Origin of the sequence: Actinomyces sp. HMSC065F11, from assembly GCF_001813085.1 — a bacterium.
Taxonomy (GTDB): Bacteria; Actinomycetota; Actinomycetes; order Actinomycetales; family Actinomycetaceae; genus Gleimia; species Gleimia europaea.
Genome location: NZ_KV811462.1, coordinates 83,665 through 141,335 on the forward strand (window position 1 = coordinate 83,665; position 57,671 = coordinate 141,335).

48 protein-coding genes and 1 tRNA gene (1 of these 49 running past the window's edge) are annotated in these 57,671 nt (G+C 55.0%); 32 read left to right on the forward strand and 17 right to left on the reverse strand.

Annotated features, from left to right (window positions below; translation table 11 throughout):
• Positions 1–101: 101 nt before the first annotated feature.
• Positions 102–743 (reverse strand): hypothetical protein, encoded by a 642-nt coding sequence (locus HMPREF2891_RS00595; RefSeq protein ID WP_070619375.1) that lies wholly within the window; start codon positions 741–743, stop codon positions 102–104.
• Between the two features lie 98 nt (positions 744–841).
• Between HMPREF2891_RS00595 and HMPREF2891_RS00600 the strand changes: the two genes are divergently transcribed.
• From HMPREF2891_RS00600 to HMPREF2891_RS09900, 3 genes are all read left to right on the forward strand, one after another.
• A complete protein-coding gene (locus HMPREF2891_RS00600; protein WP_070663494.1) occupies positions 842–2,080 on the forward strand; it encodes a MurT ligase domain-containing protein in 1,239 nt (412 codons plus the stop codon).
• A complete protein-coding gene (locus tag HMPREF2891_RS00605; RefSeq protein WP_016444669.1) occupies positions 2,077–2,814 on the forward strand; it encodes a type 1 glutamine amidotransferase in 738 nt (245 codons plus the stop codon). Before HMPREF2891_RS00600 ends, HMPREF2891_RS00605 begins: the two co-directional genes overlap by 4 nt.
• An 83-nt stretch (positions 2,815–2,897) precedes the next feature.
• On the forward strand, positions 2,898–3,911 hold the full coding sequence (locus HMPREF2891_RS09900) for a hypothetical protein (protein WP_070663495.1): 1,014 nt from the start codon (positions 2,898–2,900) through the stop codon (positions 3,909–3,911).
• Between the two features lie 136 nt (positions 3,912–4,047).
• Here HMPREF2891_RS09900 and HMPREF2891_RS00615 read toward each other — a convergent pair whose 3' ends face one another.
• Positions 4,048–6,111, reverse strand: coding sequence for a prolyl oligopeptidase family serine peptidase (locus HMPREF2891_RS00615; protein WP_070663496.1), 2,064 nt, complete (start codon positions 6,109–6,111; stop codon positions 4,048–4,050).
• A 169-nt stretch (positions 6,112–6,280) separates the two neighbouring features.
• On the opposite strand from HMPREF2891_RS00615, the gene clpB reads away from it, so the two are divergent.
• Complete coding sequence (gene clpB, locus HMPREF2891_RS00620; protein ID WP_070663497.1) at positions 6,281–8,875, forward strand: ATP-dependent chaperone ClpB; 2,595 nt, start codon at positions 6,281–6,283, stop codon at positions 8,873–8,875.
• Between the two features lie 65 nt (positions 8,876–8,940).
• On the opposite strand, the gene HMPREF2891_RS00625 is transcribed toward clpB, so the two are convergent.
• From HMPREF2891_RS00625 to HMPREF2891_RS00635, 3 genes are all read right to left on the reverse strand, one after another.
• Positions 8,941–9,234, reverse strand: a complete 294-nt coding sequence (locus HMPREF2891_RS00625; RefSeq protein ID WP_016444673.1) for a hypothetical protein — start codon at positions 9,232–9,234, stop codon at positions 8,941–8,943.
• A gap of 525 nt (positions 9,235–9,759) precedes the next feature.
• Positions 9,760–10,575, reverse strand: a complete 816-nt coding sequence (locus tag HMPREF2891_RS00630) for a serine hydrolase domain-containing protein (RefSeq protein ID WP_070663498.1) — start codon at positions 10,573–10,575, stop codon at positions 9,760–9,762.
• Positions 10,576–10,584: 9 nt separating this feature from the next.
• Entirely contained in the window at positions 10,585–11,346 is a 762-nt protein-coding gene (locus HMPREF2891_RS00635; RefSeq protein WP_070663499.1) for an exodeoxyribonuclease III, read from the reverse strand.
• A 65-nt stretch (positions 11,347–11,411) separates the two neighbouring features.
• On the opposite strand from HMPREF2891_RS00635, the gene HMPREF2891_RS00640 reads away from it, so the two are divergent.
• The 4 genes from HMPREF2891_RS00640 to HMPREF2891_RS00655 all read left to right on the forward strand — a co-directional run bounded on the left by HMPREF2891_RS00640 (position 11,412) and on the right by HMPREF2891_RS00655 (position 15,686).
• Entirely contained in the window at positions 11,412–12,173 is a 762-nt protein-coding gene (locus HMPREF2891_RS00640) for an SDR family NAD(P)-dependent oxidoreductase (protein WP_070663500.1), read from the forward strand.
• Complete coding sequence (locus HMPREF2891_RS00645; RefSeq protein WP_148131682.1) at positions 12,170–13,360, forward strand: sensor histidine kinase; 1,191 nt, start codon at positions 12,170–12,172, stop codon at positions 13,358–13,360. The genes HMPREF2891_RS00640 and HMPREF2891_RS00645 overlap by 4 nt, the downstream gene beginning before the upstream one ends.
• Positions 13,357–13,971 (forward strand): response regulator transcription factor, encoded by a 615-nt coding sequence (locus HMPREF2891_RS00650; protein WP_222566247.1) that lies wholly within the window; start codon positions 13,357–13,359, stop codon positions 13,969–13,971. Before HMPREF2891_RS00645 ends, HMPREF2891_RS00650 begins: the two co-directional genes overlap by 4 nt.
• Before the next feature lie 83 nt (positions 13,972–14,054).
• Positions 14,055–15,686, forward strand: coding sequence for an MFS transporter (locus HMPREF2891_RS00655; protein WP_070663502.1), 1,632 nt, complete (start codon positions 14,055–14,057; stop codon positions 15,684–15,686).
• Between the two features lie 41 nt (positions 15,687–15,727).
• On the opposite strand, the gene HMPREF2891_RS00660 is transcribed toward HMPREF2891_RS00655, so the two are convergent.
• A complete protein-coding gene (locus tag HMPREF2891_RS00660; protein ID WP_070619405.1) occupies positions 15,728–17,149 on the reverse strand; it encodes a YkvI family membrane protein in 1,422 nt (473 codons plus the stop codon).
• A gap of 167 nt (positions 17,150–17,316) precedes the next feature.
• Here HMPREF2891_RS00660 and pyrE point away from each other — a divergent pair, with 167 nt between their 5' ends.
• On the forward strand, positions 17,317–17,883 hold the full coding sequence (pyrE, locus tag HMPREF2891_RS00665) for an orotate phosphoribosyltransferase (RefSeq protein ID WP_070619646.1): 567 nt from the start codon (positions 17,317–17,319) through the stop codon (positions 17,881–17,883).
• A 142-nt stretch (positions 17,884–18,025) separates the two neighbouring features.
• Here pyrE and HMPREF2891_RS00670 read toward each other — a convergent pair whose 3' ends face one another.
• On the reverse strand, positions 18,026–18,883 hold the full coding sequence (locus HMPREF2891_RS00670) for an HAD-IIA family hydrolase (protein ID WP_070663503.1): 858 nt from the start codon (positions 18,881–18,883) through the stop codon (positions 18,026–18,028).
• A 126-nt stretch (positions 18,884–19,009) separates the two neighbouring features.
• Between HMPREF2891_RS00670 and HMPREF2891_RS00675 the strand changes: the two genes are divergently transcribed.
• From HMPREF2891_RS00675 to HMPREF2891_RS09600, 4 genes are all read left to right on the forward strand, one after another.
• Entirely contained in the window at positions 19,010–19,684 is a 675-nt protein-coding gene (locus tag HMPREF2891_RS00675) for a TrmH family RNA methyltransferase (RefSeq protein ID WP_070663504.1), read from the forward strand.
• Between the two features lie 105 nt (positions 19,685–19,789).
• Entirely contained in the window at positions 19,790–20,815 is a 1,026-nt protein-coding gene (gene fbaA / locus HMPREF2891_RS00680; protein WP_034508945.1) for a class II fructose-bisphosphate aldolase, read from the forward strand.
• 133 nt (positions 20,816–20,948) lie between these two features.
• Complete coding sequence (locus tag HMPREF2891_RS00685) at positions 20,949–21,731, forward strand: sulfite exporter TauE/SafE family protein (protein ID WP_102218055.1); 783 nt, start codon at positions 20,949–20,951, stop codon at positions 21,729–21,731.
• A 124-nt stretch (positions 21,732–21,855) separates the two neighbouring features.
• Complete coding sequence (locus HMPREF2891_RS09600; RefSeq protein WP_186822268.1) at positions 21,856–22,005, forward strand: hypothetical protein; 150 nt, start codon at positions 21,856–21,858, stop codon at positions 22,003–22,005.
• Between the two features lie 154 nt (positions 22,006–22,159).
• Here HMPREF2891_RS09600 and HMPREF2891_RS00690 read toward each other — a convergent pair whose 3' ends face one another.
• Positions 22,160–23,311, reverse strand: a complete 1,152-nt coding sequence (locus tag HMPREF2891_RS00690; protein ID WP_070619417.1) for an ROK family transcriptional regulator — start codon at positions 23,309–23,311, stop codon at positions 22,160–22,162.
• Positions 23,312–23,545: 234 nt separating this feature from the next.
• Between HMPREF2891_RS00690 and HMPREF2891_RS00695 the strand changes: the two genes are divergently transcribed.
• From HMPREF2891_RS00695 to HMPREF2891_RS00725, 7 genes are all read left to right on the forward strand, one after another.
• The gene (locus HMPREF2891_RS00695; protein ID WP_070663505.1) at positions 23,546–24,832 is read left to right on the forward strand and encodes an extracellular solute-binding protein; all 1,287 of its coding nucleotides are present in this window, start codon (positions 23,546–23,548) and stop codon (positions 24,830–24,832) included.
• Positions 24,833–24,977: 145 nt separating this feature from the next.
• Complete coding sequence (locus HMPREF2891_RS00700; RefSeq protein ID WP_261666817.1) at positions 24,978–25,823, forward strand: carbohydrate ABC transporter permease; 846 nt, start codon at positions 24,978–24,980, stop codon at positions 25,821–25,823.
• Positions 25,823–26,659 (forward strand): carbohydrate ABC transporter permease, encoded by an 837-nt coding sequence (locus tag HMPREF2891_RS00705; protein ID WP_070619421.1) that lies wholly within the window; start codon positions 25,823–25,825, stop codon positions 26,657–26,659. The genes HMPREF2891_RS00700 and HMPREF2891_RS00705 overlap by 1 nt, the downstream gene beginning before the upstream one ends.
• Positions 26,656–27,891 (forward strand): family 20 glycosylhydrolase, encoded by a 1,236-nt coding sequence (locus tag HMPREF2891_RS00710; protein ID WP_070663506.1) that lies wholly within the window; start codon positions 26,656–26,658, stop codon positions 27,889–27,891. Before HMPREF2891_RS00705 ends, HMPREF2891_RS00710 begins: the two co-directional genes overlap by 4 nt.
• 231 nt (positions 27,892–28,122) lie before the next feature.
• Positions 28,123–31,890 carry a right-handed parallel beta-helix repeat-containing protein gene (locus HMPREF2891_RS00715; protein ID WP_070663507.1) on the forward strand — a complete coding sequence of 1,256 codons (3,768 nt, stop codon included), beginning with the start codon at positions 28,123–28,125 and terminating at the stop codon, positions 31,888–31,890.
• A gap of 18 nt (positions 31,891–31,908) precedes the next feature.
• Positions 31,909–32,622 (forward strand): hypothetical protein, encoded by a 714-nt coding sequence (locus HMPREF2891_RS00720; protein ID WP_146002513.1) that lies wholly within the window; start codon positions 31,909–31,911, stop codon positions 32,620–32,622.
• Positions 32,609–34,120, forward strand: a complete 1,512-nt coding sequence (locus HMPREF2891_RS00725; RefSeq protein WP_102218052.1) for a sulfatase family protein — start codon at positions 32,609–32,611, stop codon at positions 34,118–34,120. Before HMPREF2891_RS00720 ends, HMPREF2891_RS00725 begins: the two co-directional genes overlap by 14 nt.
• Before the next feature lie 36 nt (positions 34,121–34,156).
• Here the strand turns inward: HMPREF2891_RS00725 and HMPREF2891_RS00730 are convergent, their stop codons facing one another.
• Positions 34,157–35,413 carry an anaerobic sulfatase maturase gene (locus tag HMPREF2891_RS00730; protein ID WP_070663509.1) on the reverse strand — a complete coding sequence of 419 codons (1,257 nt, stop codon included), beginning with the start codon at positions 35,411–35,413 and terminating at the stop codon, positions 34,157–34,159.
• A gap of 81 nt (positions 35,414–35,494) precedes the next feature.
• Between HMPREF2891_RS00730 and HMPREF2891_RS09815 the strand changes: the two genes are divergently transcribed.
• The 3 genes from HMPREF2891_RS09815 (at position 35,495) to HMPREF2891_RS00740 (ending at position 37,353) form a co-directional block, all read left to right on the forward strand.
• Positions 35,495–35,620 (forward strand): hypothetical protein, encoded by a 126-nt coding sequence (locus tag HMPREF2891_RS09815; RefSeq protein WP_261666818.1) that lies wholly within the window; start codon positions 35,495–35,497, stop codon positions 35,618–35,620.
• A gap of 64 nt (positions 35,621–35,684) precedes the next feature.
• Positions 35,685–35,885 carry a hypothetical protein gene (locus HMPREF2891_RS09605; protein WP_070663510.1) on the forward strand — a complete coding sequence of 67 codons (201 nt, stop codon included), beginning with the start codon at positions 35,685–35,687 and terminating at the stop codon, positions 35,883–35,885.
• A gap of 286 nt (positions 35,886–36,171) precedes the next feature.
• Positions 36,172–37,353, forward strand: coding sequence for a hypothetical protein (locus tag HMPREF2891_RS00740; protein WP_083311163.1), 1,182 nt, complete (start codon positions 36,172–36,174; stop codon positions 37,351–37,353).
• A 127-nt stretch (positions 37,354–37,480) separates the two neighbouring features.
• Here HMPREF2891_RS00740 and HMPREF2891_RS00745 read toward each other — a convergent pair whose 3' ends face one another.
• The 4 genes from HMPREF2891_RS00745 to HMPREF2891_RS00760 form a co-directional block, all read right to left on the reverse strand.
• Positions 37,481–38,416: an ROK family protein gene (locus tag HMPREF2891_RS00745; RefSeq protein ID WP_070619714.1), complete on the reverse strand. Its 936-nt coding sequence runs from the start codon at positions 38,414–38,416 to the stop codon at positions 37,481–37,483.
• Between the two features lie 30 nt (positions 38,417–38,446).
• Positions 38,447–39,226: a glycerophosphodiester phosphodiesterase family protein gene (locus tag HMPREF2891_RS00750; RefSeq protein WP_083309388.1), complete on the reverse strand. Its 780-nt coding sequence runs from the start codon at positions 39,224–39,226 to the stop codon at positions 38,447–38,449.
• A gap of 10 nt (positions 39,227–39,236) precedes the next feature.
• Positions 39,237–40,481, reverse strand: a complete 1,245-nt coding sequence (locus HMPREF2891_RS00755) for a DUF4032 domain-containing protein (RefSeq protein WP_070619708.1) — start codon at positions 40,479–40,481, stop codon at positions 39,237–39,239.
• 104 nt (positions 40,482–40,585) lie between these two features.
• Positions 40,586–41,725 carry an ABC transporter ATP-binding protein gene (locus tag HMPREF2891_RS00760; RefSeq protein ID WP_070619705.1) on the reverse strand — a complete coding sequence of 380 codons (1,140 nt, stop codon included), beginning with the start codon at positions 41,723–41,725 and terminating at the stop codon, positions 40,586–40,588.
• A gap of 130 nt (positions 41,726–41,855) precedes the next feature.
• Here HMPREF2891_RS00760 and HMPREF2891_RS00765 point away from each other — a divergent pair, with 130 nt between their 5' ends.
• The 3 genes from HMPREF2891_RS00765 to HMPREF2891_RS00775 all read left to right on the forward strand — a co-directional run bounded on the left by HMPREF2891_RS00765 (position 41,856) and on the right by HMPREF2891_RS00775 (position 44,780).
• Positions 41,856–43,769 carry a serine/threonine-protein kinase gene (locus HMPREF2891_RS00765; protein WP_083311165.1) on the forward strand — a complete coding sequence of 638 codons (1,914 nt, stop codon included), beginning with the start codon at positions 41,856–41,858 and terminating at the stop codon, positions 43,767–43,769.
• Between the two features lie 101 nt (positions 43,770–43,870).
• Complete coding sequence (locus tag HMPREF2891_RS00770) at positions 43,871–44,659, forward strand: DsbA family protein (RefSeq protein ID WP_070619699.1); 789 nt, start codon at positions 43,871–43,873, stop codon at positions 44,657–44,659.
• Between the two features lie 45 nt (positions 44,660–44,704).
• Positions 44,705–44,780, forward strand: a tRNA-Thr gene (locus tag HMPREF2891_RS00775).
• 162 nt (positions 44,781–44,942) lie between these two features.
• Here HMPREF2891_RS00775 and HMPREF2891_RS00780 read toward each other — a convergent pair.
• Both HMPREF2891_RS00780 and HMPREF2891_RS00785 read right to left on the reverse strand, forming a co-directional pair.
• Positions 44,943–46,766 carry a sulfatase-like hydrolase/transferase gene (locus tag HMPREF2891_RS00780; RefSeq protein WP_070619696.1) on the reverse strand — a complete coding sequence of 608 codons (1,824 nt, stop codon included), beginning with the start codon at positions 46,764–46,766 and terminating at the stop codon, positions 44,943–44,945.
• Between the two features lie 103 nt (positions 46,767–46,869).
• Positions 46,870–47,907 (reverse strand): LacI family DNA-binding transcriptional regulator, encoded by a 1,038-nt coding sequence (locus tag HMPREF2891_RS00785; RefSeq protein WP_070663512.1) that lies wholly within the window; start codon positions 47,905–47,907, stop codon positions 46,870–46,872.
• A 166-nt stretch (positions 47,908–48,073) separates the two neighbouring features.
• Between HMPREF2891_RS00785 and HMPREF2891_RS00790 the strand changes: the two genes are divergently transcribed.
• From HMPREF2891_RS00790 to HMPREF2891_RS00815, 6 genes are all read left to right on the forward strand, one after another.
• Positions 48,074–48,949: a carbohydrate ABC transporter permease gene (locus HMPREF2891_RS00790; protein WP_083311174.1), complete on the forward strand. Its 876-nt coding sequence runs from the start codon at positions 48,074–48,076 to the stop codon at positions 48,947–48,949.
• Positions 48,950–48,952: 3 nt separating this feature from the next.
• On the forward strand, positions 48,953–49,753 hold the full coding sequence (locus tag HMPREF2891_RS00795; protein WP_070619685.1) for a carbohydrate ABC transporter permease: 801 nt from the start codon (positions 48,953–48,955) through the stop codon (positions 49,751–49,753).
• Positions 49,753–51,453, forward strand: a complete 1,701-nt coding sequence (locus tag HMPREF2891_RS00800) for a glycoside hydrolase family 43 protein (RefSeq protein WP_070663514.1) — start codon at positions 49,753–49,755, stop codon at positions 51,451–51,453. The genes HMPREF2891_RS00795 and HMPREF2891_RS00800 overlap by 1 nt, the downstream gene beginning before the upstream one ends.
• Before the next feature lie 22 nt (positions 51,454–51,475).
• Complete coding sequence (locus HMPREF2891_RS00805; RefSeq protein WP_070663515.1) at positions 51,476–52,777, forward strand: ABC transporter substrate-binding protein; 1,302 nt, start codon at positions 51,476–51,478, stop codon at positions 52,775–52,777.
• A gap of 447 nt (positions 52,778–53,224) precedes the next feature.
• Complete coding sequence (locus HMPREF2891_RS00810) at positions 53,225–54,886, forward strand: glycoside hydrolase family 13 protein (protein ID WP_070663546.1); 1,662 nt, start codon at positions 53,225–53,227, stop codon at positions 54,884–54,886.
• 62 nt (positions 54,887–54,948) lie between these two features.
• Positions 54,949–55,974, forward strand: a complete 1,026-nt coding sequence (locus HMPREF2891_RS00815) for a LacI family DNA-binding transcriptional regulator (protein ID WP_070663516.1) — start codon at positions 54,949–54,951, stop codon at positions 55,972–55,974.
• 6 nt (positions 55,975–55,980) lie between these two features.
• On the opposite strand, the gene HMPREF2891_RS00820 is transcribed toward HMPREF2891_RS00815, so the two are convergent.
• Both HMPREF2891_RS00820 and HMPREF2891_RS00825 read right to left on the reverse strand, forming a co-directional pair.
• Entirely contained in the window at positions 55,981–56,928 is a 948-nt protein-coding gene (locus HMPREF2891_RS00820) for a glycoside hydrolase family 68 protein (protein ID WP_070663517.1), read from the reverse strand.
• A 2-nt stretch (positions 56,929–56,930) separates the two neighbouring features.
• Positions 56,931–57,671: the 3' portion of a carbohydrate ABC transporter permease gene (locus HMPREF2891_RS00825; protein ID WP_070663518.1), read on the reverse strand. The gene runs 171 nt beyond the window's last position; the window shows 741 of its 912 coding nt (coding positions 172–912); the start codon falls outside the window, past its right edge — the gene reads right to left on this strand; its stop codon occupies positions 56,931–56,933.

The window sequence follows — 57,671 nt, forward strand, 5'->3', positions numbered from 1 at the left end:
TGGTCTCCCCAGAAGCCGCGTGCTTGTGCGCGCGGCAGTCGGCCGCGAACGGTTCAGCGCTAGCAGTTTGCCCGAACAGTCCAGTCCAGGTATTGCGTTGCCTACCCCAGTGCTCCGCCGGGCCTAAAACTCATGGTTTGACCATTTTCGTGCGTGCACGTAGTCACGCCCTCCTTTATTGTGCACGTGAACTTGCTGGCGGTGATGACTTCACCATCCTTCAGGATGGGCGCTGACAATAGATTGTTTTCGCAAAACTCGGCAGAAAAATCGTCCAACGAGGTCGGATCGCTCAGACACATTTGCTGCAGTGGAACATCTGACTGGCACCTGCCGTACTCGGCGCCATCTTCGAAGAGCGTGGCCTGAGTCCCCATGAAAATGCCTTGGTCACATGGAGTATCTTCCACCGGGAAGGCAGGGAATGCTTCACACCGAACGTAAGGGGCGGAGGCTGCCCCCTCGACGATAATGGTGCAAAGAACCGAGTGGTCACTGTTTGTAAACCAGTAGCCCGCATTACCGGCCTGCGCTAGTTCCGTGTTGACGCCAAGCTCGTACGCCGCCGAATCAACCTGCGTGGAGGCATCCTCGGACGAGGTGGGGGTCTCAACGCTAGTTTCGGAAGGGGCGGTCAGGGGAATTGGCGTGGGAGGAGGGCCGGGAAGCTCCTCATCAGACGAACACGCTCCTAAAATCATTACAGAACATGCGAGCGCGGCCAATGCTATGTGGCGCTTCATTGCTAACTCCTAACGGCCCAAACTGAGAGCTAAATTATTTCGGTGACCCCAAACATTTGTAAACTGAGTTTTGTTCATCTTAACGAGAGGTGCGGACAATGCAGGTTGGTTTGCGGGGGTCCTTTGCAAAAAATGCGGGCCGTTTCGCGGCCTGGGCGTCGCAAAAAAGTGGCCGCGGGTCGGGCGGAGTGATTGGTGGCCGGGTTGCGTTAGCTCTTGATCCCAAGGTTTTAGAAAAGGTTAGCCGCGGCAAGAAGATCGTTATTGTGACGGGTACCAACGGCAAATCGACTACCACCTCGATGGTGCGCGAAGCCTTGAAAACTAAGGGACGAGTGGCATCCAACGTGCTTGGTGACAACATGACGGGTGGTGTTGCCGCTGCGTTGATTGAAGAAGGAGAGGCGGAGTTTGCTGCCCTGGAAGTTGATGAGCTCTACGTGCCGGTAGTTTCCCGGGCGGTGAAGCCAGCGGGTTTTGTGCTACTTAACCTCTCGCGAGATCAGCTGGATCGAGTGGGTGAAGCCGGGGCTGTGGAGGCGCGAATTCGCCAGGCTGTTGATGAGAATCCGCAGGCGTTTGTGGTGGCAAACTGCGATGATCCGCTGATTGTGTCGGCCGCGTGGGATGCGAAGAACCCCATTTGGGTGTCTGCGGGAGTTACGAGGACGGCCGACTCGGTGACATTCCCTCGCACTAACACTCCGGTGGTCCGCTCCGGCGATTCCTGGCACGTGCCCGGATCTTCATTCGCGCGGCCAGAACCCGCGTGGACAGTGGAAGATGGTGCGGTTGTGTTTGCGGGCGCCGCGCATCCCCTCGCTCTTGCTCTGCCTGGGAGGGCAAACCAGGGCAACGCCGCGCAGGCGGTTGCAGCTGCCCACGCCCTCGGGGTCAATATCGATCAGGCCATCGCGCAGATCAATAAGGTCACGCAGGTGTCTGGGCGCTACGCCCGGCGCAACTTGGATGGCCGTCTAACCCGCATTGTCCTCGCAAAGAATCCGGCTGGATGGCAAGAATCGCTTTCCTTGGTTGAGGAGGATGCTTGCATCATCCTTGCGGTGAATGGCCGGGTTGGGGACGGTGAGGATCTTTCTTGGCTGTGGGACGTGGATTTCGCACCCCTGCAAGGCCGGAAGATCATCGTGTGCGGGGAGCGCCGCGCGGATCTTGCCGTGCGGCTCGAGTATGCAGATTTCGAGTTTGAGTTGGTTGAAACTCCGCAGGATGGCCTCGAACGCGCGCCCGAAGGCAACGTGGACGTGGTGGCGAACTACACGGCTGCGCACGGGCTTAACAATTGGATTTCCCGCGAGTATGAGGAGGCCAAATGAGTGCCCTACAAATCGGTTTGATCATGCCCGAAACGATGGGCGCGTACGGTGATAGCGGCAACGCCATCGTGCTTGAAAAGCGCCTGCAAAAACGCGGTTTTGACGCTGAAATCGTGACCGTGCACGTGGGGGATGAGGTGCCGGATAGCCTCGATTTTTATCTTCTTGGAGGAAGTGAGGACGCCGCGCAGCAGGTTGCGGTGCAGCGCCTTGAAGAGTCGGGAGCGCTACGCCGAGCCGCGGATCGAGGAGCGATAGTTTTTGCGGTTTGTGCAGGTTTGCAGGTGCTTGGCGCTTCTTATGAGGACGAGGATGGGCGCCAGGTGGATGGCTTGGGGCTACTCGATGTGCAAACCCGGCGGGGAACAGAGCGTAGTGTGGGTGAACTTGTAACCACGGCTTTGCTCCAGAGCGTTGGCGAGCCGTTGACCGGGTTTGAGAACCACCTCGGAGTTACTGAGCTAGGGGCTGATGCGCAACCACTTGGAGCCGTCTTGCATGGACACGGAAATGCCCTAGATTTAAGCGGAGAGGGACAGCGGGTAGACGGAGCGGTGCAGGGAAGCGTGTTTGCAACCTACATGCACGGACCCGTGCTTGCGCGAAACCCACAGCTGGCGGATTATCTTATCCGTCTTGCAACCGGCCAAAAAGATCTGAACCCAATCGATACTGCCGCAACCGCTCTGCTGCGTAAACAGCGGCTAGAAGCCTCCGGAATTACCCTCAAATAACCCTGATTTTGCGCACTATCCATTTAGGAAAATAACAGGCCCAAGTAGTATGAACATGTAGGCCGCGAGCGTAAGGATTTACCATGAGCGACAATCAAGACTTTGACCGCAACGAACCGCAAGACAGTGGGCAGGTGCCCGAGCAGCCGCAGTTTGGCCGCAGGATTGAGGACGAGCCTGGCTATGGTCAGCCGGGTTATGGCCAGTCCGGCCAAGGTGATGGCCAGGGCTACGGTGGTTTGAACGGGGAGCAGCCCGGTCATAATCAGACCGGTCAGCCCGACTACGGCCAACCCGACTACAGCCAGTCCACTTACGGCAACTACGGGTATGGAGCAACAGGTAACCGCAGTCAGCAGGGCGCGGACGGTTATGGCCAAACTGGTTACAATCAGCCGGGTTATGGCCCGGCCTATGGGCAGCCGTCTAATGGTCAGCCGGGATATGGCCAACCTGGTTATGGTCAGCCCGGTTACGGCCCCGCATACGGCCAGAATGCCTACCAGGGTGGTGATCGAGCGCCGATACAGCTTCCAGGTAGGGGTGGCTCGATCGCGATGATCGTGATTGGTGTGGTCATGATGCTCGTGATTGCTCCCGCAGCGTTTTTGATGAGTTTCGCGGTAGGTGCGCTTCAATCCTTGGACACGTCTTCTTTTGAGCCGGTTCAAAATGGCGGGAGCATAGAGGTTGGAAGCACGGGCGTGGTTACGGTTGTTTATTCCAACGACATGTCCGGATCTGATGGAGCGTCTAGTGGGCTAGATGTGCAGGTTGGTGCGGTAACCCCATCTTGTACTTTGGTTGGACAAAATGACACCTATCCACTGGTGCCGGTAGGCGATGGGGAAGGCGCGATGGCAACCGATGTGCCTGCCGGAACTTACACGCTTAAGTGCGAGAATGCGGATGGCCAGAACATCCTCGTTTTCGGTGGCGAGTTCTTTGACGACGTGATCTCTTCGTTCGGGCCAAGCATGATTATTTCGGCGATCGTCGGATTTGCTGGTTTGGCTCTGCTGATTTGGGGCATCGTCAAACTTGCGGGTGTGAACCGCGAGCGTAGAGCTATTGAGCTGCGAATGCAGGGCTGGTAAGCCGCGTAGCTAAGTAAAAATGATCGGAGCGACAAATGCTCCGATCATTTTTTATGCCCTAACCGTGCTTGGCTTGCGTCCCTCCCGCGAAGTTGCGTGAGCGCTTGACGCTGGTGCGGTTACCTGCCCGATGTGGCTATTCGCCGCAGAGGTGCTGCCAGAGGAATTCCCAGGCCAGTGCACTCATTTTTGCCCGCTGTTTGTTGTCGGCCGCGCCGGCGTGGCCTCCTTCAATGTTTTCGTAGAAGAGTACATCGGCGTCCGCCTCATCCATTTTCGCAACCATGGTGCGCGCGTGTGCGGGGTGCACGCGGTCGTCGCGCGTGGAGGTGGTGAATAGGACCGGCGGGTATTGCTGGCCCGGCTGGAACAGGTGGTAGGGGCTGAATGTCTTTATGAATTCCCACTGCTTGGGGTCGGATGGGTCGCCGTATTCTGCCATCCAGGAGGCTCCGGCCAAAAGTGTGTGGAAGCGGCTCATGTCTAGTAGCGGAACTTCGCAGACGATGGCGCCGAAGTGTTCGGGGTATTTGGTGAGCATCATGCCCATTAGGAGGCCGCCATTGGATCCGCCTCGCGCGCCGAGCTGCTGTTTTGTGGTTACGCCGCGGGCTACGAGGTCGTCGGCAACTGCTACGAAATCCTCATAGGCGCGGTGACGGTTGGCTTGTAGTGCGGCTTGGTGCCACTTGGGGCCGTACTCACCGCCTCCGCGAATGTTGGCAACCACGTAGGTGCCGCCGCGCTCAACCCAGGCCGGGCCGGCCATGCCGAGGTAGGAGGGGGTTAGGGAAACTTCGAAGCCGCCGTATCCGTACAGCAGGGTTGGTGCGGGTTCGGTTCCTGGCGTGCTGATCTGGAAGTAGGGAACTTTGGTGCCATCTGCGGAGGTGGCGAAGTGTTGGCTCACTTCCACGTTTTGGGCGTTGAAAGTTGAGGGGGCTTTGCAAACCGTGGTGGCGCTCAGGGTTTCTCCGGATTTGGATAGCTCGAGTAGCGAGAGCGTCATGGGCGTGGTGAATCCCGTGGTGTGCAGCCACAGCTGGTCGCTGGTGCGGCCATCAACCGCGCTTACTTGGATGGTTGCGTGCGCGGGAACTTGCTCGTTGCCGGTTGCTAGTTTGAGGTCGCGCCTGTCCCACCCCGTGTGTTCGGTAGTGGGAGGGGTGAGGATGCCGAGGCGGTTGGAAACGTGGTGGAGCACGTTCACCACAACGTGATGCCTGGTGGTTGCGACGTATTCGAGGGCGGAGGCGTCCGTCGGTGTAAACAGGCTGTGTGCTTCGAAGTCCGCGTCGAAGGCGTTGTCGAACTGGGTTGCAACCAGGGATCCTGCTTTGAAGGTTTTTTCGCCTACGGTCCAGTCTTGCTTTGGGCGCATGAGCATCCAGTCGCGCCAGGGTCCGGCCTCTACGTGTGTTGGGACCTCAACTTTCTTGAGAACGTACTGTGCCGTGGGGTCTGCAATGAACGTTTCTGATTCGTAGAACGTGATGAGTCTGCTAATCATTACGCGTTGCCAGCCGGGCATCGAATCGAAGTGGGGGAATACGCCAACGTCGCTTTTCTCACCCTCAAAAATGATCTGCGCGTCCTCGAGGTCTTGTCCGCGCTTCCATAGTCGAACCTGACGCGGATAGCCCGAATCGGTCATGGTGCCTGCGCCAAAGTCGCGGCTTACCAGGATTTGGTCCGCTGTTATCCAGCTGCATTCGCCTTTTGACTCGGGCAGGTTGAAGCCGTCTTCAACGAACGTGCACGTGTCAACGTCGAATTCGCGAATTACGTCCGCATCGCAGCCGCCATCGGAGAGCGCGATGAGCGCCCGCGAATATTCGGGGAAGAGGAGGGAGGCTCCGTGGAACACCCACGCTTTACCTTCGCGCTTGGCCAGCTCGTCGATGTCGAGCAGAACCGACCAGTCGTCCGCTCCTTGCAGGTATGCCGAGGCCGGTTGGCGGCGCCACAGGCCGCGCGGGTTCTTCTCATCAACCCAGAAGTTGTACGCAAAGTCGCCTCTAATGCTGGCGTAGGGGATGCGGTCTGGATCGTCTAAAACGTTCTTAATCTGTTCTTCGATGTTTAAAAAACGCTTCGTCCCCAGCGCGCTAAGTGTGCGGCTGTTGTGGGAGTTTACCCAGGCAAGGGCTTCTTCGCCCTGAATCTCGTCAAGTAGTTCGATGTTGATCTTTTCATTCATGTTTTAAGTATCGGGCACTGGGCGGCTTGCGACTACCTCGAAACACGAAAATCCCTGCTAGCTGTGAGCTGGTTCTCAAAAATTATGAAGTTGAGTGGAATAGACTCAAGTTTAGAAGCGTTGTACTTCATAGATGACATTTGCCCAGTGGGCGAAAGGATGATTTGAAGTGGACAATAAATTTACAACCAAGGCCCAAGAGGCGATCAGCGCAGCCGTGCAAACCGCTGGCGCTGCGGGCAATCCTTCAGTTGAGCCCATGCACTTGCTACATGCGTTGCTCGATCAGCCTGAAGGCATCGCGATTTCAGTTTTGGAGGCCGCAGGGGCTTCTCGCAAGGGTGTGGGACAGAAGGTCCGCGCCGCGCTAACCCAAATGCCGTCAACCCAGGGTGCCTCGGTTTCGCAACCGGCTGCCTCGCGTGCGTTCGGCAATATTTTGGTGGAGGCGGAGTCGGATGCGCGCGCCATGGGGGACGAGTACACCTCCACGGAGCACCTGCTCATCGCGCTCGCAAAATCCGACACGGATGCGGGCCGTATTTTGAACGAAGAGGACGCTAGTGCAAGCGCTTTGCAGTCAACACTATCTGCACTTAGGAAGGAGCCGATCACGACTGCTGACCCGGAGGGCTCATTTGAAGCTCTCAAGAAGTATGGGCGCGACCTAACGGAGGTTGCGCGCGAAGGCAAACTCGACCCTGTGATTGGGCGCGATGAGGAGATTCGCCGCGTCGTGCAGGTGCTTTCTCGCCGTACAAAAAACAATCCGGTTCTGATTGGTGAGCCGGGCGTTGGTAAGACCGCAGTTGTAGAAGGTCTGGCGCAGCGGATTGTGGCCGGTGACGTGCCCGAATCGCTTCGCAACAAGAGGCTGATCGCCCTTGACCTGTCCGCTATGGTTGCGGGCGCGAAGTATCGCGGTGAGTTCGAGGAACGCTTGAAGGCCGTTTTGAACGAGATCAAGTCGGCGAACGGTGAGATCATCACGTTCATTGACGAGCTCCACACCATGGTTGGTGCGGGCGGTGGCTCCGAAGGCGCGATGGATGCGGGCAATATGCTCAAGCCAATGCTTGCGCGTGGAGAGCTTCGCATGGTTGGCGCAACCACCCTCGACGAATACCGGGAGAACATCGAGAAGGATCCGGCGCTTGAGCGGCGTTTCCAGCAGGTGTTTGTAGGTGAACCTTCCGTGGATGACACGGTTGCGATTTTGCGCGGTATTGCGCCGAAGTACGAGGCCCACCACAAGGTGACCATCTCTGATGGCGCGCTCTTGGCAGCCGCGGAGCTGTCCAACCGCTATATCACGGGCCGGCAGTTGCCGGATAAGGCAATCGACCTTGTGGACGAGGCGGCGTCTCGCCTGCGCATGGAACTTGACTCATCTCCCACGGAGATCGACCAGCTTCGCCGCCAGGTGGATCGGCTTCGCATGGAGGAGTCCTACCTAACCGAATCCGATCCTGAGGGCGAGGATGAGCAGACCGCTACGCAGCTAGAGAAGGTGCGCGAGGAGCTTGCCGATCTTGGGGAGGAGCTTGCGGCACTCACCGCCAGGTGGGAGGCCGAGAAGGCTGGCCGTAACAAGGTTGGTGATCTGCGCGTGAAGCTCGATGAGCTTCGTACCGAACTGGAACTCGCAATGCGTGAGGGCCGTTGGGAGGAAGCAGGGCGCCTACAAAACGGTGATATTCCCCAGGTTGAGGCTCAGATTGCGAAAGCGGAGGAAGCTGAGGATCGCGCCGATGAGGGCGAGCCGATGATTCCCGAGCGGGTTGGTCCGGCTGAGATCGCAGCCGTGGTTGAGGCGTGGACGGGAATCCCTACGGGCAGGTTGCTGCAGGGCGAAATGGAGAAGCTGCTTTCCATGGAGTCCTACATCGGTAAGCGCCTGATTGGGCAGGTGGACGCGGTTCGCGCCGTGTCTGACGCGGTGCGCCGCTCTCGCGCTGGCGTGTCTGACCCCAATCGCCCGACCGGCTCGTTCATGTTCCTGGGCCCAACAGGTGTGGGTAAGACGGAGCTTGCGCGGGCGCTCGCGGACTTCCTCTTTGATGACGAGCACGCGATGGTTCGCATCGACATGTCGGAGTATTCGGAGAAGCATTCGGTGTCGCGCCTGGTTGGTGCGCCTCCGGGATATGTGGGTTACGACGAGGGCGGCCAGTTGACTGAGGCCGTGCGTCGCCGCCCCTACTCGGTGGTGTTGTTGGACGAGGTGGAGAAGGCTCATCCGGAGATTTTCAACATCTTGCTGCAGGTGCTTGACGATGGCAGGTTGACGGATGGTCAGGGTCGTACGGTTGATTTCCGCAACACGATCCTGGTGCTAACTTCCAATCTTGGCTCGCAGTTCCTGGTGGATTCATCGATGGGTGAGGACGAGCAGCGCGAGGCCGTGTTGAACACGGTTCGTGCGGCGTTCAAACCGGAGTTCTTGAACCGTCTGGATGAGATCTTGGTGTTCAAGGCGCTAACTAAAGAAGAGTTGTCGAAGATCGTTGACATTCAGGTCGATCAGATGACTGGGCGTTTGCATAGCCGCCGGATTGCCCTGCACGTTGATGATGATGCGAGGACGTGGCTGGCCGAGCACGGGTATGATCCCGCGTTTGGTGCACGCCCGCTGCGTAGGTTGATTCAGCGTGAGATCGGAGACCGCTTGGCTCGCATGATTATTGGAGGCGAGGTCGAGGACGGCGGCTCGGTAACCGTGAAGGTAAGCGGTGATGAGCTGAAGTTGGAGGCCAGCGCCTAACCTGGACAAGTGAAGGGCTAGGAGGAAAATCTCCTAGCCCTTCACTGTGTCTTCTGGCTTGCCGGTTAGCCTTGTTGCTGGTTTGGCTCCTTCTGTGGAGTTTCGCTGAATTTGGGTAGTGAACGCATGACAATGCCCGCAATGATGCAGATGGATACAACCGGCAGTAGCGTGAGTCCTTGAAGCTCGTTGGTAATGAACTGGAGTGTCGCCGCTAGTGGTCTGCTGAAAGTCTTTAGGCTGGGAGCAAATGCCAGGTGGGTGAGGGCAGACCTTGTGAATAGTGAAATCGCGTAAATAACCGCTGCGATTTGAAACAAGAAATTTGATAGGCGCGTAGGGTCAATTTTCTGTCGCATTATCGAAGATCTCCCCACCATTCTGACAAAATCTGCAAACGAGTGCTTCTGTGTGTTGTGCGCAAATGAGTGGCCGTGATTGGTCGCAAGTCCATTAGATTTGCGCAGTTTGGAAAACCGGACACCCCCTCCTCGACTATACATCGGAATATGCGATATACGGGGAAAAGAACGACGTCTATTATCATTACGAAAATCGCAAGTAAAGCGTTGGCGGAGGGCTGCCCGGTCAGATTGCATGGCAAGTTAGGAAACGTGGCATTAAGGAAGTCTGCTAGAAGGATAAGACCAAGCGGAAAAACAAGTTAATGCCCAGGTCAATCGGAACACTGATTACTGTGCTGATCATATTCGTTATCCCGTTACCATGTGCACTCTACTTAGCTTGAACCGAGTGGGTATTTTCGGGAACTGGAGATGTTCCAAAGGAGTTCATTGTCTCCTATCTGTTAGGACTCTTCTTGCTCTCTGGGGAGCGTTACGGTTCTATTGTCGAGAGCTGGAGAGAAGAAGTAGGCCTTAGAGTCAGACCATTTCGAGGAAGTGGTCTCCCAGGGCCTGCCAGTTTTTGCGATGCCAGGCCCCGAACGGTTCGGCCCCGAGGAATGACATGGCGCGCCCAGATTCTGGGTCTACCCAAAGGAACGAGCCGGACTGGCCAAAGTGGCCAAACGTGGAAGCCGAGGCCGCGCGCGGGAACCAGGTGCGCACTTTCGCTCCTTTGATTTCAAAACCTAAACCCCACGTGTTGTCCGAATATCCGCCGTAACCGGGCGTGACGCCTTTCAAACCCGGGAAAGCAACCGAGGTTGCCTCCCGCGCCAACTCAGGCGATATGAGTGTGGGGTTTTGAAACTCGCGGGCAAGGGCCACGAGGTCGCGGATGGATCCGGCCCCTGCGTATGCTGCGGATCCGGCGATGTGTGTCTCTATCAGGCCGAGCGGCTCCAAAACGGTTGCCTCAACCCAGTCCTCGAAAGTGAATCCTGTGGCTGCCTCGACCGCCCACGACGCTTCTTCAATACCGCGGTTCGAATAGATCCGCTTTTCCTCAATATCGGCCTCTAGCACAGGCTCGTTGAATGCGAGGCCGGAGGTGTGGGCAAGCAGGTGGCGTAGCGTCACAACCCGCTGGCCGTCGGCAATGGTTACCTCATCATCGAGGCTTATCATGGCCCGCTGCACGGCAACAAGAACCCCCATTGCGGAAAGTAGTTTGGTGACCGACATGAGGGGGTAAACCAGCATGGAATCGCCGTATTCGAGGACGCGGCCAGGCTCCATGAAAGCCATGGAATATTCGAATGGTGGCCGCAGATCTTCCGGTAGGCCGTCAGGCATTTCGACCTCCTAAAAGTCGATGATGACGGGCACGTGGTCAGAAGCGCCCTTGCCTTTACGCTCGTCGCGGTCAATCTGCGCGCCGGTCACCGCAGAGGCGAGAGCGGGGGAGGCGTAAATGAAATCGATCCGCATGCCCTCATTCTTGGGGAAGCGAAGTTTTTGGTAGTCCCAGTACGTGTAGTTGGTGACTCGCTCGCGCGTGACTTCTTCCATTCCGAGCTTCGCAAAGTAGTTGAAAGCGTCTCGTTCGGGCTCTGACACGTGGGTTGCGCCCTCAAAAACGGAAATGTCCCACACGTCCTCATCGAATGGAGCAACGTTGAAGTCACCCACAACCGCTAGCTGGCGCCCTTCCATTTGCGTGGCGGCGTGATCGGCCAGGCCGCGCATGAACTCAAGCTTGTACTGGTAGTGCGGGTCAGTAAGTGAGCGTCCGTGAGGAATATACGTGCTCCACACGCGCAGAGGGCCGCACGTGGCACCGATTGCGCGCGCCTCAATCTTGTCGCGGAATGTGGGCTGGCCAGGGAAGCTGGTTTCAACCTCGTCAATTCCGATGCGCGAGGCGATGGCTACACCGTTCCACTGGTTGTAGCCCACCATTTCCACCTCGTAGTCGGCCTCTTTGAACGCTTCCAGAGGGAACTGGTCGGGCTTGCATTTGAGTTCTTGCATGGCAAGCACGTCAATGTCACCGCGGTTCAGAAAATCGATGACGCGCTCGTGACGCGCGCGGATGGAGTTCACATTCCAGGTGGCTAGTCGCATGGTTTAACCCTACCTTCCGGCGCGAAATGTGGCATAAGGGAGGGGACGCCGCCTAACCTATTTGTATGGGTACTGCTTTGGTTACCGGGGCTTCTTCGGGCCTTGGGGAAGAGTTTTGTTGGCAGCTCGCGGCCGCGCGGCACAATCTGGTGCTGGTTGCGCGCCGGGAGGATAAATTGCGTGAGATCGCGGCGAAGATAGAGGCGGCCTCAGGCGTGCACACCGAGGTGCTCGTGGCGGACCTCAGCACCGCGAGGGGGCGCAAGGCGGTTGTGGAGCGGCTCCGCCAAGATGAGCGTCCCGTTGGCCTGCTCGTGAACAATGCTGGTTTTGGTTTGGGCGTGCCGTTTCGTGAGAACAGCATGACTGCTGAAACGAAGGCATTGGACGTGATGGTGCGGGCCGTTATGGAGCTTACGCACGCGGCGGTAAACGCCATGTTTGATCGCGGTCACGGTGCAGTTCTGAACGTTTCTTCCGTTGCGGCAGACACCGGCATGGGTACGTATTCCGCACACAAGGCGTGGGTGAAGGCGTTTTCCGAGGGAGTGGCTGAAGAGTTGCGCGGAACGGGCGTGAGCGTCACGGCAGTCATGCCAGGCATGGTTAATACGGCGTTCCACGACAGGGTGCAAACTGTTCCCGAGGAGGTTCCAAAAATCTCGTGGATCAGCGAGGCACAGGTAGTGGAACAGGCCCTCGCAGCGGTTCGCCGCCGTCAGGTGCTGGTGACCCCCTCGGCGCGTTACAAGGTAGCAATGTTTGCCACCAAGATGTCGCCGCGTTGGATGGTTCGCGCGGTCACTTCGCGTCTGCCCCACATGTGAGTGCTTTGAACTCGCGGGCTTTAGCTATTGCAGCCTCGTTCCTGCTGGCCTTGACAACCGTTGTGGGCGTGGCTGGAGCGTTCACGGGTGGCTCCCCGGTTCTAGGTGTCATTTTAGGGGTCGCGTTCTTGGGCGCCTACGCGGCTGGAATGATGCTCGGGCATCGTGCGCACGCCAGCTCTGACGATTTAGGGCGGGGCATTTCGCACGGGCGTTACACGATCGTGTGGATGTTGATCCTCACCTTGATTTGGGTGGGGCTGTTGGCCGTGTCAGATACGGCCATTTGGCTTGCATTTGCGCTGGTAATCATCCAGGTGGGGGTGCTCGGCCCTTTGTGGGGCTCGGTTGCGGCAGGCATAACGGGCCTAATCGCCGTAGGCATTTCAGTTTCGCGACTACCCGCAGATCACCCGGTTGGCGCCGCAATTTTGGGCCCACTCCTGGGCGTAGGCATTGCCCTGGTAATAACGTGGGCGGGAGTTACCGTGATTACCGAGGCAGCTTCGCTGCGCAAAGCCCTTCGTGAACTGAGTCAGACGCGCACGCTCCTAGACCGGGCCGAGGAAGAACGCATTTTGCAACGCGAACGGGCGCGCATGGCAGGCGAAATCCACGACACGGTTTCGCAGGATTTATCCGGGGGGGCGATGCTGTTGCAGGTGGCGCAAACAAGCCGTGATCCGCACGAGGTTGCGCGGCTGATCGATCAGTCTTTGCAGGCCGCGCAGGGGGCGCTTGCCGATGCCCGGCGGGTAACTAAGGCTCTGGCTCCGCAAGAGCTTTCGGGTGGACGCTTAGAGGTTGCTCTGCGCGGTCTCGCCAATGAGCCTGTCCTGCTGGGTCTAAATATCACTTTTGATATTGATGAGGGAGTGTCTGCGCTCAACCTGGGGCAGGAAGCGGCGCTGCTTCGCGTGGCAAAATCCGCCCTCGTGAACGTGAAGGAACATTCGGGAACCGCAGCCGCCGCCGTTCGCCTGCAGGCAGATGAGGGAGCCGTGCGGCTCGAGGTTGAGGATCGCGGGCAGGGTTTTGATACGTCCATGCCAGAAGACGGACGCGGTTTTGGTATTCCCGCCATGCGGGAGCGGATGAGTGAAGTAGGTGGCACTCTGGAGATCTTTAGCGAGGACGGTGTACTCGTGCGTGCCTCGGTTCCGATAGGTTCGGTGGGAGCCGAGTGAAAGTCATAATTGTCGATGACCACGCGGTTGTGCGGATGGGACTGCGCGCGGTTTTAGAAAACGCAGGCGGCGTTAGCGTGGCCGCTGATTTTGCGCGAGCTGAGGATGCCATCAACTGGCTTCGAGCCCACCCGGTAGACCTCGTGATCATGGACCTGCGGTTCAAACAGCCTGGAGCAATGAGTGGAACCAGTGCCGTGCGAGAGATCAAGCAGATGGGCGGGCCGCCCGTCCTCGTTGTCACAACATACGGGTCCGAACCGGAAATCTTGGGCGCTCTAGCTGCGGGCGCGGCCGGCTACGTTCTGAAAGATGCGGACACTGCGGAACTACAACGCGCGGTTGAGACTGCGGCGCGGGGCAAACAGTTCTTGGGTTCGGGAGTGCAAGCGCAAATCAAACACAGCGGACTGCCCGAACTTACTGGCCGGGAACTGGATGTGCTTCGCCTTGTGGCGCAAGGCAAAACTAATGCGGCCATAGCTAGGCACCTATTTCTTTCTGAAGCCACGGTTAAAACTCACCTGAACCGCGTGTTTGAAAAACTAGCGGTGAACTCACGGACCGCGGCCGTGGCGAAAGCGCGATCCGTGGGCTTGTTGGAAGAGTAGGGCGAATTCAACCTTTTGGTTGATGTGGCCCGCGCTTTGCCTCACCACTATGGAAGTAGAAGTTTCGTAGTGTTGGAGGGAAAGTGCAGGACGCACAAAGGGCGCAATCAAGCGGCGAAACGGGTGTAGTGCAGGCGCCCTCAAAACGAGATTGGGGTGCGCTGGCGGTGCTCGCCGCTTCGCTGGGGGTGATCGTGTTAGACGGCACGATCGTGGGCGTGGCGCTGCCAAAAATCATTGGGGACCTAAACCTGACGCTCGCGGATGCCCAGTGGGTGAACAGCTTGTATGCGGTGATCGTGGGCGCGCTGCTACTTGCCAGTGGTTCCGCGTCAGACCGGCTTGGGCGGCGCAGGCTACTGGTGATTGGCATGATCATTTTCATGGCCGGATCTGCGGTCGCAGGTGTTGCCGGATCGGCCGCTGCGCTACTGTCAGGCCGCGCGGTGCAGGCAGTAGGCGCTGCGGGAATAATGCCGGCTACGCTCTCAACCGTGAATGCCCTCTTTCGTGGCAAGTATCGCGCAGCCGCGTTTGGTATTTGGGGCGCGGTAATCTCCGGAGCCGCCGCGATAGGTCCCCTGCTTGGAGGAGTGCTAACCGAGTGGGTTTCCTGGCGCTGGATCTTTTACGTGAACCTGCCCCTGGGTGCGCTACTCGTACTATTTGCCCTCAAGGTTGTTCCTCAAACCAGGGGTGAGGCCGGCGGGCGTTTCGACGTGCAGGGCTTCGTGCTCTCCAGTCTGGCGCTTGGTAGCCTCGTGTTCTCCATCATTGAGGGACCGCACGTGGGGTGGTGGAAACCCACTTCAGAGTTCAGCTTTCTCGGTCTTACATGGACGCAGGCCTCAGCGATCTCGGTGGTACCCATTTCACTAGCGATCGCTCTGGTCGCACTCGCGCTGTTCATCTGGTGGGAGTTGCATCTAGCTAAGCGCGCCAACGGCCCTTTGTTGGACCTATCAATGTTCACAATCGGCACGTTCTCGTGGGGCAATCTCACGGCCACAACGGTTGCAATCGGAGAGTTCGCCCTGCTGTTTGTGCTTCCGCTCTACCTCATCAACGCGTATGGGACCAGCGTGATCGATGCCGGCCTGATTCTCGCAGCCATGGCTCTGGGAGCATTCATATCCGGAGGCCTTGCGCGCCACATCGCAGCCAGGCTCGGCCCGGCAGGCACAGTCATTTTAGGGCTTGGTCTGGAGCTTGCAGGAGTTGCCGCTCTTGCCTACTTCATGGATCCGGCCAAGTCCCTGGCCTACCTCGTTGCCCCTCTTCTTGCGTACGGTCTTGGCCTGGGTCTCGCGTCTGCGCAGCTGACCGGCACCATCTTGCGGGACGTCCCCGTCACTAAATCTGGCCAAGGTTCGGCAACCCAGTCCACGGTTCGTCAGGTCGGTTCGGCGCTTGGCACAGCGTTCTCGGGCGGCGCGCTCGCGGTGGGGCTCGGTAGTTCGTTGCCGGACGCGCTGTTCTCGGTCAATTTGCCCGCCGCAAAGCTGGATGATCTGATCGCTGCTACGAAGGCTTCGGCGGGTTCAAATCTGTTGCAACTGCGCGAGCAGATGGGCGCTGATTCTGAGCTGGTGAGTCATCTGGTGGGCGGTTTTGCGCAGGCAACCCGCTCTTCCCTGTGGGTATCCGCAACTTTCCTCGGCGTCGGGTTGTTGGGGTCGATTATGGTTTGGCTCGCGGCTCGCAAGTCAGATTAAAGAGGTGTTTCTCCACTGCATGCGCCAGCCTGCGTTAACGATTAGAGGGGCTTTTCTGGGTTAGTTTCCTCCGCCGAGGGGCGAGCCTCATTCGTTTCTTCCGCTCGGACAACTTCCTCGGCTACCTCATCGGTTTCGGGCTCTTCGTAGTCGTCGAGGGCGTCCTCTTCAAGCTCTACGTTGGTGATCTCTTCGAAGTCGATCGTTGCCGGATGGTCGTAGGCCAGGCCCTCATCTTCCAACTCGTCTACCACTTCGAGCACGGAGCTGGTTTGCAGGTCTGTATTTTCAACCGGTGATTGCTCAATCGCCTCGGCAAGCTGGTCTGCATGCCCTTGATGGAAGTGCTTGTCTTTACGCATCAGGCGGCGCAAGAGTTTGCGGATGGCCATACGGCGTGCGATTTCCTTACGAATATCTTCTCGGCTTCGCACCCAGTGCACTACCAGTAGCAGAATCAAAAGCATGCCCGCGTAGCCGATCACCGGGTATAGGTAGCTCACAAACGTTTCGAATCCAACAAATGAGATCACGAAGCCAACCAGAGCCATCGAGATTAGCCAGATGCGGAAGCGCTTTGGGTCGCCCTTCGAGAACCTGGATGCAAGGGCGTAGTACATGCCGATAGCGGTGTTGAAGATCATGCCGAAAACCACGAACGCCATGACGGTGCCAAATGCGGGGTGGATGCTGGTGAGCAGCATGAGAGTGGGCATGTCAGAGTGGCCCACTTTGTCGATTTGTGCAAACAGGGCGGAGGACGAGATGAGGATCAACAGGCCGTAGATGATGCCGCCCAGCATGCCGCCGCGTCCCGCTACGCGGGGGTCGCGGATTTGGCCACCCATCACGATTGACATGGATACGGCCATTGCGAGCGCCAGAGCCACGTAGTTTGCGGCGGAAACCCACCAGTTTGGCAGGGTTGATCCAATTTCAAGCGCCATGTCGTTCAGCTGCGTGAATGAGTAGTCTACGTGCGTGTATGACCAAATCGCCGCGCCACCGATCAGCACAATGATGAACGGCGTGATGGATCCGATGATTGTGGTCACGCGGTCTACGTCAAGCATTCCAACCAGGATTACCAGGACGGTGATGATGGCTGATCCCACCCAGACAGGTATTCCGAATTGTTGGTTCAGGCTGGCGCCTCCGCCGGCGATCATCACAAAGCCCATGCTGAATAACGTGATGGTGATGAGGATGTCGAAGAAGCGGGACGTGATGGGCGGGGAAACTTCAGTTAGCACGCGGTTGTGGTCGCTGGCTAGGAAGAAGGAACCGAGCTGGAGGATCGCGAATCCTGCGATTCCGAAGATTATAAGCGCGAGGGTGACCGCCCACATTCCTTGGACGCCAAATCCTACGAAGTATTGGAGGATTTCTTTACCTGATGCGAATCCCGCGCCTACTACTAGGCCCACGAAGGCCATCGCAACGGTTATTACTTGCCGGTTCATGTTGGTGCCAGCTGTGTAGATTTGGCGGCTGGTACGCCTCGGTGTTTTTACTTTACCGAGTTTGCGCAGGTTTGGGGATTTTCGTTGCGCATGTAACGAAACGGGGCGCGGGTTAGGTTAATCGCGTGGTTTTCGAGGGGGCGCTGGCTTTCGCTTACGATAGGGGTATGACTAACGATCCGCGCAAGGCCCGCCTGGCCGAACTTGTTAAAGAGCTTGCTGTCATTCACCAGAAGGTGACGTTGGCTTCGGGTAAGGAGTCTGACTTTTACGTTGATATGCGCAGGGCAACGCTGCATCATGAGGCGGCGCCTTTGGTGGGGCACGTGATGCTCGACATGCTTGAGGACAATGGTTTCGCGCCGGATGATTTTGATGCCGTCGGTGGCCTCACGATGGGTGCGGATCCGGTTGCGACGGCAATTTTGCATGCTGCGGCCTCGCGGGGACTGTCGGTTGATGCGTTCGTGGTGCGCAAGGAGGCCAAGGATCATGGCATGAAGCGCCAGATTGAGGGGCCTTCTGTTGAGGGTAAGCGCGTGATCGTGTTGGAGGATACTTCGACCACTGGTGGCTCTCCGATGCAGGCGGCTCGCGCGCTTGAGGCAGCGGGCGCGCAGGTTCTAGCTGTTGCGGTGATTGTGGACCGCGATACGGGGGCGCGCGAGGTCATCGAGGGCGCTGGCTACAAGTATTTGAACGCTTTGGGGTTGGAAGACCTCGGCCTCGCCTAATCTGAGCATCTTCACTTTCGCCTAATCGGGACGTGTACAGATTTTGTACACGTCCCGATAACGTCTTAAAAATTTCGCGAATTTTGTACACGTCGCGCAAACGTGTACAAATTTTTAACACTTCGCGAGGGTTCGCTACGTCCTACTCGCCGGATTCTTCGAGTAGTCCTGCTTCTTTGGCTAGCCGGTGGTTTTCGCGCACAACCTCGATCATGTCGGCAATCGAGTTCTTGGTTCGGTAGGGACGGAACGGGAAGCTCTGAATCTCGCTTTCGCTCGTTGAACCACTGAGAACGAGGAAGGTGCGCAGGCCCGCTTCGATGCCGGCTTGCACGTCGGTGTCCATGCGGTCACCGATCAGGGCGGTGACTTCAGAATGGACGCCAATCTTGTTGAGACCGGCGCGCAGCATCATCGAGTTGGGTTTGCCCAAAAAGTAGGGCCTGCGTCCGGTTGCTTTGGTGATCATCGCGGCCACGGATCCGGTTGCGGGCAGGACGCCCTCGTCGGAGGGGCCGGTGACGTCCGGGTTGGTGGCGATGAACTTGGCGCCTGCTTCGATGAAGCGGATAGCCCGGGTGATGGCGTTGAAGTCGTAGCTACGAGTTTCACCAAGCACAACGTATTCGGGGTTGGTCTCGGTCATCACGTAGCCGGCGCTGTGCAGGGCGGTGGTAAGTCCGGCCTCGCCAATGACAAATGCGGACGAGTTTGGAGACTGCTGGGACAGGAACGCCGCGGTTGCAAGCGCGGACGTCCAAATGTGCTCTTCGGGCACGTGCAGACCGGAGTTATCGAGGCGAGCGGATAGGTCTCGCGGCGTGTAGATCGAGTTGTTGGTGAATACGAGGAACGGAATGTTCAGCTCGTGCATAGTGTCAATGAATTCTTGCGCCCCGTCGATTGCGCGTTCCTCGCTTACGAGAACGCCGTCCATGTCGGATAGCCACGAGGTGATTGGGGGCATTTCGTCAAGTGAAAAGTTTGCTGTGGTTTCCATACTTGTCTCCTTCTGTAACTGCTTTTAGCCTATCGTTCCAGATGATCGCGGGGTAGATGATCGCGGGTTTTGTGCACGCTCGTTCATGGCGGGCGGCTGGCTTTGACGGTTTCCCGCGTTGTTTGTATGTTCGAGGGCGTGGCAGAAATAGACAAGAATGAGGTGCGGTCGGTTCCTGGCAGCGGCGTGGGGCCGTGGCCGGGTGGTGAAGAGAATTGGCCGCAGGGCGATCAGTATGATCCGGTGCTACTTCGCGAGGGCGATACGCGCAATGTGGAGGATCGCTTCCGCTACTGGTCGAATGAAGCGATTAAGGGCTTCCTAGACAGTGTGGGCAGGCCGGATTGGCTTGAAGTTGCGGTGCAAAACTTGGGGCACGACTTCAATATTGGTTCTATTGTGCGCACGGCAAACTGTTTGGGGGTTCGCCGCGTGCATATTGTGGGGCGTCGCAGGTGGAATAGGCGCGGGGCGATGGTGACGGACAGGTATTTGGAAGTTGTACACCACCGGGAGATCGACGGGTTCTTGGACCATGTGGGTGCCCGTGGCTTGCACGTGATTGGGATTGACAATATCGAGGGGTCCAGGCCGCTGGAGGGCCGGGAGCTTCCGGATAAGTGCGTGCTGGTGATGGGGGAGGAATCCACGGGGCTCAGTGAGGATATGGCACGGGCGTGCGAATCTGTTTTGCATATAACGCAGTATGGTTCTAGCCGGTCGATGAATGTGGGGCACGCTGCGGCTATCGCTATGTGGGCGTGGGTTATCCAGCACGGGAGCGATCCGGAAGGCGCGTAGCGGGGGCAAGCCGAATAGGGTTGTCAAGACTTTGGACGCTAAAGCATTGCGAACCTAAATGTGGGATAATGGAGAAGTCAAAATGTCTAGGCAAGGAGGCAATTAATGCCTATCGCAACCCCTGAAGTTTACAACGAGATGCTGGACCGTGCGAAGGAAGGCAAGTTCGCTTACCCGGCGATCAACGTTACTTCTTCGCAGACCTTGACGGCTGCTATTCAAGGCTTCGCCGAGGCCGAGTCTGACGGTATTATCCAGGTTTCGGTTGGTGGCGCCGAGTACTGGTCTGGCGCCACGGTTAAGGACCGCGTAGCTGGCTCGCTTGCAATGGCTGCGTACGCTCGTGAGATTGCTAAGAACTACGATGTGACGGTTGCGCTTCACACGGACCACTGCGCAAAGCAGAACCTTGATTCTTGGATTATTCCGATCATGGAGCTCGAGGTTGAAGAGGTTAAGGCTGGCCGCCTTCCGTTCTTCCAGTCCCACATGTGGGACGGCTCGGCTGTGCCGTTGAAGGAGAACTTGGAGATCGCGCAGAAGATGCTTGATCTTGCTCAGAAGTCGCACACCATTCTTGAGGTTGAGATTGGTGTTGTTGGTGGTGAGGAAGACGGCGTTGTTGGCGAGATCAACGAGAAGCTGTACACCACCACTGAGGATGGTATTGCAACGGTTGAGGCTCTGGGCCTGGGCGAGAAGGGTCGTTACCTGACTGCTCTTACGTTCGGCAACGTCCACGGTGTTTACAAGCCTGGCCATGTGAAGCTTCGTCCGGAGATTCTGGGCACCATTCAGGAAGAGGTTGGTGCGAAGTACAACGCTGGTGATCGTCCGTTCGACCTGGTTATGCACGGTGGTTCGGGCTCGTCTGCTGAGGAGATCCGCACAGCGGTTGAGAACGGTGTTATCAAGATGAACGTTGACACCGACACCCAGTACGCTTTCACCCGCCCGGTTGCCGAGTGGATGTTGCGCAAGTACGACGAAGTTCTGAAGATTGACGGCGAGGTTGGCGTTAAGAAGTCTTATGACCCGCGTTCGTGGGGTAAGGCTGCTGAGGCTGGCATGGCTGCTCGCGTTGTTGAGGCTTGTGAGCGCCTCGGCTCCGTTGGCACCAAGATGAAGTAAGTCGCTTCTAGTCACTTAGAGGAATGTTCCCGCACGGTTTCCGTGCGGGAACATTTTTGTCGTTTGACGAAGACGTATAGATGGGCAAAATTTAGAGTTTAGAAACCCGATCGTCGGGGAGGGAAGGTAGATCGTGGCCATAATAGCTTTCGCAGTGATTATTGGTGTCGCCGTTGGCGTTGTCGTTGGAGCGCTTGGCGCCGGTGGCGGTATCTTGGCTGTTCCCGCCCTCACGTACCTGCTTCATCAAACGCCTCACGCGGCGGCTGCCGGATCTTTGGTAATCGTTTTGGCTACCGCGCTGACTGCTCTACCGGAGAAAATTCGCCACAAGAACGTGCGCCTGCGCGAAGGTTTCATCTTCGGTGGAATCTCGGTCGTGGGCTCATTCATTGGTGCGCGACTCTCGGCATACGTTGATGGCAACGTGCTGATGATCCTCTTCTCCGTAATGCTTGCCATCATGAGCGTCGTGATGATCCACAAGGGCTTGAAGGAGCGCAAGATTTCTGACGACGAGGTCGCAGCCCGAAAGCCCCGTGGGATTCTGGCGGTGATTGTGGCGGCAACTGCTACTGGCTTCTTGACGGGCTTCTTTGGTGTCGGCGGGGGATTCATGGTGGTGCCCGTGCTGACTTTGGTGCTGGCGTTTGGAATGCGCGAAGCGTCGGGCACATCCCTGCTGGTTATGATCATGGCTTCCGCAGCCGGTTTAGCTTCGCGCTACGGCCAGTCCATCGACATTGACTGGAAGATCGTAATCGGCTTCATGCTGGGTTCGATGGGTGGCGGTGTTATTGGCGGCCCGCTGTCGAATAAGGCTAAGCCGCACCAGCTCACGATTATTTTTGGCGTCCTGCTGGCCGTGGTTTGTGTTGCGACCGCGGCGGCTACGGGCGTGCGCATGATTGGTTAGAGAAAATATATCCATCTGGACGGACAACTTGGCGATTTCATGGTGAGAGGGATATAGCTAATTAATAAGGAAGCCATGATGGCGGAAGATATTCGTCAATGGACACGCACTGAAGGCATTATCGTTGCCGAGCCCCTGGACCCGAAAAGCAGTTGCTGATTTCATCAACTCCGCGAAGGTCGTTGTTGCGATGGACTGGTACGAGCGCACTCCGAACCTCATTGGACTCACTCTGGCGATGCAGGATCGTAAGTTGGCCGGCCTATCGGTTTGAGATTGGGCTGGGCAGAGCGCGATTCTTGCGGGAAGTCTTGCGCAATGTCGGTAATCACGGAGTGCGCGCTCCAAGAGCCGAACTGTGCAGCGCAACATTTATTAATGGGACGCAAACTTGAAAAGCGTGTTGGTCCCGGTGTGCTAAGTGAAGATTAGAAGGCGAGGACGTGATCTATGACCTCGTCGTTGAGATGTAGTGATTCGATTCCTGCGCGAACCGTCATGCCATGCGGGTCTTCCAAGTGTGCGGTTAGAACTTGAATGTTCTCACCGACCAAAGGAAGGGATAGGCGACGGAGCATATTTTCAACAGATTCGGCTAAGGATTCGTCAAGCTCACAAACCTCACCGGCTAAGACTATGACTTCAGGATCGTGCAAGTTAGCAATGTTGACCAGGCTACGGGCTAATATTTTGGACGTTCTCGATATCAGTTCTTTAGCTTTAGAATCGCCCTGCGAAACTAACTTCTGAAGGTCCTGCAAGTTGTTTACGGGCAGATTAAGTATCTTTGCGTCGCGAACTAAAGCTGGGATCGAAACATACTGCTGCAGACAGCCATAGTTACCGCACTCGCAAAGTGGTCCGCTCCAGTCGAAGACGGTATGTCCAAGTTCTCCTGCGCCACCTCGATATCCGGAATGAATGGTGTCATCTGTAATGTGCGCTGAAGTTACGCCGTGCGAGAGCTCAACGTAATAGACGTCTTCGTGGTCCCGACCAGCGCCCCAACGGTATTCTGCAAGTCCACGGAGGCGAGCTGTGTTTTCGATATAGACATTGACTCCGAATGATTCTTCAAAAAGTTGCTTCGGATTAGCCTCCAGCCAACGAGCCGAAGCAAGTGACGGATACACGCGGCCTTTACGGGCGTCTATCTGCGTATCCACGGCAAGGTGAATGGCAATAAGCTTGTCGTCGACCTTATGATCCTTGAGCATTCTGTCAAGAAGTTGAACACCCTGCGATGTTCGTTCTTTTGCCGGACGATTTAGGTCTAGAGCCACAGTTTCTGTGGCAAATATGCGCCCATCCGGGATTGCAATAGCTACCGAGCACTTTGAAATGTGAAAGACAACAGCCGCAGTTACGCCCAAATTGCGGGTGGTGGAAATGCGGTTCTTTAAGCTTCCCTCAGCGTGATCCTCTTCTTCTACGAATCCCATCTCTTCGAGTTGATTAACCAGGTTTGTGACTGTCGTGCGGGAGAGGGAAAGGGACCTTGCAAGCTCAGCACGGAAAGTAGGGCCGTCTTTGATCAGCCTTCGCAAGAGCCTGTACAGATTAGGGGGAAGAGTGGCCATGGCTCTAATCTTACCTGGATACTGAGAAAATATGAGCTACACCGCACAGTTCCTTAACGGAAACCGTCTTGCTGAGAGTGGAAATATAACGATTTCATACAAATGTGTCTAATTGCTTGACGGAATCGCTTTGTTGCGGGATATTTGAATTGGTCCAAACCTCAAAGCAGAGAAGTCGGACCGAATCATCCGACTCAGCATGACGAAGCTGTCATGTATGTTCCTGGAGGAAAAATGAAAATCAAGAAAATGGCTACAGGCCTAGCCGCGATTGCAACTACATTTGCACTTGCAGCTTGTGGATCAGGAGGAACTCACTCGGAGGGCTCAGATGCAGGCGCTGGCGATCAGACTGGTACTGTGCGCGTATGGTTTATGGAGGGCTCGATCTCCGAAGATGCCCAAAACTACCTAGCCGAAGAGTTTAAGAAACAGAATCCCGAAGCCGACATTGCTATCGAGATTCAGCAGTGGGACGGCATCGTTTCTAAGCTACAGACCTCGCTTGCATCCAAGAATGAAAGCCCCGACCTCGTAGAGATCGGCAACACTCAGACGACTTCCTTCACTACGATCGGCGCATTTGCCGACGTCACCGATATGAAGGAAACGCTGGGTGGAGATGACCTGATTCCGTCCTTCGTTGATGCGTCAACCGTTGATGGCAAGATCTACGCCTACCCGCTGTATGCAGGTGCTCGTGGCGTTTTCTACCGCACTGATCTATTCGAGCAGGCAGGAATCGAAGTTCCTGAAACCATTGATGAGTTCACCCAGGCTGCTATCGATCTGCAGGAAGCTAATCCGGAGAACGTCGATGACTTCTCGGGTCTTTACCTAGCAGCCGTTGATCCGCACGGTGTTGAGTCCCACCTCTTCGCGCAGGGCTTTGAGTACGCCGAGCAAGACGGAGATAAGTGGGTAGGTAAAACTTCCTCCCCGGAATCTATCAAGGCTTTGGAAAATGCGCAGCTAGTTTTCGATAAGGGTACTCAGTACGCACTTGACTCGCAGCAGGGGCAGAAGTCCTTCGAGCGTTACTTTAACGACGGCAAGGTCGGCATGCTGATCGGTACCGGAAATGTTGGCGTCAAGATTGATCAACAGCTATGGGACGACGGTAAGGTTGGCGTCTTCGCTATCCCGTCTAAGACTCCGGGCGAACCGGGAGCCACTTTTGCAGGCGGTTCAAACATTGCTCTAGCTGCAAATTCGCCCTACCCGGAACTTGCTAAGTCTGCTCTTGAAATCATTTTCTCCGAAGGGTTCCAGACCAAGATTGCAGAGGACGGTTGGGTCCCCGGCAACACTGCTTACGGTGAGGCCGTATCTGGCCCCTTCGGCGATATCGCAGCAGACATTATTAATAACTCTAAGCTGACTCCGAACAGCCCTGAGTGGGGCGTTAACTTCGGCGCAACGCAGCTAAACGAGTTTTACACTCGCATTGCCAAGGGAGAAAATGTTAACGACGTTGCAACCTCCTTCGACAATGAACTCGAGTCCGTGCTGAACAAGTGAATCAGCGGGGTTAATCATGAGTAATGCGCCAGTCCGGCCGCTCCCGCCGAAAAAAGAGGAGTTGACAGCAACGTCGCGACGTCCAATCAAAAAGCGTCGGTTAAGGTCGGTTGCCCCGTGGTTGTTACTTGCACCTGCAATCATCATGGTGCTGGTAGCTCTGGGATACCCGTTGGTTCGTCAGGCTGTAATGTCCTTTCAGCATTTCGGTCTGGCACAACAGTTCGGTGCTCCTGCGGAGTGGGCCGGACTGGCGAATTACAAAGAGATCTTGACTGATCCTTACTTCTGGACGGTCTTCGTAAAATCAGTCTTGTTCTGTCTATGGACAGCAGGAATCACCATGGCGCTGGGCGTCTTGTTCGCAGTCTTGATGCTCAGGCTTTCAAAAGTGGTCCGCACTATTTTGAACACGACCTTGGTGATCGTGTGGGCTATGCCAGCGCTTGCATCTTTGACCGTTTGGCAATGGCTTGTAGACCCGCGCTCTGGTCTGCTCAACTACACGTTGACTTCGCTTGGTCTAGAAAGTTTTAACAACTTTAACTGGCTGGGCGGTAACTTCTGGACTTTCTACCTGATCGCGTCTGGAGTCATTATCTGGGCGTCAATGCCATTGGTAACTATCACCATTTATGCGGCATTGGCTCAGGTTCCCGGAGAAATCTTGGAAGCTGCACAGATCGATGGCGCATCCTGGCGTCAGCAGATCGTGCGTATTCAGCTACCTATGATTCTGCCCGTCATCGCGTTGATTGGTGTCCTGCAGATTATTTGGGACCTCCGAGTATTTACCCAAATCTACGTTCTTCAACAAGCGGGTGGTATCGCATCCGAAACCAACCTCTTGGGCACCTACGTCTACCAAACCGGTATTGCACAGGGTAACTACGGCGTTGCTTCGGCACTAGCTATGGTCATCCTCTTACTAACCCTTGCCATGACGTTCAAATACCTACAAATGCTGTACCGCCAGGGAGGCGTTGAATAATGAACCCCGATACCCGCTTCCGTAAGCACCCTTGGTCAAACATCGCAGCCATAATAGTCGCTGTAGTCTGGTTGGTACCGGTCTACTGGATGGTGAACTCAGCGTTCCAATCCGAATCTGAGCTTATGTCTTGGCCGCCTCACTTGGTGCCACATGAGTTCACCTGGCAAAACTTTGTCACCGCGTTAGACTCAAACTTCTTCAGTGCTCTAAAGGCATCTGCAATTGCAGCTACCCTCACCGTTTTGTTTGCATCGACCGGTGCAATTCTTGCCGCAATGGCCCTATCCCGATTCCGTTTCCGCGGAAGAACGATCATGATTATCTCGATTTTGATTGTTCAAATGATCCCCGCAGAAGCTCTATTCATCTCGCAGTACCGCATGCTTGACGGCTGGGGACTGTTGAACTCAGTCATTGGCCTATCGGTTCTCTACATTGGTTCCATCGTTCCCTTTATTACCTGGATGATGCGTGGCTTTGTAGACGGTATTCCAATCGACCTCGAAGAAGCTGCAATGGTAGACGGCTGTACCAGGTTGGCAGCTTTCAGGCGCGTCACCCTGCCTCTACTGGTTCCGGGTATTGTGGCGACCTCAGTGTTCGGTTTCCTGTTTGCTTGGAATGAATACACCCTGGCTCTTATCGTGTTGTCCAAGGATTCTGCAGTTACACTTCCGATTTGGTTGCAGTCTTTCCAGCAGGGTCTCAAGGCAACCGACTGGGGTGGCGTGATGGCCGGTGCAACTTTGATTGCCATTCCCGTGATCATTGTCTTCGTTTTGATTCAGAACAAGATCTCGCAGGGCATGGTGGCTGGAGCCGTTAAGGGATGAGTAAACAGTTTCAGTCTCTGCCAAAGCCTTTGGTTGGCCCTGTCGAAGGGCGGAATCAAAAGTGCGAATGGCGTGGTTTAATGATCGACTCCGCCAGAACGAGGTTTGAACCGGAAACGATAATAAAAGTCTTAGAACTGGCTAGTCGATATGGCTTCAACAAGTTCCATTGGCATCTGACGAACGACGCCGGTTGGCGGTTCCATGTGCCGGAGTATCCGTTGCTAACCGAGGTCTCAGCGTATCTACCTCGCAACAGTTTTGATGATTACACAAATCTGTACGATGACACGCTGGCCAAGGCGTTGGAGCAGACTCCTCACAAATGGAGCAATGGCTACTACACGGACGAGGAGATCCGCCGCATAGGATCCAAGGCAGAAGAACTTGGGATAGAAATCATCCCCGAAGTTGATCTGCCTGGACACATGATGGCGGCAATCAGGGCCTACCCGCGTCTAGGGAGGCCAGAAGGATTGCCACTACCTGAGGGTTCAATGCGTGAGCACATGTGGTGGCCAGCGAGGAATGACTTGTTGTGGCCGACCGATGAAGCTGCACAGTTCATTCGCACTATCCTAAATAGGATCATGGACCTGCTTCCTTCTCGGTGGATTCATGTCGGTGGCGATGAGTGCGCTTATAAGCAGTGGGAGTCGGATCCGAACATAGATTCTTGGCTTGAGCGTCGTGACGTCGACAAAGTTGAGAGTCTTCAAAATTGGTTCATGGAGATCGCAAAAGAAGAAGTCCGAGGACGTGGCCGGCAGCTGGTTGCCTGGGATGAAGTAGCGGAAATTAGCGATGATCCTGAGATTCTCATAATTGCCTGGGATGAGGATAGGGCGGAAGCCCGAATGGATAAAGTACAGAATCCGCTTGTGTGTGCCGACGCGCGTTTCCTCTACCTAAACCGAGTTGATCCCAATAGTGAAGTGCCGCAGAAAGGAATGCTACCCGGTATAAGTGTTGACCAGATTTTGACAGCGCCACTACCGATGGTGAGCAAGCAACAAGCTAAAGGAATCCAAACCTGCCTGTGGTCAGAGTTCATCTTGGATGAAAGTGACTTGATGTCAATGATGTTTCCAAGATTCCTGGCCGTGGCAGAACGAATATGGAATCCGGATTCAGAGCTAGCTGGAGGATTAACTTCTGAGAAGATTCTTAACGATGCGAAAAAGCGTGTAGCCGAGGAGTATCGAGTCCTTCAAGAATCTGGGATCCTTTAGCTCTGTGGCTGAGCTCTCGGTCGTTTAACGTGTTTAAAAGTGAAACCCCAGGTACGTAGTTGAAGTTACGTTCTGGGGTTTTGCTGATTAATTAGTTCCGCTCTACGCACTTCAAAAGTGTTCACCCAAATAGCAGAGGGTCATATATTTTCGCAGAAATGTGAAAGTGTGAGCAAAAAAATTGCTAAAGTGTTTAGTAACGTAACAAAATAACATCAAAGGTGATGCAATATGGTTCGCAAAGCGATATCTTCATTTGCGGCGTTAGTTTTATTAGTGCTTGGGGTAGTTGTGCCTATATCTTCCGCCTCAGGTTCTAACGGTCTGATGCCGAGCATGCTAAAAACCGACGTCCGAGTTGTTTTCGAAGATGACTTCACGGGTAATGACGGCGCCAATTGGATTGCAACTGCTGCAAACCAAGCGACCCAAATACTGTTCCAGCAGAATATGGTGACGGTTAAAGGTGGAGGGCCGGAAAATAGGATCCTGTCTAAGGACTCTATTCTGGCCGATACTTTCACCTTGGATCTCGACGTTTTTATTGGTGCGGAACATACAAACGCAGCACTAAAGTTTGGATTTCTCAGTAACGCAGATGCAACTAATCGGTACCAGGTGACGTGGGATGGGCCAAATAAACTGCTTAAACTCGAACAAGTAATTGGCGGTTCAACGACTGTTTTAACGCAGGTTAAGAACGTTGATATGCCTGTTAACATGGGTGGCCAGCCACACGAGGTGTCAATAACGGTCAGCAACGACCGTGTTTCCGCATCAATAAACGGAACAGAATATATCGATGTTGAAGTACCTGGCATTCAAGATGCGCCGCAGGGGCGAGTGCTGGTAGCTTCGCAGTTCCCGAAACAACACTACGCGGTCGATCATATTAGGGTTTCGACAGAGAAACCTGAGGCGACGGGCGAATATGAGCTGACATTAAAGACGCAGACTGATGGGGAAATCGATACTAACGCGGATACCGCTGGCGGAACTCTTACTGCAAATCGGACCTCGGGTGACGCTGGTGATGAAGTTACTCTTTCATATGATGTAAAACCGGGCTACGTGTTCGATGGCTACGATTCTTATGTAACTGAGACCGGGACACCAACCGATGGCCTGTTGACTATCAAGGACAATAGGTTCGCGTTTAACGACAAGACTGGAAGCGTCACTGTAGTCGCAAAATTCATTACAGAGCCTGATGACCCGAACGTCCTGTTTAAGGATTATTTCGAAGGTGACTTTAATGAACATGGAAAGTATTCGTTAAGCGACGCGCAGCAAGCTGAAATCAACAACGGCGAATTGCTTTTGAATTCGGGTTCAACCCCGGCTGCTCTAGTCGTCGATAACTCCGAATGGCTCGAGCCTAAGAACTATCAGATTGAAATGGATATCCGAAAGGCAAACCCGGTTGCGGGCACAGTCCAAATCGCGTTTCGAATGGGAGATCTTGGTGACCGGTATGTAGTCGCACTGAACGGCAGCAAGCTGATGATTCGTAAGTTGGGTACTGACGGAACCAACATCGAAGTTGCAGGAACACCGTACTCATTTGATCAAACAGCCCGGAAACTTGTCATCGATGTTGATGATGATGTGGTGTCGGTATCGGCAAATAATAAACCTATTTTGAGCTATAAGAATGAAGACTCAGACGTCGACTCTGCCAATTGGTCCGCACTCAAGCCGGCACTAGGCATTATCAACATGACGGAAAACGCCACTGTAGGAATCGACAACCTCCGTGTTGTGCGTAAGCCCGTAATCGTAACCGTGCACGTGAAGGAAACCAATGACGGTGTAGATGACCCAGACCTGAAGAGTGGCACATTGACGCTTGATAGTTACCGTGTTGTATCGGGGCAAAAGCTGGAGCTGAAGGCTTTTCCAAAGGGTGGTTTCGAACTGGAATCGATCTCTTATGAAGGTGAAGCCATTGAGGGTAATGAATTTACGGTACCCGCTGGACTGGAAGAAGATTTCGTACTAGTCGCCAATTTCGTACCTAAAAACGCAGACGCCCAAACCTACTACATCGATTCGACAGAGGGGAATGACTCTAGATCAGGTATATCCCCTGATGAGGCATGGAAGTCTTTTGAAAATCTGAATCGTGTTTTCAATCCGGGTGACAAGATCCTGTTGAAACGAGGCAGCGAGTTTACTGGTGAGGATGCGTTACTAAAGTTTGGTGGATCAGGAACTGTGGATGCTCGAATTACCGTAAGCGATTACGGCGAAGGCCCCTTGCCGAAACTAAATGGTGAGGGCATATTGGAGAACGTGGTTTCCTTGTATAACCAGGAATTCATCACGATTGAGAATCTGGATATTGCGAATACGCATCCTGACTATTCCTCTTCTTTTGGACTCAATCAGTCTAATAACGCGTCCATAAATCTCCGCGCGGTCAACGTTTCTGCTCGAGACTTTGGAGTCGTAAATGGCATTACTTTACAGAATCTCTTCATTCACGACATCAATGGCAATCTGAGGGCGAAGTGGAACGGCGGTATTTTCTTCGATGTTGTAGCGGATATCAATGACGGTCAGCTTTATGGAGTGCCGACCAAATACGACGACGTTCTAATCGCAAACAATACGTTGGAACGAATAGATCGTTCAGGCATTAAACTCGTCAGCTCTCATTGGGCTAACCAGTCCTTGGAAAATGCTCCCAACGTTCCGATGCATTGGTATCCCTCTACCAACGTTGTAGTGCGTGGCAACGTGCTGCGTTACATGGGCGGAGACGCGATCACAGTCCGCGATACCGACGGAGCACTTGTTGAATACAACTTGGCACGTCATTCTCGATACCAGAACACTGGGTATAACGCAGGTATCTGGCCGTTTGAAGCGACTAATACTGTTGTCCAGTACAACGAGGTGTCCAATACTCATGGAGTTCAGGATGGGCAGGGCTTTGACTGTGACCACGTGAGCTCTTACAGCGTCATGCAGTACAACTACTCGCATAATAATGAGGGCGGATTCATGCTAATCATGAACGGTTTCCCCCATACTGCTCCGACTATCCGATACAACATAAGTCAAAATGATGCGGATAAGACCTTTGAGTTTGCCCGAGGAACTGCCGAGGGAACAATGATTTACAACAACACCATCTATTCCGATGTGGCTCTGACCGGTCGCGGAGGAGTGTTGGATCTCGCTAACTGGAAGGCAGGGACGGGTAACCGTGATGTCTACCTGTTCAACAACATCTTCCACTATCCCGAAGGCCAAACTTTCTATGTGGGAGATCCAGATGAGATGAAGAGAAAGACGAAGTTAATTAATAACGCGTATTTCGGTGGAATAACGCCACCGGAAGAGGAGGAAAACGCCATAACTGAAGATCCTCTGCTACCCGCAGTAGGTTCTGCGCCAACGGACAATGCCAACGCTACAGAGCCTAAGACTGGTAGGAATGTAGCAAACCACTTTGATGGTTATGTACCAGCAGAAGAATCGCCCTTGCATAATGCCGGCATGACGGTGAACGAAGTGGTGCAGCATTACGGTGGGTCAGTTACCGATAGGCGAGATATGGCTCCAGATGCCCTTCATAAACTAACTAGAAGCGGTAAAAGCATTGACTTTGTTGCGGGAGAGTACCTGCCACGCGTGGCCGGTGTGAGCTATGGTTCAGATTTTTTGGGAACCGCGCTACCGCAGGGCAAAACCCTGTTCCGTTCAGGTGAAGCTGTGAGCCAGGGCCTGACTATTGGTGCGATCCAAGGCGTTGCTCAATCTGAAGAACCGTCGGAGGATCCGAGCGAGAAGCCCACAACGGAGCCTGTAGATGATCCGTCCCAGGATCCATCTGAGGGAGAAGAGATTACTACAACCCCTGACTCGAGTGACACAAGCCGAGAAGGGCTCCCTACTACGGGCTCCGGAAGTGTTGGCGTAATAGCTTTGGCAAGTTTGCTGCTCTTAGGAACTGGCGCGGCATTGCTTAGAGTTCGTAAGAACCTGTAGCAATCAAGTGGTATCGCAATGAAATTGCGTCATATTAGTCTGGCGGTGGGTGCGCTAATCGCCCTGCTCACAGTGGCAGGTTGCGCACCCACCTCTAGCGCAGAGAACTCGAAGTTCGTCGACACCGTCTACGAAACTACTCATCGAGATGATGAACAGGTCTACGCTGAGCGCAAAGCACGTGAGAAGGCGTTGATTGATCTGGCTGGCGATGAAGGGATTACAAGGCGCTTTTCAGTGAACCACCTTCTAAGTCAGGATCAAGGTAAGAGACTTTCGGAAGGTGACGAAATGGCCATCTGGAACGCCTACAACGAACACTTAAATCAGCTCGAAACACAACTCAGAGAGAAATTCCGTAACGATGTGACTTTGGATGAAGTAAGAGACTACTACGAGCAAAACCGAAATCAGTTCCAACGCCAAGATCAAATAAAAGCGCAAGTAATCCCGTGGGAAAAGGGAAGAGCTAGAGCTGCATTTGAACTAGACGTAAATGCTGAAAATGTAAAGGCCGTCGAAGAACATTTTGGTGAGCTGATTGCAACCATGAATCAGATGGTTCTGGGAGAGCGGCAGGTCGTAGAACTACCTGATGGGAGAACGTTTGAGGTTGAAATACTGTCGCGAATAGATGGCGGAATTTACGAATTCGAGGACGTCGTTCAAGCAGCAACGTTCCAGCTGGTAGATAAACGAATTGAACAGGAACTTTCAAATGGAGAACGTTAAGAACGCGCTGGTGATAATGACCGACCAGCACCGCGTTGACACTATTGGTGCACTGGGAAATCCAAATGCGCGTACGCCAAACTTAGACAAACTTGCTAATGATGGTTTTGCGGCGACATCTGCATACACGCCGACTGCGATTTGTACTCCCGCTAGGGCCTCACTTATGACGGGTAAGAATCCCTTCAAACATCGGGTGTTGGCGAACCATGAATGGAATATCGGTTATCAGGCGGACCTGACACCAGACCAGTGGACCTACACGCAGGAATTGAGAGATAACGGGTACAACGTTGGGATCGTTGGAAAATACCATGCCGGAGAGAACTATTTGCCTGACTCATTTGGTATGGATGACGATTCGATGATTGGAGCCATCAATCCAATCCTCAACGATCGTTACCAACAGTGGTTAAAGGACAATAATCTGCCCGGTGTCCGTATTGAAGACGAGTGGAAGGGTACCCTTCCTGGCGGCAAGCCCGGTCATACAATTGCTGCTCGATTAAAGCAGCCGTTGGAAGCCACTTTTGAACGGTTCTTAACGGAGTTGGCTATTGAACGTTTGCGTGAATATGCCGCAGATTATAAGGAGTCGGGCAAGCCGTTTTCTCTAGATGTTCATTACTTTGGGCCACACCTTCCGTACATTATTCCGGACGAGTATTTTGACCTCATAGATCCAGAAATCGTTGAGTTGCCCCCATCGTTTTCGGAAAACTTCGCCAATAAACCGCCCATCCAAGCGAACTATGCGACCTACTGGTCAACATCGTCGTTCTCAAATGAACAGTGGCGAAAACTAATCGCGATCTATTGGGGCTACGTTGCGATGATCGATCATGAAATCGGTCTTATCTTGGATGAGCTACAGAAGCTGGGATTGGCAGATGAAACCGCTATTTTCTTCACTGCTGATCATGGTGAGTTTACGGGTGCTCATAGGATGAACGATAAGGGGCCAGCGATGTATGAAGACATCTATAACGTTCCCTTTTTCGCGCACATTCCAGGAATCGATCGTAGCGGGCAGACAGTGGAATTCGTTTCTATCCTGGATATTCCAGCCACGATCATGGACCTGGCAGGTTTAGACGCAAAGAAGGTCGAGGACGGACGATCGTTGCTCGATCTGGTCGCGCTTGAACGCGGTGAGGATCTAGAACCCTGGCGGGAGGACATTGTCCTCGAATTCCACGGTCACCACTTCCCACTTCAGCAACGAGCGCTACGGACCCGGGACTACAAATTGGTGTTCTCCCCAGAATCCCGTTCAGAGCTGTATGACCTGAAGCGGGACCCGTATGAACTAACCAATGTCTACGACACGCCTGTATACCAGAATGTGAGGCGAAGGTTGGAGACGGAGCTTTACCGTCGCCTGGTCGATCGGGGCGATACGGTTTTTGCTAAATGGATGGGGGCCATGGCAGATATCGATGTAAACCTAGGTTCAACAGCTAACTCTGATTACGATGTTGCGTTAGACCGTGCCTAAGCTCCGTTCTCGTATAATTCAACCAAATTAGGACCGTTATTTGACCTTGGGAACCACGCGCCCTGCGACCTGCGGGTCCATAATGTCTTTTGCTTCGCGACCCATGCGAAGCAGGCGCCCCATGCCCATGATCCAGGGCTTAGCGTAGGTGAAGAAGTCGAAGTAACCGTCGCACAGGTAGTTCAGGTTGTAACCGCCATCGCCGTCTTCGATGAAGCGGTCTTTCGGGCAGCCTCCGTGGCAGAAGCGCCGAACCGGACACTTTAGGCACTTGGTGGGCAGGGAGGTGTACTTGGATTCCCTGAAGTGGCGCTGAAAATCGGAGCGCAACATGTCTTGGAACTTTTCGCCGCGCGTCACGTTGCCCAGCAGGTAGTCGGGTTCGACGTAGTGGTCGCAAGAATAAACGTCGCCGTTGTGCTCAATGGCCAGCGCCATCCCGCACGTAGGGGAGTGGACGCACACGCTGGGCTGGTTGAACAGGTTCCCCAGCATCGAATCGAAATGTTGCACGAAGACGCGTCCCACGTCGACCTTAATCCACTCGTCGAAAACGTCACGGAGAAACTCGCCCAAACCGGCCGGTGTTATGGAACGCGAGGTCACAGCATCGCCCTCCTGCTTATAAAGCAGGTGACGTTTGCGCTCGGTCGACCACCCCTGCTCGGCCAGGGGCAGGTATTGTTCCGGGACGCGCTCCACGATGGGGATGAACTGCAGGAACTGGGCGCCCAGTTCGCGGGTGAAGAAGCGGTATACCTCCGCGCCACGCCCCTCGTTCGCGGCATGCAAGGTGCACAAAATATTCGTGTCTACGCCGTGCTTTTGCAACAGGTTCCATCCGCGCACGACCTGGTTGAAGCTGCCGCGTCCCGCCTTATTCACGCGAAATGAATCGTGAATGTCTTTCGGTCCGTCAATGGAGATGCCAACCAGGAAGTTGTTTTCCTTTAGGAACTCGCACCACTCGTCGTTTAGCAACGTGCCGTTAGTCTGCATCGAATGCGATACTTGCTGGGTGGGACGGCGATACTTCTCAGTCAGCTCCACAGCCAGGCGATAGAAATCCAATCCCCGCAGGGTGGGTTCGCCGCCCTGCCAAATGACTGTAACCGGCCCGTCGGGCTGGCCCTCCAAATACGCCTTTAAATAGGTCTCAAGGGTTTCGGTGCTCATCATCTGTGATCCGTGGTCGTACAGCAACTCTTTGGACAGGAAGAAACAGTAGGTGCAGTCCAAGTTGCAAGCCGCACCTGTCGGTTTAGTGACAACGGTGTACGGAAGTGAGCGCATACACCAAGTATGTCAGGTTTTATTTTCGTCGGTTAGTGACGTCAAAAAACTCGCGCCCACCTGCGTACGATGCCCTGCCTGATGGTCGAATACGCCCACGTCATGAGCGCCGGCCCCGGCGCAACGCTGATTCCGATCCTCCTATTGTTCTTCTTGTCGCAGAAGTACTTCTTCCACGGCATTGAAGACGGTGGCTTGAGGTTCTAACAATATAGTTCCAGCCGGGCAGGCCCAGGTCCAGCTGTGTCTTACATTTTAAGGGCATTCTTAAATGGCTGAAACAGTCGAGTTACCAGATTTCACTCCCGATAATTTGGAGGCCGCAGGCGCCCTAACTCCTACTTTTGACCCAGGCTATTCGTGGCCGGAAGATCCGAAAGTGGCTGAAAACCTGGAGAATTGGCGCGACCTCAAGCTCGGCGTAATCATTCACTGGGGTATCCGTACAACGTTTGGCCAGGCCGGTTCATAGTCACTACACCGCGATCGCCTGGGTGATTTCACAGAGCCTCCGGCCGATTTTAAGGGTAGTCACGCCGATTACCACCGCTGGTACTGCCAGCAGCGTCGCCGCTTTGATGCGTCTGATTTTGATGCTAAAGATTGGGCAAAGCGCTGCTAGCAGTGGTTTGTATACCGAGCTTGAGCGCCACGCTACTTGCCATTTTCGCGTAGATACGCGAGTAAACTTGCGGTATACCTATTAAAACTTCCACGTTCGTGGTGTGATGGTAGGTAGTAGATTTTAGGAGGCCGCTTTGGAACACACACTGCCCAACTGGACACGAATTGAAGGCGTTATTATTGCCGAACACCTGGATCCGAAGGTGGTTGCCGACTTCATTACAAAAACCAAAGTGGTTGCGACAATCGACTGGTACGATCGCACGCCGAACTTGATGGGCCTAACGCTCGCGGAAGAAGGCGGACGCCTGGCCGCGGTGAACGATGCGAACGAAATCGCTCCGGTGGTTGAGATTGAAGATTTCGCGCTTGATCTTGCCAACGAGTTCAATGCGGAAGTGATGATCGATGAGGTCAGCGCGGATGCTCTTCCCGAAGATGCCGAAGTTGGTTCAGACGCGCCGGAGCTGGCCGAAGAGCCAATGAAGATCGTAGAGCTGGTGAAGATTCCCGAATCTTCCATCCCGCTTGCGGCCGCTCTCCTTGGCATTGATGTTGCTTCTGTTGAACTTGATAACGGCTGGCAGGCCTTGGCGTATGACGCGCAGTATGCGCAGAACGTGGGCGACTTTGGGGAGTTTCCGCGCGTGACGCTAATGGCGTCGGGTGATGAGTTCTTTGCCAGCCTCGCCGTTGATGATGATGACGAGACGGAAACGATTTACAACTGGTCGATGTCTACGAGGACGCTCGCGGCAGGCCACAGTGGCGACAAGATTGGGGCTGAGGCGGAGGAGCTCGTTGGAGCTACTTCGGACTTGCGTCGGATTGCCGAGGCCGTGCCGGGTGCGGACGTGGCTGCGGCGGAGGGCACCGCTCAGTTGCGCGGGTCGCGTGCAGTTGCCAGTTTTGTCAGGGCGCTTGGCGTGCCATCGCAGATCGCAACCTACCTGGTAGAAGACGAGCCAGCTGATGATATTCCGGGCCTTGAAATGCACTATGCGCGCGGTATTTCGAATGCGATTGGTCGTAGCGTGGACAGGATTTTGCTGGAGCCAGAATCTGCAAGCAACCCGGTTTGGGAGACCTACCATAAGGTCGCGGTTGAACAGCCCAGTATTGTGCGCGTGATTGCCAGTGTTGAGGCCGCGATTGGTGCCACGCTGGTGGTAAACGCTTTTCGTAGTGCAAAGCCGCGTTCAGGTTGGGTGAAGCTCGGCGGCGTTGTGGGGTCGATGATGCTAATCGACTCGGTTGCCGAGGTCATGCTTTCGAAGTACCTGATTGAACGCACTAAGAAGCGTAGGGGCGAGTAACGAATACGAAATGGTGGGGCGAAGTGGTTGGTTCTCCCCACCATTTTTGAGTAATAAGCCTGGCACACGAGCGTCTGCGACAGTGTTTTGGGATAGTGCACAGCCTCATTGACGGTTAATCGACGAGTTAGAACGGACTTGGTTGGCTGTCAGCGAGTTGGAAGGCGCGTAGGCCAGCGCCCATCAGTTGAGAGTTCGAACCCAGTGTTGCGCCCAAAACCTGAGGGCTCGGCACGATTCCGAGAACGTCGCTGAGAAGGGTGTGGAACTGGTCGAATAGTTGCTGCCCGCGGTTAGCGAGGCCTCCACCAATCACGATCGGAACCGCTCCTGCCGATGCCACGATCGGGGCTACCGCGCGGGCAAGCTGAGTGAGTGCATACTCAACAATCTGGGCGGCCTGCGCGTTTCCCTCATCTAGCAGGCGGTAGACGCCAGCTGCACCCTCGGCCTCGTCAATCAGGCCAAGTGCGGCGCCGCGGCGCGCGATACCGGAGGCGGAACACACTCGCTCGAGTGCGATAGGCTGGCCGTTCCAGCCGGAAATGCGTATTTGGCCGAGCTCGCCAGCCCAACTCGACACTGCAACCGCGTTGCCATCCAGCACTAGCACGGTTGCGATTCCCGTGCCAATCGCAATGTAGTAGAAGTCTTTCAGTTTGACGCCCCACGCCCTTTCGGCAAGCGCACCCGTGCGCACGTCGTGCCCAAAACCCACAGGGCGAGATAGTCTTTGCGTCAGCATTTCGCGTGCCGGGAAGTCTTTCCACCCCAGGCTTGCCGAGAAAACTGCCATGCCCGCTTCCTCGTCCACGATTCCGGGCAGGTCAAATCCGATTGGCTCCACCACGTCTTCGGGTTTGATAGGCCCGTTCTCGCCTATGGCGTTTCCACTACGCACAAGGGCGTCCAAGTCCGCTACGATCTGCGCCGACGTCTCTATCAGCTTCTCGGGATTCGCGGGCGTGGGCGTGGATCCGGCGTGCGATATGGAACTGTTTTCGCTAACGATCCCAGACTTTATTGTTGTTCCTCCAACGTCGAGGGCAAGGGCGTAGCGCATGAGACTCCTTAAACGTCGTGGTTTGGGTGGTTAACGGTTTGAGATTGGGCGGGCAGAGCGCGATTCTTGTGGGAAGTCTTGCGCAATGTCGGTAATCACAGAATGCGCGCCCCAAGAGCCGAGCTGCGCAGCTCGTTCCAGGTCATTAACGGTCCACACGTTCACTTGGAAACCGGCCTCGGTCATGGCTCGCATGGCTTCTTCGGTTAGGCCGCGTTCACACGGGTGGATGGCAACCGCCTCGAGTTTGCAAGCTTGTTTTATCCATTTGTCTACCTGCTCCATGATGGGAGCGTCGGAGGGCTCAAAGAGGCAGGCGCGACGGTACTGCGGTGCGCGCGCCTTTAGCGAAGTGAGTAGGTCCATGTCGAAGCTGGAGACGAGGATCGAGTCGGGATTCTCTAGCTTTGCAAGGGACGCGATAACGGCGTCGATCAGGGTGTTGCGTAGCTCGAAACCGGCCTTGGAAGGCTTGATTTCTAGGTTTGCTTCCATGCCCGTGCTGTTCAACAGTTCTACTACGGTAACAAGTTCGGGGATACGTTCGAACGTGTAGGTGGGGGAGAACCATTTGCCGGCATCCAGTTTACGGATGTCTTTGAACTGTAGGTTGTAATATCCGCCTTTGCCGTTGGTAGTGCGGTCGAGGCGGTTGTCGTGGATAACTATGACGGAGCCGTCTGCGATTACGTCCACGTCGAATTCGAACGAGGACACTCCGTGGTCGATGCATTTGACGAATGCGGCCATCGTGTTTTCGGGTGCCAGTGAGCTCATTCCGCGGTGTGCGATTACTGGTGGATAGTTCACGTTGCCTCTTTCAGTCTTCTAGGGTGTGTTCGTCATTTGGGTCAAGGTCAAGCAGTAGGGCCTCGTCTCGCCTGGTGGCAAGAATGTTGTCGATGTAGGACTGCGTGGCTTCTTCGAGCGGCACGTCAGCGCCGCGTTGCTCTGCAAGGAACCAGCGGTGTTCGAGGATCTCGTGGAAAATCTGTGCCGGCTGTAGTTTAGCGCTGTATTCGGGAGGAACAGAGCGTACGGTCGGCTCGAATACTTCGGTAAGCCACCGGTGGGCTACGAGTTCGAGGGGTTGGTTTTCCTGCCCGGTGACAGCACGGTAGGTTGCCAGGTCGTTGAGCATCCTGCGAGCCTGCTGTTCTTGCACGTCGAGGCCGGTTAGGCGCATGATTTGGCGGTGGTGGTGGCCGGCGTCAACAACTTTTGGTTGCAGGATGATTTTGGTGCCGTCCGGGGTTTGCTTCATGGACACTTCGCCAACATCGAATCCGAGGTCGTTGAGTTTGCGGATCCGGTTGGTGATGCGCCAGCGTTCGTCGTCAGAGTAGACCTCTTCTGCGGTTAGCTGGTTCCAAAGCTCGTGGTAGCGCTCGTAAATGCGATCCCCGATTTCGATGGCGTCGGAGTCTTCGGCAAGCATTCCGCCAGCCTGCAGGTCCATCAGTTCACCAATAATGTTGGTGCGGGCCAGGTCCACGTCGTAGTTGCGTTGGCCGGAAGTGAGGCTGGGGTGCAGTTCGCCGGTTTCTGCGTCTACGAGGTATCCAGAGAAAGCGTCTGCGTCGCGGCGGAACAGCGTGTTCGAAAGGGAGACATCGCCCCAGTAGAAGCCAAGTAGGTGCAGGCGTACTAGCAGTACTGCGATGGAGTCGATGAGGCGTTCAGCGGTTTCGGGCCTCATGGATTGCGAGATTACTGCGCGGTAGGGCAGGGAGAACTGCAGGTGTTCGGTTACGAGAGCGGGGGTGAGCTCCTCGCCATCTGGCGACTTGCGTCCGGTGATTACCGCTGTTGGGATTACCGAGGGTGCGCCCAGCCGGTTGAGGTCTCGTAGCAGCTGGTATTCGTGGTAGGCCACGGTTTCGCCGATCTCTTTAACTGCGATTACTCGCCCGCCGAGGTTGACGAATCGGACGACGTGGCGGGAGATTCCTCGAGGGAGTGCGGCAAGCACGGATTCTGGCCACTCTTCCAGCGGGGTTTCCCAAGGAAGGTCAAGTAGTTCTGGATCCAGGTTTGCAGCGGTGATCTGTAGGGATTGTCGCATGGTTATATCTTGTCAAAAAGCGCGCCAGATTAAAAAGAAATACAAACTGAGGGAGCTTCCGGTTGGGAAGCTCCCTCAGTCATGTTCACTTATCGTTGTCCGGATTATGAGGGAAGACGCATGCCAGTGGACTTAGAGAAGTTGTGCTGCTGGCCTTCGCGAATACGGACGTGGACGATGGAGCCCTTCGGGGGCGCCGTGCGCGGAGCGGTGCGGATGATGATCTGATCCGATGCTTCGTCGTCCGGGTTAGCGTCGGTGCCGGAGCCAAGGCCGCCGCCTCCAACGAGCTTGCCGTACATGTAGGAGTCAGAGCCGAGCTCCTCAACAAGGTCGATTTCAACCGGAATGGTGTGCTCGCCTTCTTCAACGATTTCTAGTGCCTCGGGACGGAAACCAACGACAACCTGGTTGTTGTCTTCCGGCGTCAGGGCCGCGATCGTTGCTTCGGATAGCTTCACGTGAGCCTTGCCGAGTTCCGCGTAGCCGCCTTCGCGGTTGACGGTGAAGGTACCGAGGTTCATTGCGGGAGAACCGATGAAGCCTGCAACGAACTCGTTTGCGGGTTGTTCGTACATTTCCTGCGGGGTGCCAACCTGCTGGAGGACGCCGTCCTTCAGCACTGCGATGCGGTCACCCATGGTGAGGGCCTCAGTTTGGTCGTGCGTAACGTAAACGGTGGTTACGCCAAGGGAGCGCTGTAGCGAGGCGATCTGAGTACGCGTCTGAACGCGCAACTTCGCGTCAAGGTTCGATAGCGGCTCGTCCATGAGGAACACCTGCGGCTTACGAACGATTGCGCGGCCCATTGCCACACGCTGACGCTGGCCACCAGACAGTGCCTTCGGCTTGCGGTCTAGGTAGGGGGTGAGGTCAAGAATCTCAGCGGCTTCTTCAACGCGCTTGTTGATTTCTTCCTTCGGGGTGCCAGCGATCTTTAGCGCAAAGCCCATGTTGTCGCGAACCGACATGTGCGGGTACAGAGCGTAGTTCTGGAACACCATTGCGATGTCGCGGTTCTTAGGCTGCATGTCGGTGACGTCGCGGTCTCCAATGAAAATGCGGCCGGAGTTAACGTCTTCCAGGCCAGCGAGCATGCGTAGCGTGGTTGACTTACCGCAACCGGAAGGTCCTACTAGGACGAGAAACTCGCCGTCTTCAATCTTGAGGTCGAATGCATCAACTGCGGGACGATCCATACCCGGGTAAATGCGGGTTGCCTTATCAAAAGTTACGGTTGCCATATTTATTGTCCTCCATCGGCAGGTACGTGCCGAACGATCCGTTGTGAAGAGGGGCTAACACCATTGCCAGCACGGCTCTGTCTCGCCTATTGAGCCAGAACTAATCTGACATTAGCACAGCTAAGGGCAAATGAGTAGGGACATTGGGTCTCGATTTTATGTTTTGGAAACCTGGTTCCGAATGCTGGTTGTAGCGGGGTTCGTCGTGCCTCGTGTATTGCATTTGATTGCGGGTAGAGTTTTGGTGATGGACGTTGCAATTCCAAAAGCTGGCGAGGACATCGGTGGATACCGACTGGTGCGTCCCCTGGGTAAGGGGGGCGCTGGAATTGTGTGGGAAGTTAAAGATGGTGAGGGCGCTAGGTTTGCCCTGAAGCTACTTCATCCCGCGATCGCCGCTGATCCGGCGAGTAGGGTGCGTTTGGCGCGCGAGGCTGCGGTTTTGAACCGTATCCGTACAGACGGGGTTGCGAACGTTGTTGATCTAGAGACGGAGGCGGCGCAGCCCTTTGTAGTGACTGAGCTTGTTGATGGTCTGGATCTACGCGAGGAGATCAGAGCTGGAGGGCCGTTCTCATTTGCGGACGCGCTAGAAATCGCCCGGTCGCTACAACAAACGCTTAGTGCCGTGCACGCTGCGGGCGTGATTCACCGAGATTTGAAACCGTCGAACATCATTTTGGGTGCAACGCAGCCGGTTCTGATTGATTTTGGCATCGCCCAGGCGGACGAGGACGAGAGGCTTACCTCTACGGGCTTAGTGTCCGGCACGGTTGGCTGGGTGGCTCCGGAGGTGATGCGCGGGCGCGAGCCTGACGAGGGGTCTGACTGGTGGGCTTGGGCGGCTATCTTGCTGAATATGCTCACGGGTCGCGCCCCGTATGGGGCGGGAAGCCAGGACGTAGTTTTGTCTCGTCAAATGGCTGGCCAGCTGGATCTTGCCGGCTTGTACCCCCCTCTTGCGCAGATTCTGGAGTCGGCCCTAGGGGAGCGTGCTGACCGCCCGAGTCCGGCCGAAGTCTTGCAGCGTCTTGATGACCTCGACCCTGATGTTGTGCAATCTTGGACCGGCGAGGATGGCGGGGGAATCGAACAGACGGCGCTACTGAACGCCCCCGCAACGGATGAGGATTCCCAAAGGGAACCCACTGCTATTTCCCCGACCAATGTTGAACCGGGCGAGTCTAGCGAGGAAACCAGCTTGCTGTCCGCGCCGCCCCAGGACCACACCAGCGTGCTCCCCACTGACGATGAGGCGGGCGTAGCGCAAACCGCTCTGTATCCCGTTGCCGCTAGTGAGACAACGGTGGTTCCTGAACCCAGGCAGCCTGGTGGCGTGCCGGTTCCGTATCAGCCGGGCCACCCAGGAACATTAACTTCCGAACAATACGAGTATCCGCCGGCCTCGCAGCCCTACCAGGGCTACCCGCTCGCTCTGGGCTATCCGAATGCGGGGTGGGATGCGGTGCAGTACAGCTACTCGGCCCCCTCGAACGCATTTGTGTTCTCCCTGTGCGTAGCAAGCTTCCTCGCTGCCCTGCCAGTTTCGCTCGGCATCGTTGGTGGCGTACTTGCCGTGGGCGTGCTCCTCATCATGGAAACGGTGGGCCGCTCGCGGGTGTGGCGTGAAAAGCGGCGCGTTAGGGCGGGTGAAAAGCGCAGTGGTGACAACTGGCTGGCCACTTTGAATGGAGGATTGCAGTGGATCCCCGCAGCTGGTGCTCTCGCGTTTAATCTTGCGTTCGCAGTTTTGATTGCCGGGGCGGCGTGGGCGCTTTACAGCGTGAATAACGGCCTTCCTCCGCTAGAAAACCCTTACATGACGATGCTAATGGGGGTGCCAAGCGAGCCGGATCCTGTTTTGGGAGCACTGCTCTGGGGTTCGAACATGTTCGCTATTTTGCTTGCCCGCGTGGGGGCGGGCGGAAATTTCCTGCGGGAGGGCTCCTATGCGACGGCCGGAGCGATACCGCGGGTTGGCAGGGTCATTCTGTCCGTGCTTGCAGTGGTGGCTGTGTTCCTCCTCGTCGGAGTGGCATTGTAAAACTAAAAGTGTGCGCTCCATCATGCACTTTTAGGGGCGAGCGGGTGTGCGCATTTGCGTGCTTCCCGTTACTCTTTTAGCAAACGTTGAATCGAGGGGAAATGGCAACAACTCCGTCATCTAAGGACGCGGCTCGCATCAAAGCACAGGAATTGCGCCAGCAGCAGGCGCAGAAGGAACGCAAGACTCGCGCGATTATTATCGCGGTAGTTGGTACTTTGCTGGCGCTTGCGATTATTGCGGTCATTTGGGTGGTTAACTCAGCAAGATCGAATGAGGACAATCAGGTTATGACCGGCGAGTTCACGCCGATCGTGGTTTCTTCAAAGGGCGTTGGGGTTGCAGACCCTAATGCTCCGGTTGTTCGTGAGTACTTCGATTATTCCTGCCACGCTTGTGCAAACGTGGATGTGTTGCTGGGCTCGAAGCTGTGGGAGTCGGTTAAGGATGGCGAGATTTCGCTTGAGCTTGTTCCGGTCGATGTAGTTCGCATGCCGTGGCATTACGCGATGGCGAGTGCTTCCTACCTCGTTTCGCAGGAGGAGCCGGATAAATTTGAGCAGCTTCACCATGCCTCCTACGAGTTCTTTAAGAGTCAGTTTGATGGTGGTGACGGGTCGGTTATTCAGGACGAGGCCGCCTCGCTGGCAAAGGTTAAGGAGCTTGCTACCCAGGTGGGGGTGAGCCAGGCCGTGGTGGACAAGATTAGTCTTGACGGCGCGAAGGGCATTCTGGAGGCGAATACCACCGAGTGGAAGGATTCGCAGGTGGAGGGGCGCGAGAAGCTGGGCACGCCTGAGTTTGTAACCGGTGGTAAGGCCGTGCAACTTAGCGGTCAGACCGCTGATGAACTGGTGGATAGTATTCTCACTGCTGCTAAGGGCGAGTAAGCGTATGTGACAATGAGGGCCGCTTCATGGCAAACTAGTGGCCGCGCCACCTTAGCTCAGTTGGTAGAGCACCCGCCTTGTAAGCGGACGGTCATCGGTTCGAGTCCGATAGGTGGCTCCAATAGGAAGCTCCGCCACACAATGGTGGCGGAGCTTCTATATTCTCCTAGAGATGTGGCGCGACTACAGGTGTCACGTAGCCAGGTGTTGGCTATTTAGGACCGCGGCAGAAAACCCGCGCAATTTACCGGCAGTGTCCGAAGGGCCGGCCGGTGATGCCGACTTATAATTTCTCGTCTTGCTCGCGGTCGGCTCTGCCTGCTCTCGTTTCGCGGTGAGAGTCATAGAAGGGAGAGCGTTTAGCGAACTCCTCATTCATCAGCTCGGCGCCGTCACGCTCAACCAGGGTTTGTTTGCCAGAGAACATATTTACGCCTAGGCCCAGCCGGTCGTCCTTAACCTCGGCTCCGATAGCAGTGAGGATTGTTGGGAACATGTCGAAGGCAGAGAACTCACGGTTCTTCGTTACCGAATCAGGGAAGTCGGTGCCAGGCACGGGATTCAAAATCAAGTTCACGATAGTACGGTGGTAGTTCTTGTCCCACCCTTCGAAGAACTTTTTGTCCATAGACCGGTGATCGCCAGTGACCACAATGGTGGTGTTGGATGCCCAAGGCTGTTCTTGGATCCATCGAATCAGCTTCACAGTTTCGGCTTGCGAGTAGTGGATCACGTTCGCGTACTGGGAGGCGAACGGCGCTTCAGTCATGTTCTCAGACACGTAACCGTCTGGGAAGTGCGTATCACCGTTCTCGACGATCATGTAGAACGGTTTGTCCTGGCTCCCCAGTCTGGCCAGTTCTTCCTTGGTGTATTCGTAGAGTTTGTCATCCTCCACGCCCCACCAGACGAAGTAGTCGTGCTCGATCTTGCCGTCGGCAACAAAACGGGCGCGGTCGTGAATATCAAAGCCTCCATGCCGCTGGTAGTACCTGTCCAGTCCGCCCCAGGATGCCGTTGAAGCTTGCATGAATGTGGTGTTGTAACCACCTTTTTTGAGGATGTCGCCGATGGTTGTGAAATCTGGGTAGGAGAAATCGCTACCTGCTGTTCCCGACGCGAGCATGGGGACGCCGGCTTGCATTGCGATCATGCCGGCCACGGAGTGGCCGGTTGCGTACAGCTGGTCAGGGCCTCCAAATTTGTCGGTGTTTGACCAGGAGATTCCCGTCTCGCTAAGCGCCGCAAGTTCGGGCATTAGATTTTGATCCATGTAGCCGCCCAAATCTTTGGAATAGTAGGAGTTTTCAACCGACTCCATGTAAATGTGCACCAGGTTGCGCTTGTGGGCGGGTAGCTTCACGTTGTCTGCGGTGGGAGCAACATAGTTGTCCTCCAAATAGCTGGAGGTGGTGAAGAATAACTGCGCGGCTTCTTTCATAGGTAGCCTCGCGTAAGAGTAGGCAAAAGAGCCTGCAAGGAGGGCAACAATGCTCACGAGGGCTACGCCGCGCACATGCGTTATTCGCCAGGTTCGAGCCGCTGGCATCTTGATGTGAAGATCAGAGCGGATGAAACCGATGCTTGCTCCTAGAAGTGCAAGGAAGATGGCAGGGACTACGATTTCGTTTAAAAGTGCCAAATCTTGTGCGTCGGTGGAGGCATCGCCAGCTGCAGTCAAGATGAAGATGAAGTTAGGGTCTTGAGGGATTTCCCCAACGCTGTCTTCAAGCCATTTGGGAATGAAAAAGAACAGGCCTGCGAGTAGTCCAACAATGGCGCCTATGAAGGTGGGGAACAGTCCGCGCCAATTCCAAGGCTTGCTCTTCTTGACTAAAATCCCGCGTGATGCGAGGACTTTCAAGAATAGAAGAGCAACCACGCATAGTCCGAGAATAATAGCGGGGTACCCAACGTAGAACTTGGGTGAATGTGGGGCGCCATAAATGGTGGTGCGGCCGGTGAGTATTAAAGCGAAGAATGCCAGGGCATTAGCGGTCACGCCAACGAGGGTGCCGCGGATAAAGGATCCCGCAGAGATCCCAAACAAATATAGGGCCCCGACTCCAGCCGCAAGGCAGGTCAGTAGCTGCAACGCAACGATCATGAAAGTGAATTCTACATTAACATCCTGTGAACATTTGAAGCGTGCCGCCGGCGCTGAAAGCGGGTTGCTCAGTGCCCCGCCGAACCGGAGGGGGGAGTGCTGTCTACCTGCGAGTTATTAATTCGAACTCGGTAACGACGTGTTTTTGGCGGCCTTCCTCGAGGGAGGAGGCTGGCCCAAATAGTTGGTTTAAGGCAGTGCTCGCAATGCTCCCCATGTGTGGGTCGATGGTGTCGAATGGTGGGGTGACGAATTGAGCCTCTTCAATGTTGTCGAACCCAACGATGGGGATACTTCTATCGCGAGTTGAGTCGTTAGAAGCTAGAACGGGTAGAGCGCCTAACGCGAGTGTGTCGGAGAAACAGAGGATGCCATCAAAATAAGTGTTTGAATCAATGATGCGTTGCAGGGCGCGTGCAGCTTCGCCGCGGTTGAAGTCAATCACGGTGCCAATCAAATTCGGATCCAGCGGTATCCCGGCGTCAGCTAACGCTTCTTCGTATCCTTGAAAGCGAAGTCTTGAAGTGGCCTGCGTCCGATCTTCCTGGTGGCCCAATACGACGATTTTCTGCGCGCCTTGTTTTAGGAGGTGCTCGGTTGCCACGCGGGCTGCTTCGATGTTGTTGAATCCGATTTGCAGGTTGTAGCCGTGGCCGCTGAACTCGGATGCGTATTCTCCGAGAAGCACAAGCGGGAGTGTAGAGTTACGGCTCCGCAGGTCGGCCTCTGTCAGGGCTAGCGGGGAGCAGATGATCGCGTCGATGCCTGGGAGGTTGTGTCCTTCAATCGCTAGTTTCTCGCGGCCCCGTTCGCCGCCCGTTTCGGTAACCAGTACGAGCACGTTCATTTTTTGTGCGCAGGTAACGAAGGATGAGGCTAGTTCAGCGAAGTATGGTTCGCGTAGCGTTGGGACGGTAAGCGCGATCATCCTCGAAGACCCTTGCCGCAGGTGTCGCGCTGCTAGGTTTGGGCGATAATCCAGGCGTTTTATGGTTTGTAGAATCTCTGCACGCACGGCCTCGGAGACGTTGCCTTTGTTATTGACAACGTTTGAGACGGTCTTTGCGCTGACTCCCGTCTCTCTTGCCACGTCCAGAAGAGTGACCCGCTTACGTTCTGCCCCCAAGGCGTAGTCCTCCATTTGATTGGGATATTGCGAAACCCACGCACTTACTATAATCTGTGACCAACTCTAGTTCATCGTTGAACTAAAACTCCAGACTGTCATAAACGGTCAAAAAGTTTGACGGTTCAACGTTGAACCATTAGTTAGGTTTTATTCTCCAGCGATGCCAGAAGGCGGCAAAATGAGAGAGCTATCTCGCGGTTTGAAGCCGTACCTGTACGTGGCTCCGATAGTCCTCATATCGGGCGTGCTGATCTACTTCTTTATTGCGTTTACGGTGTTCACGTCCTTCACGGATTGGAATGGGCTAACGAAGATGAACTTTGTTGGTCTGAGCAATTACCGTGAGCTTTTTAGTGACAGTACCTTTTGGGTGGCGTTGAAAAACAACGTCATCTTCATGGTGGTAACAGTTTTTATCCAAGCGTTCCTTGGTCTTGTGGTCGCAGTAATCTGCGCTGAGAGACTTCCGGGTTCCAACTTCTTCAAAGCGGTATTCTTCCTGCCAATTTCGATGGCGCCGGCGATTGTTTCAACGGTTTTCAAATACATGCTCGAAACAAACTACGGAACGTTGAACGAAGCGCTGCGCTCGCTTGGCCTACTTGGTGAGGGGGAGGTAATCCAGTGGCTCGGCGCAGATCTAGGGCTATGGAGCATAGTCGCTATCAACGTGTTCCAGTGGATGGGATTTTCGATGATGATCTATTTTGCAGGCATCATGCAGATCCCAGCCGAACTATTCGAAGCTGCGGAACTTGATGGAGCGGGATGGTGGAAACGCTTGTTCCACGTGGTGATCCCCTCGCTACGCGGGGTAACCGCAACGTTGATAGTTCTAGGCATTGTCGGATCCTTGAAAACCTTTGACATTGTCTGGCTGACAACTGCGGGTGGTCCTGGGGTGTCCACCCAGTTCCTCACGACCTTCTTGTACATGGAGAGGGCCAACCGTCAAGCCGGGTACGCCTCGGCAATCGGTACCGTGCTGCTAGTTATCGCCCTGGTCTTGTCCGTGGCTCAAATGGTGTGGACACGGCGAAAGGATGCGAGGTAAACAATGTCTCGTCACAGACTAATTCCCACCCTGGCCAAGTACGCCGCTCTGGTGTTCTTGTTTGTCATTTGGATGTTCCCTATCGCATTGGCAATCTACAAGTCGGTGTCGGTAGGAGGTTTTGAAAACTACGCGCGAGTATTGCGCCACGATACTTTCAACTACTGGCAGGCCATTGGTAACTCGGCTCTTATGGCGATGGTCTCAACGATCGTGATTGTGATAATCGCATCGCTCGGTGGCTACGCGTTTTCGAAGATGGAATTTAGAGGCCGCAAAGTCCTCTACTCCGGGCTGATGGCATGTCTTGCAGTGTCGATCGCGTCCGTGGTTACCCCGGTTTTCTATGTCTTTAACTCGCTGGGGCTTCGAGACTCTTACACGGGAGTCATCATCCCTATGATCTCGTTTAACGCCATCATGATGCTGATGATTATGAAGACACATTTTGATGGGTTGCCAAACGAGATCATCGAGGCAGGTCTTATTGATGGGGCGAGCCCGTTTGAGATCTTCCGAAAGATCCTGATGCCAATTTCTGGCTCTTCCGTAGCAACTATTAGCGTCCTATCTTTCGTCTATACCTGGAACGAGTACTTACTGCCGCAACTGCTGATGAAATCTGCAACTAAGTTCCCGGTAACTAAAGCGATTTCACTGCTCCAGTTTGACAGGATGAGTCAGCAGGACATCTCCGTTCTTTATGCGGGGCTGATTTTGATGACTTTGCCAACCCTGCTCATTTATCTGTTTAGTCAACGGTTCTTGCAGTCCGGCATGACGAGCGGGGCGGTGAAGAGCTAATGGCTATGAAGCAGTTTACGAATCCGGTTCCCTATGTCGATGGTTCGCAGCATACAAACCCGGATCCTTTTGTGATCAACTTTGCGGGCACCTACTTTTGCTATTCCACGGGGATCGATGGCGTAAACCTGAGCGTTTCTAAAGACCTCGTGACGTGGGAGCACAAGGGGTTTTGCTATCGCGAAGATGGCCGGGATTCCTACTGGGCTCCGTGCGTGGTTTATAGAAACGGCGTTTTCTATATGTATGTTTCTAACCGCCCTGCGGGCGAGACGGATCCGCATTTTCAACGAATGAGGGTGGCAACCAGTGAAACACCTGAAGGCCCGTTTACTTTCCGTTCCCAGATGCTGGATGAGTTTGCGATAGATGCGGACGTCGTTACGGGCAATGATGGCGAGACCGTAATGTTCTACGCTTCTAACGAGCTGACGAGCCAGTGCAGCGATCTGATTGGAACCAGCGTTGTGGTTGACGTGATGCTAACGCCGTTTACTTTAAGAGGCAAGCCGGTTCCTGTGATTGTCCCGAGCATTAAAGAAGAGATGTTCGAGGCGAATCGGTTTGGTGATGGGCGAGACTGGTACACGATTGAGGGCAGCACCTATTTCACGGATGGCGAGTTTGCCTACCAAACTTATTCGGGGAATGCGTACGAGAATCCCGACTATTTCATTGGCGTGACGCGGGCGAAAGTTAAGCCTGCAGTCGCGCAGATGGAGTGGACTAAGCAACCTTCCGATGATGTTTATATGCCGCTGGTCAGGCAGTCTGACCTGGTTGAGGGCACTGGGCATAATTCCATTGTTAGAGGCCCGAATTTATTGGATAGGTGGATTTGCTATCACGGCCGTGATCGCAAAACGTTAAGAGACTTCTCGGTTGAGCAGCGGCAGTTCTACCTGGATCGCATTTTCATTGCAGGCGACGAGGTGCTCTGCTGCGCGCCTACAAGCCAGGCGCAAGACGCCCCTAGTATGGCCACGATGTCAGGAGTTGGGCGCCAGGCGGAGAATGAGAAGCCGCTCGCGGAATCTGTGGGTGACTTTATTGCCGAACTGTACTTGAAGAGTGAGGCCAGCGAAACGGCAGGCGATTTCCGCGAGGTGGGATTCAGCCTAAGCGCAAACGACGCTTGGGCGCGGTTTGCTGTACGCGATACCGAGGTTGAGTGGTCAACCAGTGACGGAAGAGTTGAAAACTCTTCGGTTTCCGTTGAAATCGATTTGAGTGTTTGGCAACCCTTCAGGATCTTGCGCTCGCGGGGGTGTGTATCCCTCCTAGTAGGAGAGGTGGAGCTTCTTTCCATGCCAGATTGCATGACCGGCCAGTCTTGTGATCTTCGGATCAGTGACGGGGCAACGCGGTTGTCATACTGGCGGTTAACGCAGATGTTTGAAGCCTCGCGCGCGGAGCTTGAGTCAAATGGTTACCTGCGTCCTGCTGAATCGTCGCTGACAGGTGGGGGAGTGTATGAGCTTTTGCTTCCGCTTGAGGGCGAATGGCAGGTCGAGCTGTATTTCAACGGTAAGGCTCCGGACTTTATCCAACGTGATGGAGAAGAGCTCAATGCTCGCATGGTCAATGGCCGAGAACGTAGTGTTATCACCTTCACGGTGAACTTTAGTTCGTTCGCTACGAGTCGAATTCGAGGCGATTTGTCAGGTATCGCAAGATGTCTGGCAACAAAGATTTCATAGGTACAAAACAAAGGAGAAACAAATGAGAAACGGATTGTCTGCAAAGCTTGCAGCGATTGCAGTTGGCTCTGCTCTCATCATGACTGGATGCGGCGGTGCAGGTAGTCAAGACGAGGGCGCGACTGGCGACAAAGTCGAGTTGAACTTCCATACTTGGCTTCCCACCCAGGTGCAGTGGCCTGAGATTATTGAGGCGTTTGAGAAGGAAAACCCGAACGTAACGATTAACTACACGCGCGAAGAGGACTACGACAAGTTCCGCACGAATCTTGACAATGAGATTCTGGCAGGGGAAGTCCCAGACATTTATGGAATCCAGGTTGGTGCGTCGTTTGATGACTACGCTGAGTTTGCGAAGCCGGTAGATGAATACGCTGCTGATTGGATCGATAAGGTAAGCGAAGTTGCCGTTGAAGAGACCAAGACGGAAGACGGCACGCTGGCTGCGGTTCCGATTTTGAACGCGGGCATGGAGTTTTACCTATACAACAAGACTCTGATGGATGAGATCGGCGTGCAGTTGCCGAAGAACTACGACGAGCTGGTCCAGGTCAGCAAGACCGCGGCAGATGCAGGTTATTCTCCATTTGCCATGGGAGCTAGCGATACTTGGCACGTGGCTGACTTCTTCGTCTGGCTAAGCAACCAGTACGGCAATGGCGATGACATTTACAAGGCTGCTAATGGAGATATTTCGTGGGATTCGGATTCTTTGGTAGCGGCAGCAACGGATTGGCAAAAGCTGTTTGCTGATGGCGTTTTCCAAAAGGGTGCGGTGACTACTAACACCTATCCGCAGGCTCGTGATGACTACTTCTTGGCTCGTCGCGCAATTGCTATGCCTACCGGATCTTGGCACGTTGGCATGGCTCTAGAGGGGCCAGATCAAGAGCAGCCGGGTTCTGCGATTGAGGCAGACGAAGTCGGTATGGCGGCATTCCCACAGATTGGTCCTAACTCGGGCACTGCAACCACTGGTGTTGACTTCGCTCTGGCTGTTTCGTCGGAGCTGGATGGAGCAAAGCTTGAGGCAGCTGCAAAGTTTGTGGAGTTCATGGCTGTCGGTCAGGGTCAGCAGATTTGGGTAAACACGCTTCAAGGCTTCCCGGTTGCTAATGACGTTAGCGTCCAGGTAGATCCGGCTGAGCCCGAGCTGGGCCAGGAATCGCTAAAGCTCGTCGATGAGACGCTCGCGGGCGCAAAGTACGCTCGCAAGCTGTCGGTGCCCGGACGCGAGTCGCTTCAGGATGATCTGGGCATTGTCCTTCAAGAAATCGCTGATGGCGCAGATCCCAAGGCGTCGCTTGCAAAGCTGAACCGGTAAGGTACAGCGGTATAGCTCAACTGAGTTTTTAAGTTGTAGCTAGCAAAGCTCCGGCAAAGGGGGATCGCCCTCTACCGCAACTGCCGGATGACAAGTGGAGGTTGGTCAGCCAAAAGGCTGGTCAGCCTCCACTTTCTATCTTTGTAAAGCAGAGTGCATGGACGCGCTGCCCTCGTCTGCTTGCAGGTACCGCTGAATCACGTGGGGGGGCCTCGATTCGTGGGAGAGTGAAAGTGCTTGACAATCCGTATGTGAGTGTCTAATTTCTAGAGTATCGACGCGCGTCGATCGGTCAGTGTTTGTGTCAACCAACGCAATGTTTTCTAAGACGAGGGAGTCTTCATGAAAGTAATAGTCGCCATGGTGGCACAGTAGGTGGCGTTCCCGCAGCAATCGTAAGTGTTTAACAGTAACGTTCCGCATCTCGCAATAGAGGAGGAGATTTCTTTGACCAACGTGCAACGAAGCGACTGGGATCAGTGGTGGCGAACCGCTGTGATTTACCAGGTTTATCCGCGTAGTTTCAGTGATTCGAACAATGATGGCCTGGGCGATGTGCGGGGCGTCATTAACCGGCTGGATTATTTGCAGAAGCTTGGTGTTGATGCGATTTGGATGTCTCCGCACTACCCGTCGCCACAGGCTGATGCGGGGTATGACGTGGCGGACTATTTCGACGTCAACCCGGAATATGGCACGTTGGAGGAGTTCGATGAGCTGATCGCGCAGGCCCATGAGCGCGACATTAAGATCATCATCGATATCGTTCCTAACCACTCGTCGGATCAGATGAAACTGTTCCAAGACGCGTTGGAGGCCGGCCCGAACTCTCCGGAACGTGACATGTACATGTTCCGTTACAGCGAGGGGAAGTGCCCTAACAACTGGGGGTCATTGTTTGGCGGTCCTGCGTGGACGGCGGTTGAGCCCCTCACAAATAATGAGGCGGATCGTAACTGGTGGTATTTGCACCTGTTTGCTCCGGAGCAGCCAGACTTTAACTGGGAGAACCCGAAGGTGCACGAGTTCTTCAGGTCTTACCTGCGTTTTTGGCTAGATCGAGGTGTGGATGGTTTCCGCGTTGACGTGGCGCACGGCCTCGTGAAGGAAGAGGGCCTGCCTGATGACAAGGTTGGGCCGGATCGTTGGGCCGTTGATCCGGACGAGTATACCCAGACTGAGGGTCCGTTCTGGGATCAGCCTGGCGTACACGACATTTACCGCGAGTGGCGCCGCGTACTAGATGAGTATGGGCGCGATCGCGTGCTGGTTGCCGAAGCGTGGCTGACGCCTGAACGCGAGGCTCTTTACGTGCGTGAGGACGAGATGAGCCAGCAGTTCAACTTCAATTATTTGGAGGCGAACTGGAACGCCGAGCGTGTGCGCGCGGCAATCGATGATCCGATTAAGGCTAATGGGGGTGTGGGCGCGCCGGTCACTTGGGTCATGAGTAACCACGACGTGGTTCGCGCAACAACGCGTTACGGTTATGAGCCGCAGATGGATTACGGCCGAGGTATTGGTGTTGATGATCCGCAGCCGGATCGCGAGCTGGGCCTTGCGCGCGCGAAGGGCATGGCTGTGTTCACCATGGGGTTGCCCGGCTCGATGTATATCTATCAGGGTGAGGAACTTGGGCTTCCCGAGGTCACTGACTTGCCGGATGAAAGCCGCCAGGATCCCACTTGGTTGCGTACTGGCCACCAGGTTCGAGGCCGCGATGGGTGTCGCGTGCCGATTCCGTGGGAGGCGGACGCCCCGCACTTTGGTTTTGGTACGGGCGACACGTGGCTGCCGCAGCCGGATTACTTCGGCGAGTTTGCGGCGGATGTCCAGGATGATGATCCGGCTTCTACGCTGAACCTGTACCGCCGCGTGTTGAAGCTCCGCCGTGAGCTTGAGCTTGCGAAGGGCGACGTCGAGTGGGTTGATCTGGGAGACGAGAACGTCCTCGCGATTCGCAATAAGGGCGTGCTGCTGGTGTTGAACATGACTTCGCGGCCGGTGACAGTCAAGGACGTTACCAGCGTGGTAGCGTCGTCTTGCGATGTTGTTATCGGTGATGGCGAGGCTGTTGTGCCCGCAAATTGTGGAGCGTGGCTCCGATAGGTAAGTAATGCATGTGCATAGGGGTGTCTCTATGCACATGCATTATTGTTTTGGGAGGTTGTATGGGGGTTACGCGGGCTGACGTTGCTAGCCGCGCCGGTGTGTCACCGTCGACGGTCTCCTATGTGTTTTCGGGGGCGCGTCCGATTGGTGATGAGACGCGTCAGAAGGTGCTTAGCGTTGCCAAGCAGCTTGGTTATGTGCCTAACGCCTATGCGGCGAATCTGGCGGCGCGAAACTTGCGCACTATTGGTATCCACCTGAATATTACGAACTCTGGCTTGGATCGTAGCTCTGCTGAATACGTGACGGGCATGATGCAGCGCTGTACTGAACTGGGGCTCACCCTGTTGGTGCCGACCACGGTGGGCAATGATGAGGGCACGTTCCGCAGGTTCTTGAGGTCGTGTTTGCTTGACGGTGTGATCTACATGGAGGTCGAGCAAGATGATTGGCGCGAGGACGTCCTGCTTTCTGAAAAGGTGCCTGCGGTGGCCTTAGGATTTTCAGGCAGGAAGGGCGGCGTTCCTTACGTTGAGACTGACTTCGATGCCGTAGGGCGGATTGCGGTCAATGAGTGTATCGCTCGCGGGCATAGCCGCGCCCTGCTGATTGGCAGAAAATCGCGCGAAGCTAACCCGGCTGATCGTGTGGGCAAGGCAATCCATAGGGCTACGCTAGAGCGCGCACGCGAACGCGGTTTTCACCTGGAGCAGATGCTGCTACCCGTGAACTTCCTTGCCGCCCAGCAGGTCATTCCTCTAATGCACGACAATGCGGATGAGCACCCGGTGATTATTACCGACAACATGCCGGTTGCGGAGGGCGTGATCGGTTTTGCTACGGATTACGGGCTTGAGCTTGCTCGCGACTACTCGATTATGACGCTGGGCGGTCAGATCGGTTATACGGCTGATACGGCGTTTGATTTGTCGGAGGTCTCAACGGACCGCGAGCAGATGGGGCGCCAATGCGTGGATCTGCTGGTTGGCGCCTCGCGCGCGAAGTCCGTTGAGGACCTCCCAAATAGTGTGGTGTTCGAGCCAAGTTTTATTGATCGAGGCTCGCTTGCGAACCTGAACGAATAAAGCTTTCTATTCGTTCAAGTTCAGTAGTTCGAACTCGTCGAGGCTCCAATCGAGCGGATCGGGAATCGTGCCGGTGAAAGTGGCATCGTCACCGGAGTGGAAGCCGGTGATCTTCCATTTGCCCTCTACATCTTCGAAGATCTGGTAGGCGTAGATATCTGTCTTCTTGAGATACATAGCTCGCGAGAAGTCGAATGAGCCAAGCGGTCCGTCACCCGGTACGATCCAGGTGAAACCGGCGGCCGGCGGGTTTTGACGCATGGGCGTGCACGAGAATACAAGCCAGTTTTTCCCGTCGATGAGGCGCGTTTGAGCGCATTCCATTTCTTCGAAACGGCTGTGGTGAGCGATGGGAGGGTGGGCCTCCCACGTTTCAAGGTCGGCGGAGGTGAGGTGACCAATGGCACCCACTTGTTGCTCACCTTTTTCTCGCGCAAGCGTTGCGGTGACAATCATGTGCCACGTGCCGTCTTCTTGGAATACAAACGGATCTCGCCAAGCTACGTCGCCGTCGGTGGATTCTTGGGTTTCATACCAGGGTGCAACGGCTTGCAGGGGCGGGTTCTTTGGATCGTGGAAGGAGCGCTTGCGCATGAACGTAACGCCGTCCTCAGAGTCGGCCCAGCCGATTCGTTGAACGAGCTTGCCGCCATCGCCTTGTGAAATCGCGGTGTAGAACAGGCGGATTCCTCCGTTGGGAAGGTGAATGGCGCTACCTGTCCAGATTGCGCGATCGTCGAAGTCGGGTGTTTTACGCGGCGCCACAGCTACGGGAAGTACCTCCCAGTGGTTGCCATTGTCTTTCGAAACGGCATGTCCGATGGCTGCATTGACGTGTCGAAGCGACGGGTTGCCCAAGCTTTTTGGTGCGTGAAGGTAGAACAGGTCAAGTTGGTCTTCGGATCTTAGAATCCAGTGATCCCAAACCCAGTGGTTTTCAAGTGCTAAAGACATGCTTATCCCTTAACTCCCGATGATGATAGTGAGGTTACAAAAGAGCGCTGGAACATTACGAAAAGGATGATCATTGGCAGCGTGATTAGGGTTGCGTACGCCATGATTTCGCCCCAGGCTGGGTTTAGTTGGAAGAAGTACTGCATGCCCACTGAGACCGGGCGCAGGTTTTCCTTCTGAACTGCCATGAGTGGCCAAAGATACGAGTTCCATGCTGGCAACATTGTAATGATTGCGACGGTGGCAAAGGTTGAGCGACTCATGGGTACGATGATTTTGCGGTAAATCGTGAACCATCCTGCTCCGTCTACGCGGGCAGCTTCGTCAAAGTCCTTCGGTATGGACTTAAATTGTTGGACAAACAGGAAGATGGCAAGCGCATTGGCGATGAATGGCAGGATCTGCACCTGGTATGTGTTCAACAATCCTTGTCTGATAAGGAAGCCGTCGCCAGCCCACGTGACTAGAGGAAGTTTGCTTACCCAGTAGATGAGAGGAACCGCGATGGTCTCGAAGGGGACCATGAGCGTGGCCAGAACGATTGAAAGAACAACCTGGTAGCCCTTGAAACGAATACGCGCAATGGCGAATGCAATTAGCGAGTTTACGAATAGCCCGAATACGACGATCGCAACGGTTACCAGTACCGAGTTGAAGAAGAAGCGGAACGCTGGCACGCGGTTATTGACGTTCGCGTAGTTGTCGAACGTTAGGTCGCCAACCGGGAAGAACGCTCGCCAGGA

Excerpts from the sequence above, each read along its gene's own strand:
- HMPREF2891_RS00805 (WP_070663515.1), top strand. The coding sequence starts at position 51,476 with ATGAGAAACGGATTGTCTGCAAAGCTTGCAGCGATTGCAGTTGGCTCT.
- HMPREF2891_RS00700 (WP_261666817.1), top strand. The coding sequence starts at position 24,978 with ATGGTGCTGGTAGCTCTGGGATACCCGTTGGTTCGTCAGGCTGTAATG.
- HMPREF2891_RS00605 (WP_016444669.1), top strand. The coding sequence starts at position 2,077 with ATGAGTGCCCTACAAATCGGTTTGATCATGCCCGAAACGATGGGCGCG.
- HMPREF2891_RS00745 (WP_070619714.1), bottom strand. The coding sequence starts at position 38,416 with ATGCGCTACGCCCTTGCCCTCGACGTTGGAGGAACAACAATAAAGTCT.
- HMPREF2891_RS00715 (WP_070663507.1), top strand. The coding sequence starts at position 28,123 with ATGGTTCGCAAAGCGATATCTTCATTTGCGGCGTTAGTTTTATTAGTG.
- HMPREF2891_RS00705 (WP_070619421.1), top strand. The coding sequence starts at position 25,823 with ATGAACCCCGATACCCGCTTCCGTAAGCACCCTTGGTCAAACATCGCA.
- HMPREF2891_RS00640 (WP_070663500.1), top strand. The coding sequence starts at position 11,412 with ATGGGTACTGCTTTGGTTACCGGGGCTTCTTCGGGCCTTGGGGAAGAG.
- HMPREF2891_RS00600 (WP_070663494.1), top strand. The coding sequence starts at position 842 with ATGCAGGTTGGTTTGCGGGGGTCCTTTGCAAAAAATGCGGGCCGTTTC.
- HMPREF2891_RS00710 (WP_070663506.1), top strand. The coding sequence starts at position 26,656 with ATGAGTAAACAGTTTCAGTCTCTGCCAAAGCCTTTGGTTGGCCCTGTC.
- HMPREF2891_RS00660 (WP_070619405.1), bottom strand. The coding sequence starts at position 17,149 with ATGAACCGGCAAGTAATAACCGTTGCGATGGCCTTCGTGGGCCTAGTA.
- HMPREF2891_RS00820 (WP_070663517.1), bottom strand. The coding sequence starts at position 56,928 with ATGTCTTTAGCACTTGAAAACCACTGGGTTTGGGATCACTGGATTCTA.
- HMPREF2891_RS09605 (WP_070663510.1), top strand. The coding sequence starts at position 35,685 with ATGGCTGAAACAGTCGAGTTACCAGATTTCACTCCCGATAATTTGGAG.
- HMPREF2891_RS00800 (WP_070663514.1), top strand. The coding sequence starts at position 49,753 with ATGGCTATGAAGCAGTTTACGAATCCGGTTCCCTATGTCGATGGTTCG.
- HMPREF2891_RS00690 (WP_070619417.1), bottom strand. The coding sequence starts at position 23,311 with ATGGCCACTCTTCCCCCTAATCTGTACAGGCTCTTGCGAAGGCTGATC.
- HMPREF2891_RS00780 (WP_070619696.1), bottom strand. The coding sequence starts at position 46,766 with ATGATCGTTGCGTTGCAGCTACTGACCTGCCTTGCGGCTGGAGTCGGG.
- HMPREF2891_RS00695 (WP_070663505.1), top strand. The coding sequence starts at position 23,546 with ATGAAAATCAAGAAAATGGCTACAGGCCTAGCCGCGATTGCAACTACA.
- HMPREF2891_RS09815 (WP_261666818.1), top strand. The coding sequence starts at position 35,495 with ATGGTCGAATACGCCCACGTCATGAGCGCCGGCCCCGGCGCAACGCTG.
- HMPREF2891_RS00760 (WP_070619705.1), bottom strand. The coding sequence starts at position 41,725 with ATGGCAACCGTAACTTTTGATAAGGCAACCCGCATTTACCCGGGTATG.
- HMPREF2891_RS00625 (WP_016444673.1), bottom strand. The coding sequence starts at position 9,234 with ATGCGACAGAAAATTGACCCTACGCGCCTATCAAATTTCTTGTTTCAA.
- HMPREF2891_RS09900 (WP_070663495.1), top strand. The coding sequence starts at position 2,898 with ATGAGCGACAATCAAGACTTTGACCGCAACGAACCGCAAGACAGTGGG.
- HMPREF2891_RS00670 (WP_070663503.1), bottom strand. The coding sequence starts at position 18,883 with ATGGAAACCACAGCAAACTTTTCACTTGACGAAATGCCCCCAATCACC.
- HMPREF2891_RS00630 (WP_070663498.1), bottom strand. The coding sequence starts at position 10,575 with ATGCCTGACGGCCTACCGGAAGATCTGCGGCCACCATTCGAATATTCC.
- HMPREF2891_RS00615 (WP_070663496.1), bottom strand. The coding sequence starts at position 6,111 with ATGAATGAAAAGATCAACATCGAACTACTTGACGAGATTCAGGGCGAA.
- HMPREF2891_RS00770 (WP_070619699.1), top strand. The coding sequence starts at position 43,871 with ATGGCAACAACTCCGTCATCTAAGGACGCGGCTCGCATCAAAGCACAG.
- HMPREF2891_RS00815 (WP_070663516.1), top strand. The coding sequence starts at position 54,949 with ATGGGGGTTACGCGGGCTGACGTTGCTAGCCGCGCCGGTGTGTCACCG.
- HMPREF2891_RS00730 (WP_070663509.1), bottom strand. The coding sequence starts at position 35,413 with ATGCGCTCACTTCCGTACACCGTTGTCACTAAACCGACAGGTGCGGCT.
- HMPREF2891_RS00635 (WP_070663499.1), bottom strand. The coding sequence starts at position 11,346 with ATGCGACTAGCCACCTGGAATGTGAACTCCATCCGCGCGCGTCACGAG.
- HMPREF2891_RS00765 (WP_083311165.1), top strand. The coding sequence starts at position 41,856 with ATGAGTAGGGACATTGGGTCTCGATTTTATGTTTTGGAAACCTGGTTC.
- HMPREF2891_RS00725 (WP_102218052.1), top strand. The coding sequence starts at position 32,609 with ATGGAGAACGTTAAGAACGCGCTGGTGATAATGACCGACCAGCACCGC.
- HMPREF2891_RS00755 (WP_070619708.1), bottom strand. The coding sequence starts at position 40,481 with ATGCGACAATCCCTACAGATCACCGCTGCAAACCTGGATCCAGAACTA.
- HMPREF2891_RS00790 (WP_083311174.1), top strand. The coding sequence starts at position 48,074 with ATGAGAGAGCTATCTCGCGGTTTGAAGCCGTACCTGTACGTGGCTCCG.
- HMPREF2891_RS00720 (WP_146002513.1), top strand. The coding sequence starts at position 31,909 with ATGAAATTGCGTCATATTAGTCTGGCGGTGGGTGCGCTAATCGCCCTG.
- HMPREF2891_RS00595 (WP_070619375.1), bottom strand. The coding sequence starts at position 743 with ATGAAGCGCCACATAGCATTGGCCGCGCTCGCATGTTCTGTAATGATT.
- fbaA (WP_034508945.1), top strand. The coding sequence starts at position 19,790 with ATGCCTATCGCAACCCCTGAAGTTTACAACGAGATGCTGGACCGTGCG.
- pyrE (WP_070619646.1), top strand. The coding sequence starts at position 17,317 with ATGACTAACGATCCGCGCAAGGCCCGCCTGGCCGAACTTGTTAAAGAG.
- HMPREF2891_RS00795 (WP_070619685.1), top strand. The coding sequence starts at position 48,953 with ATGTCTCGTCACAGACTAATTCCCACCCTGGCCAAGTACGCCGCTCTG.
- HMPREF2891_RS00785 (WP_070663512.1), bottom strand. The coding sequence starts at position 47,907 with ATGGAGGACTACGCCTTGGGGGCAGAACGTAAGCGGGTCACTCTTCTG.
- HMPREF2891_RS00675 (WP_070663504.1), top strand. The coding sequence starts at position 19,010 with ATGTTCGAGGGCGTGGCAGAAATAGACAAGAATGAGGTGCGGTCGGTT.